The organism is Streptomyces sp. NRRL F-5755, from assembly GCF_001279365.1.
In the GTDB taxonomy this organism is placed as follows: Bacteria; Actinomycetota; Actinomycetes; order Streptomycetales; family Streptomycetaceae; genus Streptomyces; species Streptomyces rimosus.
This window is the reverse complement of sequence record NZ_LGCW01000255.1, coordinates 1-54,238: the sequence shown is the minus strand read 5'-3', so window position 1 is coordinate 54,238 and position 54,238 is coordinate 1. Positions and strand designations below refer to the sequence as shown.

Annotated in this window: 54 protein-coding genes (1 of these 54 cut by a window edge); 22 read left to right on the top strand and 32 right to left on the bottom strand. The window is 72.7% G+C overall.

The genetic code is table 11. From position 1 onward, the window contains the following. The 8 genes from ADK86_RS20100 to ADK86_RS20065 form a co-directional block, all read right to left on the bottom strand. Nucleotides 1–485, bottom strand: the 5' end (the start) of a protein-coding gene (locus ADK86_RS20100) for an APC family permease (RefSeq protein ID WP_053697798.1). 1,093 nt of this gene lie to the left of the window's left edge; the window shows 485 of its 1,578 coding nt (coding positions 1–485); the start codon lies at nucleotides 483–485; its stop codon lies beyond the left edge, outside the window. A 246-nt stretch (nucleotides 486–731) separates the two neighbouring features. Then, complete coding sequence (locus ADK86_RS20095; protein WP_234345943.1) at nucleotides 732–2,216, bottom strand: aldehyde dehydrogenase family protein; 1,485 nt, start codon at nucleotides 2,214–2,216, stop codon at nucleotides 732–734. Continuing rightward, nucleotides 2,213–3,943, bottom strand: coding sequence for an N-acyl-D-amino-acid deacylase family protein (locus ADK86_RS20090; protein WP_053697796.1), 1,731 nt, complete (start codon nucleotides 3,941–3,943; stop codon nucleotides 2,213–2,215). The genes ADK86_RS20095 and ADK86_RS20090 overlap by 4 nt, the downstream gene beginning before the upstream one ends. 60 nt (nucleotides 3,944–4,003) lie before the next feature. Next, entirely contained in the window at nucleotides 4,004–5,128 is a 1,125-nt protein-coding gene (locus tag ADK86_RS20085; RefSeq protein ID WP_053697795.1) for an LLM class flavin-dependent oxidoreductase, read from the bottom strand. A 131-nt stretch (nucleotides 5,129–5,259) separates the two neighbouring features. Beyond that, nucleotides 5,260–6,171: a TIGR03619 family F420-dependent LLM class oxidoreductase gene (locus ADK86_RS20080; RefSeq protein ID WP_053697816.1), complete on the bottom strand. Its 912-nt coding sequence runs from the start codon at nucleotides 6,169–6,171 to the stop codon at nucleotides 5,260–5,262. A 189-nt stretch (nucleotides 6,172–6,360) separates the two neighbouring features. Then, the gene (locus ADK86_RS20075; protein WP_053697794.1) at nucleotides 6,361–6,744 is read right to left on the bottom strand and encodes a thiol-disulfide oxidoreductase DCC family protein; all 384 of its coding nucleotides are present in this window, start codon (nucleotides 6,742–6,744) and stop codon (nucleotides 6,361–6,363) included. Between the two features lie 7 nt (nucleotides 6,745–6,751). Beyond that, nucleotides 6,752–7,567 (bottom strand): alpha/beta fold hydrolase, encoded by an 816-nt coding sequence (locus ADK86_RS20070; RefSeq protein WP_053697793.1) that lies wholly within the window; start codon nucleotides 7,565–7,567, stop codon nucleotides 6,752–6,754. 93 nt (nucleotides 7,568–7,660) lie between these two features. After that, nucleotides 7,661–8,884 carry an amidohydrolase family protein gene (locus ADK86_RS20065; protein ID WP_053697792.1) on the bottom strand — a complete coding sequence of 408 codons (1,224 nt, stop codon included), beginning with the start codon at nucleotides 8,882–8,884 and terminating at the stop codon, nucleotides 7,661–7,663. A 353-nt stretch (nucleotides 8,885–9,237) separates the two neighbouring features. Here ADK86_RS20065 and ADK86_RS20060 point away from each other — a divergent pair, with 353 nt between their 5' ends. From ADK86_RS20060 to ADK86_RS20050, 3 genes are all read left to right on the top strand, one after another. Beyond that, nucleotides 9,238–12,180: an AfsR/SARP family transcriptional regulator gene (locus ADK86_RS20060; RefSeq protein WP_053697791.1), complete on the top strand. Its 2,943-nt coding sequence runs from the start codon at nucleotides 9,238–9,240 to the stop codon at nucleotides 12,178–12,180. A gap of 210 nt (nucleotides 12,181–12,390) precedes the next feature. Then, a complete protein-coding gene (locus ADK86_RS20055) occupies nucleotides 12,391–12,762 on the top strand; it encodes a hypothetical protein (protein ID WP_053697790.1) in 372 nt (123 codons plus the stop codon). A gap of 332 nt (nucleotides 12,763–13,094) precedes the next feature. Next, on the top strand, nucleotides 13,095–13,319 hold the full coding sequence (locus ADK86_RS20050) for a hypothetical protein (RefSeq protein ID WP_053697789.1): 225 nt from the start codon (nucleotides 13,095–13,097) through the stop codon (nucleotides 13,317–13,319). Nucleotides 13,320–13,386: 67 nt separating this feature from the next. On the opposite strand, the gene ADK86_RS20045 is transcribed toward ADK86_RS20050, so the two are convergent. After that, nucleotides 13,387–13,818, bottom strand: a complete 432-nt coding sequence (locus ADK86_RS20045; RefSeq protein WP_053697788.1) for a pyridoxamine 5'-phosphate oxidase family protein — start codon at nucleotides 13,816–13,818, stop codon at nucleotides 13,387–13,389. A 142-nt stretch (nucleotides 13,819–13,960) separates the two neighbouring features. Between ADK86_RS20045 and ADK86_RS20040 the strand changes: the two genes are divergently transcribed. Next, entirely contained in the window at nucleotides 13,961–15,535 is a 1,575-nt protein-coding gene (locus ADK86_RS20040; RefSeq protein ID WP_053697787.1) for a class I adenylate-forming enzyme family protein, read from the top strand. Nucleotides 15,536–15,562: 27 nt separating this feature from the next. Here the strand turns inward: ADK86_RS20040 and ADK86_RS43210 are convergent, their stop codons facing one another. The 3 genes from ADK86_RS43210 to ADK86_RS20030 form a co-directional block, all read right to left on the bottom strand. Further along, entirely contained in the window at nucleotides 15,563–15,799 is a 237-nt protein-coding gene (locus ADK86_RS43210) for a hypothetical protein (protein ID WP_078952130.1), read from the bottom strand. Nucleotides 15,800–15,913: 114 nt separating this feature from the next. Continuing rightward, nucleotides 15,914–16,576: a hypothetical protein gene (locus ADK86_RS20035; protein ID WP_053697786.1), complete on the bottom strand. Its 663-nt coding sequence runs from the start codon at nucleotides 16,574–16,576 to the stop codon at nucleotides 15,914–15,916. A 124-nt stretch (nucleotides 16,577–16,700) separates the two neighbouring features. Next, a complete protein-coding gene (locus tag ADK86_RS20030; protein ID WP_053697785.1) occupies nucleotides 16,701–18,377 on the bottom strand; it encodes a FadD3 family acyl-CoA ligase in 1,677 nt (558 codons plus the stop codon). 141 nt (nucleotides 18,378–18,518) lie between these two features. Between ADK86_RS20030 and ADK86_RS20025 the strand changes: the two genes are divergently transcribed. Genes ADK86_RS20025 through ADK86_RS20015 form a run of 3 tightly spaced genes read left to right on the top strand, consistent with a single transcriptional unit; the run spans nucleotide 18,519 to nucleotide 20,998 of the window. Next, on the top strand, nucleotides 18,519–19,670 hold the full coding sequence (locus ADK86_RS20025; RefSeq protein ID WP_053697784.1) for a lipid-transfer protein: 1,152 nt from the start codon (nucleotides 18,519–18,521) through the stop codon (nucleotides 19,668–19,670). Between the two features lie 6 nt (nucleotides 19,671–19,676). After that, complete coding sequence (locus ADK86_RS20020) at nucleotides 19,677–20,225, top strand: Zn-ribbon domain-containing OB-fold protein (protein WP_234345942.1); 549 nt, start codon at nucleotides 19,677–19,679, stop codon at nucleotides 20,223–20,225. Beyond that, complete coding sequence (locus ADK86_RS20015) at nucleotides 20,222–20,998, top strand: enoyl-CoA hydratase/isomerase family protein (protein WP_053697783.1); 777 nt, start codon at nucleotides 20,222–20,224, stop codon at nucleotides 20,996–20,998. The genes ADK86_RS20020 and ADK86_RS20015 overlap by 4 nt, the downstream gene beginning before the upstream one ends. Before the next feature lie 16 nt (nucleotides 20,999–21,014). Here ADK86_RS20015 and ADK86_RS20010 read toward each other — a convergent pair whose 3' ends face one another. Beyond that, nucleotides 21,015–21,542 (bottom strand): hypothetical protein, encoded by a 528-nt coding sequence (locus tag ADK86_RS20010; protein WP_053697782.1) that lies wholly within the window; start codon nucleotides 21,540–21,542, stop codon nucleotides 21,015–21,017. Then, on the bottom strand, nucleotides 21,542–22,132 hold the full coding sequence (locus tag ADK86_RS20005; protein ID WP_106982329.1) for a hypothetical protein: 591 nt from the start codon (nucleotides 22,130–22,132) through the stop codon (nucleotides 21,542–21,544). Before ADK86_RS20005 ends, ADK86_RS20010 begins: the two co-directional genes overlap by 1 nt. A gap of 231 nt (nucleotides 22,133–22,363) precedes the next feature. On the opposite strand from ADK86_RS20005, the gene ADK86_RS44585 reads away from it, so the two are divergent. After that, complete coding sequence (locus ADK86_RS44585; protein WP_420718865.1) at nucleotides 22,364–23,158, top strand: hypothetical protein; 795 nt, start codon at nucleotides 22,364–22,366, stop codon at nucleotides 23,156–23,158. 13 nt (nucleotides 23,159–23,171) lie between these two features. On the opposite strand, the gene ADK86_RS19995 is transcribed toward ADK86_RS44585, so the two are convergent. Together ADK86_RS19995 and ADK86_RS19990 are read right to left on the bottom strand one after the other, a co-directional pair. Continuing rightward, nucleotides 23,172–25,793, bottom strand: coding sequence for a PQQ-binding-like beta-propeller repeat protein (locus ADK86_RS19995; protein ID WP_053697814.1), 2,622 nt, complete (start codon nucleotides 25,791–25,793; stop codon nucleotides 23,172–23,174). 585 nt (nucleotides 25,794–26,378) lie between these two features. Then, nucleotides 26,379–27,143, bottom strand: coding sequence for a VOC family protein (locus ADK86_RS19990; RefSeq protein ID WP_053697780.1), 765 nt, complete (start codon nucleotides 27,141–27,143; stop codon nucleotides 26,379–26,381). Nucleotides 27,144–27,489: 346 nt separating this feature from the next. Between ADK86_RS19990 and ADK86_RS19985 the strand changes: the two genes are divergently transcribed. After that, nucleotides 27,490–28,137 (top strand): TetR family transcriptional regulator, encoded by a 648-nt coding sequence (locus ADK86_RS19985; RefSeq protein ID WP_003983182.1) that lies wholly within the window; start codon nucleotides 27,490–27,492, stop codon nucleotides 28,135–28,137. A 220-nt stretch (nucleotides 28,138–28,357) separates the two neighbouring features. On the opposite strand, the gene ADK86_RS19980 is transcribed toward ADK86_RS19985, so the two are convergent. Both ADK86_RS19980 and ADK86_RS19975 read right to left on the bottom strand, forming a co-directional pair. Beyond that, a complete protein-coding gene (locus ADK86_RS19980; RefSeq protein ID WP_053697813.1) occupies nucleotides 28,358–28,801 on the bottom strand; it encodes a nitroreductase family deazaflavin-dependent oxidoreductase in 444 nt (147 codons plus the stop codon). Between the two features lie 83 nt (nucleotides 28,802–28,884). Beyond that, nucleotides 28,885–30,120 (bottom strand): acyl-CoA dehydrogenase family protein, encoded by a 1,236-nt coding sequence (locus ADK86_RS19975; RefSeq protein WP_053697779.1) that lies wholly within the window; start codon nucleotides 30,118–30,120, stop codon nucleotides 28,885–28,887. A 123-nt stretch (nucleotides 30,121–30,243) separates the two neighbouring features. Here ADK86_RS19975 and ADK86_RS19970 point away from each other — a divergent pair, with 123 nt between their 5' ends. Beyond that, nucleotides 30,244–31,413 carry a thiolase C-terminal domain-containing protein gene (locus ADK86_RS19970; RefSeq protein ID WP_053697778.1) on the top strand — a complete coding sequence of 390 codons (1,170 nt, stop codon included), beginning with the start codon at nucleotides 30,244–30,246 and terminating at the stop codon, nucleotides 31,411–31,413. Nucleotides 31,414–31,492: 79 nt separating this feature from the next. On the opposite strand, the gene ADK86_RS19965 is transcribed toward ADK86_RS19970, so the two are convergent. From ADK86_RS19965 to ADK86_RS19950, 4 genes are all read right to left on the bottom strand, one after another. Continuing rightward, a complete protein-coding gene (locus tag ADK86_RS19965) occupies nucleotides 31,493–32,005 on the bottom strand; it encodes a hypothetical protein (protein ID WP_053697777.1) in 513 nt (170 codons plus the stop codon). Between the two features lie 150 nt (nucleotides 32,006–32,155). Continuing rightward, entirely contained in the window at nucleotides 32,156–32,653 is a 498-nt protein-coding gene (locus tag ADK86_RS19960; RefSeq protein WP_030370786.1) for a VOC family protein, read from the bottom strand. 123 nt (nucleotides 32,654–32,776) lie between these two features. Further along, nucleotides 32,777–33,472, bottom strand: coding sequence for a hypothetical protein (locus tag ADK86_RS19955; RefSeq protein WP_053697776.1), 696 nt, complete (start codon nucleotides 33,470–33,472; stop codon nucleotides 32,777–32,779). 89 nt (nucleotides 33,473–33,561) lie between these two features. Beyond that, entirely contained in the window at nucleotides 33,562–34,359 is a 798-nt protein-coding gene (locus tag ADK86_RS19950; protein ID WP_053697775.1) for an alpha/beta fold hydrolase, read from the bottom strand. Between the two features lie 83 nt (nucleotides 34,360–34,442). Between ADK86_RS19950 and ADK86_RS19945 the strand changes: the two genes are divergently transcribed. After that, the gene (locus ADK86_RS19945) at nucleotides 34,443–35,411 is read left to right on the top strand and encodes an ALF repeat-containing protein (RefSeq protein WP_053697774.1); all 969 of its coding nucleotides are present in this window, start codon (nucleotides 34,443–34,445) and stop codon (nucleotides 35,409–35,411) included. 51 nt (nucleotides 35,412–35,462) lie between these two features. Here ADK86_RS19945 and ADK86_RS19940 read toward each other — a convergent pair whose 3' ends face one another. After that, nucleotides 35,463–36,581: a questin oxidase family protein gene (locus ADK86_RS19940; protein WP_053697773.1), complete on the bottom strand. Its 1,119-nt coding sequence runs from the start codon at nucleotides 36,579–36,581 to the stop codon at nucleotides 35,463–35,465. Between the two features lie 81 nt (nucleotides 36,582–36,662). Between ADK86_RS19940 and ADK86_RS19935 the strand changes: the two genes are divergently transcribed. After that, complete coding sequence (locus tag ADK86_RS19935) at nucleotides 36,663–37,160, top strand: MarR family winged helix-turn-helix transcriptional regulator (RefSeq protein WP_053697772.1); 498 nt, start codon at nucleotides 36,663–36,665, stop codon at nucleotides 37,158–37,160. 37 nt (nucleotides 37,161–37,197) lie between these two features. Here the strand turns inward: ADK86_RS19935 and ADK86_RS19930 are convergent, their stop codons facing one another. After that, on the bottom strand, nucleotides 37,198–37,980 hold the full coding sequence (locus ADK86_RS19930; RefSeq protein WP_053697771.1) for a VOC family protein: 783 nt from the start codon (nucleotides 37,978–37,980) through the stop codon (nucleotides 37,198–37,200). Between the two features lie 278 nt (nucleotides 37,981–38,258). Between ADK86_RS19930 and ADK86_RS19925 the strand changes: the two genes are divergently transcribed. From ADK86_RS19925 to ADK86_RS19915, 3 genes are all read left to right on the top strand, one after another. Next, nucleotides 38,259–38,921 (top strand): hypothetical protein, encoded by a 663-nt coding sequence (locus tag ADK86_RS19925; RefSeq protein ID WP_234345941.1) that lies wholly within the window; start codon nucleotides 38,259–38,261, stop codon nucleotides 38,919–38,921. Between the two features lie 180 nt (nucleotides 38,922–39,101). Further along, nucleotides 39,102–39,737, top strand: a complete 636-nt coding sequence (locus ADK86_RS19920) for a hypothetical protein (protein ID WP_053697769.1) — start codon at nucleotides 39,102–39,104, stop codon at nucleotides 39,735–39,737. A gap of 7 nt (nucleotides 39,738–39,744) precedes the next feature. Next, a complete protein-coding gene (locus ADK86_RS19915; RefSeq protein ID WP_053697768.1) occupies nucleotides 39,745–40,332 on the top strand; it encodes a hypothetical protein in 588 nt (195 codons plus the stop codon). On the opposite strand, the gene ADK86_RS19910 is transcribed toward ADK86_RS19915, so the two are convergent. Both ADK86_RS19910 and ADK86_RS19905 read right to left on the bottom strand, forming a co-directional pair. Beyond that, a complete protein-coding gene (locus ADK86_RS19910; protein ID WP_031190708.1) occupies nucleotides 40,322–40,504 on the bottom strand; it encodes a DUF397 domain-containing protein in 183 nt (60 codons plus the stop codon). The two genes, ADK86_RS19915 and ADK86_RS19910, sit on opposite strands and share 11 nt — an antisense overlap. Further along, nucleotides 40,501–41,313 carry a helix-turn-helix domain-containing protein gene (locus ADK86_RS19905; RefSeq protein WP_043980044.1) on the bottom strand — a complete coding sequence of 271 codons (813 nt, stop codon included), beginning with the start codon at nucleotides 41,311–41,313 and terminating at the stop codon, nucleotides 40,501–40,503. Before ADK86_RS19905 ends, ADK86_RS19910 begins: the two co-directional genes overlap by 4 nt. Before the next feature lie 77 nt (nucleotides 41,314–41,390). Between ADK86_RS19905 and ADK86_RS19900 the strand changes: the two genes are divergently transcribed. Further along, entirely contained in the window at nucleotides 41,391–41,699 is a 309-nt protein-coding gene (locus ADK86_RS19900) for a hypothetical protein (RefSeq protein WP_053697767.1), read from the top strand. A 118-nt stretch (nucleotides 41,700–41,817) separates the two neighbouring features. Then, a complete protein-coding gene (locus ADK86_RS19895; protein WP_053697766.1) occupies nucleotides 41,818–42,522 on the top strand; it encodes a pyridoxine/pyridoxamine 5'-phosphate oxidase in 705 nt (234 codons plus the stop codon). A gap of 40 nt (nucleotides 42,523–42,562) precedes the next feature. On the opposite strand, the gene ADK86_RS19890 is transcribed toward ADK86_RS19895, so the two are convergent. Beyond that, on the bottom strand, nucleotides 42,563–43,357 hold the full coding sequence (locus ADK86_RS19890; RefSeq protein ID WP_053697765.1) for a phytanoyl-CoA dioxygenase family protein: 795 nt from the start codon (nucleotides 43,355–43,357) through the stop codon (nucleotides 42,563–42,565). Between the two features lie 64 nt (nucleotides 43,358–43,421). Then, on the bottom strand, nucleotides 43,422–43,922 hold the full coding sequence (locus ADK86_RS19885; RefSeq protein WP_053697764.1) for a GNAT family N-acetyltransferase: 501 nt from the start codon (nucleotides 43,920–43,922) through the stop codon (nucleotides 43,422–43,424). Between the two features lie 152 nt (nucleotides 43,923–44,074). On the opposite strand from ADK86_RS19885, the gene ADK86_RS19880 reads away from it, so the two are divergent. After that, entirely contained in the window at nucleotides 44,075–45,052 is a 978-nt protein-coding gene (locus ADK86_RS19880) for an alpha/beta hydrolase family protein (RefSeq protein ID WP_053697763.1), read from the top strand. 91 nt (nucleotides 45,053–45,143) lie between these two features. Here ADK86_RS19880 and ADK86_RS19875 read toward each other — a convergent pair whose 3' ends face one another. Together ADK86_RS19875 and ADK86_RS19870 are read right to left on the bottom strand one after the other, a co-directional pair. Next, entirely contained in the window at nucleotides 45,144–45,695 is a 552-nt protein-coding gene (locus ADK86_RS19875) for a hypothetical protein (RefSeq protein WP_053697762.1), read from the bottom strand. A gap of 264 nt (nucleotides 45,696–45,959) precedes the next feature. Then, nucleotides 45,960–46,409 (bottom strand): Zn-ribbon domain-containing OB-fold protein, encoded by a 450-nt coding sequence (locus ADK86_RS19870; protein ID WP_053697761.1) that lies wholly within the window; start codon nucleotides 46,407–46,409, stop codon nucleotides 45,960–45,962. Nucleotides 46,410–46,542: 133 nt separating this feature from the next. Between ADK86_RS19870 and ADK86_RS19860 the strand changes: the two genes are divergently transcribed. The 4 genes from ADK86_RS19860 (at nucleotide 46,543) to ADK86_RS19845 (ending at nucleotide 52,063) form a co-directional block, all read left to right on the top strand. Then, a complete protein-coding gene (locus ADK86_RS19860) occupies nucleotides 46,543–47,796 on the top strand; it encodes a flavin-containing monooxygenase (RefSeq protein ID WP_234345940.1) in 1,254 nt (417 codons plus the stop codon). A 282-nt stretch (nucleotides 47,797–48,078) separates the two neighbouring features. Beyond that, on the top strand, nucleotides 48,079–50,334 hold the full coding sequence (locus ADK86_RS19855; protein ID WP_053697758.1) for an acetate--CoA ligase family protein: 2,256 nt from the start codon (nucleotides 48,079–48,081) through the stop codon (nucleotides 50,332–50,334). Nucleotides 50,335–50,521: 187 nt separating this feature from the next. Further along, complete coding sequence (locus ADK86_RS19850) at nucleotides 50,522–51,328, top strand: enoyl-CoA hydratase/isomerase family protein (protein WP_053697757.1); 807 nt, start codon at nucleotides 50,522–50,524, stop codon at nucleotides 51,326–51,328. A 63-nt stretch (nucleotides 51,329–51,391) separates the two neighbouring features. After that, the gene (locus ADK86_RS19845) at nucleotides 51,392–52,063 is read left to right on the top strand and encodes a flavin reductase family protein (RefSeq protein WP_234345939.1); all 672 of its coding nucleotides are present in this window, start codon (nucleotides 51,392–51,394) and stop codon (nucleotides 52,061–52,063) included. Between the two features lie 45 nt (nucleotides 52,064–52,108). Here ADK86_RS19845 and ADK86_RS19840 read toward each other — a convergent pair whose 3' ends face one another. Then, entirely contained in the window at nucleotides 52,109–53,179 is a 1,071-nt protein-coding gene (locus ADK86_RS19840) for a Zn-dependent alcohol dehydrogenase (RefSeq protein ID WP_030591207.1), read from the bottom strand. Further along, the coding region (locus ADK86_RS19835) for an acyl-CoA dehydrogenase family protein (protein ID WP_053697756.1) at nucleotides 53,179–54,238 on the bottom strand (1,060 nt) is incomplete at its 5' end. The genes ADK86_RS19840 and ADK86_RS19835, both read right to left, overlap by 1 nt.

Below are 54,238 nucleotides of genomic sequence, written 5' to 3'. Positions count from 1 at the left end.
TTGTTGCCGTCCAGCGCGGCGATGGCGTCGCTGCCGGTGAGTTCCCCGAGCAGGAGCCAGAAGAAGGAGGTGGCGACGCCGGCGAGGTTGGAGAGGACGATGATCGTGGCGATCACCAGGCCCCAGCCGCACATCCAGCCGATGCGCGGGCCGAACGCCTTCACCGACCAGGTGAAGGAGGTGCCGCAGTCGGGGACGGCCTTGTTCAGCTCGCGGTAGGCGAAGGCGACCAGCAGCATCGGCAGGAAGCCCGCGAGGAAGACGGCCGGCATCTGGAGGCCGACCTCGCCGACGGTGGGCCCGAGCGTCGAGGTCAGGCAGTAGACGGGCGCGACGGTCGAGACGCCGATGACGGCACTGCCGAGCAGGCCGACGGAGTTGCCGCTCAGGCCCTTGCCGCGGGTCGCACCGGCGCCGTCACCGGCCGCGCCGCCGGCCCTCGTTACCGTGTCTCCGGCCGGGAGCCGGGGGTCTACCTGAACCATGAACAGGACGTTAAGGGCTGCTGTTTCCGCATCGCGGGGCCGAAGATCCACCCCTGAGCGGCGCCGGATTCCTCGCTTCGCGAGGCGCGAAACGTTTACCTGTTGAGGTTTACAAGGCCAGCAGCGCGTTACGGGCGGTAACTTGAAGGCCGCACCGTCGAGTTCCGGACTGCGGGAACCGCAGCCCCGCCCGTTTCGTCCCGTTTCAAAATTTTCCCGCCCGTTCTCGCCCGGGTCCCTCCGGCCTCACCCCGGCCACACCACCGCCTGCGTCTCGCTGTACGCGTGCAGCGCGTACGAGCCGACATCGCGCCCCACCCCGCTCCGCTTGAAGCCGCCGAACGGCGCCTCCATGTTGCGGCCGACCGTGTTGACGCCGACGCCCCCCGCGCGCAGCCGCCCCGCCACCCGGAACGCGCGCGCCACGTCGCCGGACCACACGTAATCCAGCAGGCCGTACTCGGTGTCGTTGGCGAGCGTGACGGCCTCCTCCTCGTCGGAGAAAGGAAGGACGACGACCACCGGGCCGAAGATCTCCTCCTGTACGACGCGCATGGCGGGGGCGCAGTCGGTGAAGAGGGCGGGGGCCACGTAGAAGCCGCGCGGGAGGGGCGGGCGGTCGCCGCCGGTGATCAGGCGGGCGCCTTCCTTGCGGCCCAGTTCGATGTACGACTCGACGCGGTGGCGGTGGGCGGCGGAGATCAGCGGGCCGACCACCGTGTCCCGCTCCCCCGGGTCGCCGATCTTCAGCCGCGCCGCGTACCCGGCCAGCCGCTCCACCAGCCGGTCGTGGATGCCGCGCTGGGCGAGCACGCGCGTCGGTGCCGTACAGATCTGCCCGCTGTAGAAGGAGTACGTGGTGCCGATGCCGGCCACCGCCGCGTCCAGGTCGGCGTCGTCGAAGACCAGCGCGGCGCCCTTGCCGCCCAGCTCCATGAGCCGGCGTTTCATGCCCCGGCCGCAGACCTCGGCGATGCGCTGCCCGACGGCCGTGGAGCCGGTGAAGCTGACCATGTCCACGTCCGGGGAGTCGACCGCGGCCTCGCCCACCGCCGGGTCCCGGCCGGTCACCAGGTTCAGCACACCGGGTGGTGCCCCGGCCTCGTCCAGCGCCTCCTGGAGCGCCTCGGCCAGGCGGTGGACGGAGAGCGGGTCCTGGGGGGCGGGCTTGATCACGACCGTGTTGCCCATGGCCAGGGCGGGCGCGATCTTGCCCGCCGGATTGGCCCATGGGTTGTTGTACGAGGTGATGCAGGTGACGACGCCCACGGGGCGGCGGACCGCGAGCGCCCCCAGTACGGCGGCCTTTCCGAACGGGCCCGCTTCGTTGATCTGCGGCGGCAGCGGGGTCTCCACAGGCTCCAGCGCTCCGCGCGCGTACCGCTTGAGGCGGGCGATGGCGACGCCGACCTGCATCGCGCGCGCCGTGCCGGCCGTCGCGCCGGTCTCCGCGCGCGCGAGCCGGGCGTACGGGTCCAGGTTGCGCGCCAGGATTTCGGCGGCGCGGTCCAAGACCCGCGCCCGGGTTTCGGGCGCCGTGCGCGACCACGGTCCGAACGCTTCGCGCGCCGCGCGGCCCGCCTCGTACGCCTGCTCGCGGCTCGCTTCCGCCGCCAGTCCGACGGCCTCCTCGGTCGCCGGGTCGATCACCTCGTAGTGCCCGCGGTCGGGGGCCGTCCACTCGCCGCCGATCAGCAGCCGCTCGGGGGACACATCAGGGGACGCGCTCACCGCGTACGCACCGTCTCGGTGTCCCGCCCCGACCGCAGCACCTTCCCCGGCACCGCCCCGGTCACCTCGCCGTCCCGTACCGTCTCGACGCCGTTGACCCGTACGCTCACGATCCCGGCCGCCCGCGAGTCCAGCCGCGGGCTGTCCCCCGGCAGGTCGTGCACCAGCGTGGCCGGGCCCGCCTCGATCCGCTCCGGGTCGAAGAGCACCAGGTCGGCGTGGCAGCCGACGGCGATCCGGCCGCGGTCGCGCAGCCCGAACAGCCGGGCCGGGTCGTTGGTCAGCATCCGTACGGCCGTCTCCAGGTCCACCAGCTTGCGGCCGCGCAGGCAGTCGCCCAGGAAACGGGTCGTATACGGGGCGCCGCACATGCGGTCCAGGTGGGCGCCCGCGTCGGAGCCGCCCAGCATGACGTCCTCGTGCTGCCAGGTGCGCTGCCGCAGCGCCCAGCTTTCCGGGTCGTTGTCGGTGGGCATCGGCCACAGGACGGTGCGCAGGTCGTCCGCGGCACAGATCTCGACCAGGCAGTGGAAGGGCTCCTGGCCGCGCTCGGCGGCGATGTCGCCGACCACACGGCCCGAGAGGCCCGCGTTCGCGGTGGAGTACGTGTCGCCGATGACGTACCGGGCGAAGTCCGTCAGCCGCCGGAAGACGCCCGCCTCCTCGCTCGCCGCGCGCCGCAGCATCTCCTCCCGTACGGCCGGGTCGCGGAGCCGGGCGATGCGCTCCGGTACGGGCAGGGCGAGGATGTCGCCCCAGCCGGGGATGAGGTTGAGGGCGCAGAAGGTGCGCAGGGACATGTTCATCGGGGTGAGGATCGGCATGGTGAGGGCGACGATCCGGCCGCCCGCCTTACGGGCGCGTTCGCTCGCCTCCAGCTGGCGGGGCACGCGGTCCGGTACGGCGCTGTCGATGGTCAGCACGTTCCAGTTGAGCGGGCGTCCGGCGGCGGCCGTCATCTCCACGAGGAGGTCGATCTCCTCGTCCGCGAACCGGTCGAGGCAGCCGGCGACGATCGCTTCGAGCTGGGTGCCCTCGTGTTCGGCGACCGCGCGGGACAGGGCGAGGAGTTCGGCGGGGCGGGCGTGCCGGGAGGCGACCGGCCGGCCGTCGCCGTCGGCGTGGGTGGACGACTGGGTGGTGGACAGGCCCCAGGCGCCCGCGTCCATGGCGTCGTGGAAGAGCCGGAGCATGGCGTCCAACTGGGCATCCGTGGGCTGCCCGCCGATCGCGTCGGGGCCCATGACGTGGCGGCGCAGCGCGCAGTGGCCGACCATGAAGCCCGCGTTGACGGCGGTGCGGCCCTCCAGGGCGTCCAGGTACTCGCCGAAGGTGGACCAGTTCCACGGCGCGCCCTGTTCCAGCGCCGCCAGCGACATGCCCTCGACGCGGCTCATCATGCGGCGGGTGTAGTCGGCGTCGTCAGGCCGGTCCGGGTTGAGCGGGGCGAGGGTGAAGCCGCAGTTGCCGCCCGCGACGGTGGTGACGCCGTGGTGCATGGAAGGAGTCGCATAGGGGTCCCAGAAGAGCTGGGCGTCGTAGTGGGTGTGCGGGTCGACGAAGCCGGGCGCGAGGACGAGGCCGTGGGCGTCCTCGGTGGTACGGGCGGGGTCGGTGATCCGGCCGAGGGCGGCGATGCGGCCCTGGTGTACGGCGAGGTCGGCCTCGTACGCGGGGGCGCCGGTGCCGTCGACGATGGTGGCGCCCTTGATCAGGTGGTCCAGCATCCGGGTCCCTTTCGCTCAAACGGCCTGGCCGGGCGGCGGTCTGCGCAGATGGCGGCCTGGTCAGGCGGCGCCCTGCCGGAAGCGGGCGGTCCGGTGGACCGGGTCGGTGTCGATCTTCGGGATGACGTGTTCGCCGATCAGCCGGATGGTGGTGAGGGTGTCCTCGCGCGAGACGCCGATGGGCAGGCCGAAGGAGAGCTGGTCGGCGCCGGCCTGCTCCCAGCGCTTGCACTGCCGGAAGACCTCGTCCGGGTCGCCGCAGATCATCAGCTCCTCGGCGATCAGCAGCTCGATGATCTCCTCGGTGTACTCGGGCAGCAGCTCGGGCCACTCCGGGATGCCCTCGGGGCGCGGGAAGGTGTCGTGATAGCGGAACAGCAGCGACTGGAGGTAGTTGAGCCCGCCGCCGACGGCGATCTCGACGGCCTTCTGGTGCGTCTCGGCGCAGATCGCGGTGGAGGTCACCATGACGTTGTCGTTGACGTACGCGCCGACCGGCTCGGCCTCCTTCACGGCCGTCTTGTACGACTCGACGACCCACTCCATGTCGGCGACCTTCTGCACGCTGAACCCCAGCACGCCCAGGCCCTTCCTGCCGGCCATGGCGTACGAGGACGGCGAGCCGGCGGCGTACCACATGGGCGGGTGGGCGGGCCCGTACGGCTTGGGCAGGACCTTGCGGGGCGGCAGCTGCCAGTGCTTGCCCTGGAAGCCCTGGTACTCGTCCTGGAGCCACATCCTGGGGAACTCGGCGATGGTCTCTTCCCACAGCTCCTTGGTGTGGTTCATGTCGGTGACGCCCGGCATGAACCCGAGGATCTCGTGGCTGCCCGCGCCCCGCCCGGTGCCGAACTCGAAGCGGCCTCCGGAGAGGTGGTCGAGCATGGCGGCCTTCTCGGCGACCTTGACCGGGTGGTTGACGGGGGCCAGCGGGTTGAAGATGCCGGAGCCGAGGTGGATGCGTTCGGTGGCGTGCGCGAGGTAGCCCAGGTACACGTCGTTGGCCGACAGGTGCGAGTACTCCTCCAGGAAGTGGTGTTCGGAGGCCCAGGCGTACTTGAAGCCGGACTTGTCGGCCTGGATGACGTACTCGGTCTCCTCCAGCAGTGCGTGGTGCTCCGCCTCGGGGTCCACCTTCGCCCGCGCGGCAGGTACGTAACCCTGTACGAACAGCCCGAATTCCACGGAGGTTCACCGTCCCTCGTCCGCCCTGACGCGACTAACTGACGGCTCGTCAGTTACGGGCCGACTGTGGCACCGGGCGGGCTAAGCGTCAATACCTGACGGGCCGTCAGCAAAGCCCGGCGCGGCGGATATCAGCTGTCGAGATGCGGTGCCACGTCGGTTGCGAACGCCGCCATCTGGTCGGTGAGTTCGGTACGGCTCCGGCTGCGGAACCGCACCTGGATCTGCTGTACGCCCATGGCCTTGTACTCCCGCAGCGAGTCCGCCAGCCGCTCGGGCGCCCCGGTGAGCGTGCGCCGCCCCACCTCCCACGCGGGTGCGCCCACGTACAGCGGCTCGGTGATGGCACCGGCCTCGGCGGGTGTACGGATGCCGGCCGCCTCGCGCAGCCGCCGCAGCTTCGCCAGCTGCCCCGGCAGCTGGTCCCGGCGGTCGCCCTGGGGCAGCCAGCCGTCGCCCCGGACCGCCGCCCTGCGCACGGCGGCGGGCGACGAGCCGCCCACCCAGACGGGCGGGCGCGGCGCCTGCGCGGGGCGCGGGGACTGGCCCAGCCCCTCGAAGGCGAATCGTTTCCCATGAAAGGCGGGGAACTCCTCAGGCCCCAGGGCCGCCTTCAGCGCGTCGATCGCCTCGTCCAGCAGGGCACCGCGCCGCGTGAAGTCCGCCCCGAGGGCGTCGAACTCCTCCCGTACGTGCCCGGCGCCGACGCCGAGGATCAGCCGGCCGCCCGAGAGGTGGTCCAGCGTCGCGTACTGCTTCGCGGTGATCAGCGGGTGCCTGAGGCCGACCAGGGCGATGTGGCTGAGCAGGCGGACGCGGGTGGTGGCCGCCGCCAGGTAGGCGAGGGTGGCGACCGGGTCGTACCAGACCGTGCTCATGGCCGCGGCCAGCCGGTGCGGCACGCCGATGTGCTCGCAGCAGGCGATGTAGGCGAAGCCGTGGCGGTCGGCGGCGCGGGCGATCTCCACGAGGTCGGCGGGCCCGGCCCCGGCCTCCCAGGGCTCCGCGTACAGGGTGCTCTGCGACTGCACCGGGAGCTGCATGCCGTACGACAGCCGCCCTTCGGGCAGTACCCGCACGCCGTCGGCGGCCCGGTCGTCCCGTGTGCCGCGCTCCGTGTCCCTGTCCACGTCCACCCCCGCACGCCCGGCTGACGGCCCGTCCTCGACGGCTGGGAGCCATCGTGTGGGCTGGTGGGACGCCGGGCAAGGGGGCGGGCGGGGACGCGGGGGTCAGGGCCTGAGGTGGGAGGGCAACGAGCAGGCGGCGGTGCCGCCGGGCATCCGGTGCCGGTTGTCGGCCACCATCCGGTAGACGACGTGCGCGAGCTGCCGGAACGGGGGCAGGGTCAGCAGCGCCCCGGGCACGGCCCAGACGCCCCGCGCGCTCATCAGCAGCTTGGCGACCGCCTGCGCCCCGCCGTACACCGTCCCGTTCGGAGTGATCCACAGGACCTCGTGCTCGGCCCGCTCCTGGGTGACGCCGAGCGCTTCGAGGTCGGCGAACTGCCAGGCGGTGATGGTGCAGCGGGGGCGGATACGGCGCTCGGCGAACCGCACGGAGGTGGTGCAGAAGCCGCAGTCCCCGTCGTAGACGAGTACGGGTCGGTTGCTCATGCCCCCATCATGCCGGGGCTTGATCGGAGGGACCGAGCCGCTCCCCCTCGTCCGCCGCCGCCCGCAGCAGCAGGTCGGCCAGCTCGCCGGGGCAGGACAGCATGGGCCAGTGCCCGGTGTCGAGGTCGAAGAAGCCGTACCGGGGATCGCCGAGCGCCGCGAAGCGCGGGTCGCCGGACGCCACCAGGTCGCGGAGGGCCGCGGTGCTGGTGACGTTCTTCGTGCAGAAGATGCCGGTGGCGGGCAGCGCGGCCGTGGCGCCGCTCAGCCGGATCGGCTGGGTGAGGGTGGGCAGGGGCTGCGGTGCGGCGAAGCGGGCCAGCCGGTCCCGGCCCTCCTCCGAGATGCCGTCCAGGCTGCCCCAGATGTCGGTCTCCTCGAAGGACGGTGGCGGCAGGCGCCAGCCGTCGCCGTGTTCCTGGGCGCGCCGTTGCAGCCGTTCCCGTACGGCCGGGTCGGGCAGCGCGTCCAGGACGGACACACCGTCGGTGGGCAGGCCCGCGTCCACATATACGAGGCGGGCCAGCCGGTCCGGGCCGCGGTCCGCGGCGCCCAGCGCCGGGTAGGCGCCGTAGCAGTGGGCGACGAGCACCGTCTCCCCCGCCTCGTCCTCCTCACCCGCGCCGACGTGGTCCAGGACCTGCGCCACGTCCTCGATATGGGTGTTCAGGTCGGTGCCGGGCCCGGAGAGATGGCGGCGGTCCCCCATGCCGGTCAGCGTCACCGGTTCCGCCCGGTGCCCCACCGCCCGCAGGTGGTCCGCCACCTCCCGCCAGATCCACCCTCCGGTGTAGCCGCCCGACACCAGCACGAACGTCGTCATCCACGCCACCTCCAGGCCCGCAGGACGCGGACGGCGCCCCGCGGGCGCGGTCCGCGCGGGCGGCCCGGTCCCGGCCGCCCGTCCCATGGTGGCTCACGCCGCGTGCGCCCACAGCCCTTCCGGCGTCAGCCCCAGCAGCTCGATGGCGTTGCCGCGGACGATCCGCTCGACCACGTCGGGCGCCAGGTGGCCCATCTGGGCCTCGCCGACCTCCCGCGACCGCGGCCAGGTGGAGTCCGAGTGCGGGTAGTCGGTCTCGTACAGGACGTTGCCGACGCCGATCGCGTCCAGGTTGCGCAGGCCGAAGGCGTCGTCGAAGAAGCAGCCGTACACATGGCCGGCGAAGAGTTCGGACGGCGGGCGCAGCACCTTGTCCGCGACGCCGCCCCAGCCGCGGTTCTCCTCCCAGACCACGTCGGCGCGCTCCAGGATGTACGGAATCCACCCGATCTGCCCCTCCGCGTACATGACCTTCAGGCCGGGGAAGCGGTCGAAGGCTCCGCTCATCAGCCAGTCGACCATCGAGAAGCAGCAGTTGGCGAAGGTGATCGTGGAGCCGACGGCGGGCGGCGCGTCGGCGGAGGTGGACGGCATCCGGCTGGAGGAGCCGATGTGCATGGCGATGACCGTCCCGGTCTCGTCACAGGCCCGCAGGAAGGGGTCCCAGTGCCCGGTGTGAATACTGGGCAGCCCCAGATGTGGCGGGATTTCGCTGAAACAGACCGCCCGTACGCCACGTTCCGCGTTCCGGCGCACCTCGTCGGCGGCCAGCTGCGGGTCCCACAACGGAACGAGCGTGAGCGGTACGAGGCGTCCGCGCGCGGCCGGGCCGCACCACTCCTCGACCATCCAGTCGTTGTACGCGCGCACCCCCAGCAGCGCCAGTTCGCGGTCCTTGGCCTCGGTGAAGGTCTGCCCGCAAAAGCGCGGGAACGTGGGGAAACACAGGGCGGACTGCACGTGGTTGGCGTCCATGTCGGCCAGCCGCTCCGGCACGCTGAAGGAGCCGGGGCGCATCTGCTCGTAGGTGATGCCTTCCAGCTTGATGTCGTCCCTGGCGTATCCGACGGCCGTGTCGAGGCGGGTCAGCGGGCGGTGCAGGTCCTCGTAGACCCACCAGTCGGCGAGCGGGCCCGGGTCGCCGGGGCGGCCCATTTTCGGCGCGAATCTTCCGCCGACGAAGGTCATCTCCGCCACCGGCGCGCGGACGATTCGGGGGCCGATGTCGTGATATTTCGAGGGGAGGCGGTCCCGCCAGACATCGGGGGGCTCCACCGTGTGGTCGTCCACCGAGATTATCTTCGGAAAACTCTCCATGTTTTTACCGTAGCGTCGAACTGACGGGCCGTCAGCAACGCTGTGACGGGAGGGAATGGGTGCACAGGGCACGGGACTGCGCCGGGCGCGTACGCCGGGCGGCCGTACAGGCGGTTGAGCAGCGACGCAATCCATCGCGCCCGCACACGGGCCGCGCACGGGCAGCTGCACGCGCATCCGCACGGGATTCCGCACCCGCCCACAGCCCGCCGTCCCACCCGCCGCACAGCCGAACACCAGCCCGAACGCCGGGCGTGGAGAGACCGTGCTGAGACTGGACCCCTACTGACGTAAGGGGCTACGACAAGGCAGACTGGCCGATGCGAACGAAGTGCACAGGGCAGGGGGACACCATGGACGACGGTCCGGGGCAGGGCCAGGAGCGGCTCCGCTTCACCGTGCTCGGTCCCGTACGGGCCTGGCGCGGCGCGACCCCACTGGCGGCCGGCTCCCCGCAGCAGCGCGCGCTCCTGGCCGCCCTGCTGCTGCGGGGCGGACGCACCGCCACCGCATCCGAACTCGTCGACGCCCTGTGGGGCGACGAACCGCCGCACGCCGCCCTCGCGGCGCTGCGCACCTACGCCTCACGCATCCGCAAGGCGCTGGGCGCCGACGCGGACACCCTGGTCAGCGAGTCCGGCGGCTATGCCATCCGGCCGGTCGACCACCAGCCGCTCGATCTGGACATGGACCACGCCGAGCAGTATGCGGCCGACGCCGAGAAGGCCAGGGCGGCCGGCGACCGCTGCCGGGCCCGCGACCTCCTGGACTCCGCGCTGGCGCTGTGGGACGGCGAACCGCTGGCCAACCTCGCCGGGCCGTACGCCGAGAACCAGCGCACCCGCCTGGTGGAGTGGCGCCTGTCCCTGATGGAGACGCGCCTGGAGCTGGATCTGGAACTGGGCTGCCACGCCGAGGCCGTCTCGGAGCTGACCGCGCTGACCGCCTCGCACCCGCTGCGCGAGCGGCTGCGAGAACTCCTCATGCTGGCGCTGTACCGCAGTGGCCGCCAGGCCGAGGCACTCGCCGTATACGCCGACACGCGCCGTCTGCTCGCCGATGAGCTGGGAGTGGACCCCTGCGCGTCGCTGTCCGACCTCCAGCAGCGCATCCTGCGCGCGGACACCGAGCTGGACGCGCCCGTCATGCCGCCCGAGGCGCGCGACCCGGCGGAGCCGGTGTTCGTGCGGCCACAGCAACTTCCGGCCACCGTCGCCGACTTCACCGGGCGCGCCGCCTTCGTCAGGGAGCTGAGCGAGCAGCTGGCCACCGCCGAGGGCAGTGTGATGGCCGTCTCGGCGCTCACCGGCATCGGCGGCGTCGGCAAGACCACCCTCGCCGTACACGTCGCGCACGCCGCCCACGCGCACTTCCCGGACGGCCAGCTGTACGTGGACCTCCAGGGCGCCGGGCACTCCCCGTCCGACCCGGAAGCGGTGCTGGGCGCGTTCCTGCGCGCGCTCGGCACGCCGGACGCCTCCATCCCGAACGGCGTCGAGGAGCGGGCCGCCCTGTACCGCTCGGCCCTGGCCGGGCGCCGGGTGCTCGCCCTCCTGGACAACGCCCGCGACGCCGCCCAGGTCCGCCCCCTGCTGCCCGGTACGGACGGCTGCGCGGCGCTGATCACCAGCCGGGTCCGGATGATAGACCTGGCCGGCGCCCACCTGGTCGATCTGGACGTGATGAGCCCTGACGAAGCGTTCACTCTCTTCACGCTCATCGTGGGCGAGGAGCGGGTGAACGCCGAGCGCGAGGCGTCCATGGACGTGGTCGGCGCCTGCGGCTTCCTGCCGCTGGCCATCCGCATCGCCGCTTCCCGGCTGGCCGCCCGGCGTACGTGGACCGTCTCCGTACTGGCCCGCAAGCTCGCCGACGAGCGCCGCAGGCTGGACGAGCTGCGCGCCGGCGACCTCGCCGTGAACTCCAGCTTCGAGCTGGGCTACAAGCAGCTGGAGCCCCGCCAGGCGCGGGCCTTCCGGCTGCTCGGGCTGGCCGACGGGCCGGACATCTCGCTCGCCGCCGCGGCCGCCCTGCTCGACATGGACACCGACTCCGCCGAGGCGCTCCTCGAATCGCTCGTGGACACCTCCCTCCTGGAGTCCGCGGCCCCCGGCCGCTACCGCTTCCACGACCTGGTGCGCCTGTACGCGCGCTCCTGCGCGGAGCGCGACGAGCAGCCTCCGGAGGAGCGCGAGGCGGCACTGTCCCGGCTGCTGGACTTCTACCTGGCCACCGCCACCCACATGTACGCGCTGGAGCGCCCCGGCGACCAGCTGTCCGGCCACACCGAGAAGCCGCGCTACCCCGGCCTGGTCTTCACCGACCGCCACGAGGCGCTGAGCTGGCTGTTCAGCGAGACCCGCTGCCTGATCGCCTGCGCGTTGCAGAACACCGGCGAGAAGGCGCTGCGGCGCGCCGTCGACCTGCTGGTCCTGACCCGGGACATGGCCGAGTCCGGCGCCAACAACAGCCAGTACGAGCAGGCCAACCTCACCCTGCTGGCCGCCGCGCGCCGGTCCGGCGACCAGCACGCGGAGGCCCGCGTCCACTGGGCGCTGACGCCCACGTACATCCAGTCCGGGCGGCTCACCGAGGCCGACGAGCACGCGAAGCTGGCCACCCTGCTGGGGCTGGCGACCGGTGACTCCTTCACGTCCGCCAACGGGCCGAACGAGCGCGGCATCATCGCCAGCATCCTGCACCGCCACGAGGAGGCGGAGGGCTACCTGAGCCAGGCCCTGCTCGCCTTCCGCGAGCAGAACAACAAGCAGTCCGAGGCCAGCGCGCTGTGCAACCTCTCGCGCCTGCACCTGGACACCGGGCGGGTCGACAGCGCCATCCACCTCGCCGAGCAGGGCTCCGCCTGCTACCGGGAGGCCGGCGCCTCCCGCCGGCTCGGCAACGGCATGTACGCGCTCGGTATGGCCCTGACCCGGGCCGGCAGACTGGACGAGGCCACCGCGCAGCTGACCGAGGCGCTCGCCATCTTCCGCGACAGCCGGCAGCGGTTCTGGGAGGGCATGACCTACCTGCGGCTCGCCGAGGTGGACCTCGCGGCCCGCCGTCCGGCCAGCGCGGCCAACTACGCCGAGCAGGCCCTGTCCGCCCTGCGGGGGATCGGCGGCGGGCGGTGGCGGGCCGATGCGCTCACCACCCTGGGGCACGCCCTGAACCAGCTCGGCCACACCGGCCGGGCGAAGGTCTGCTGGCAGGAGGTCATGTCCATCCACGAACAGATGGGCCTGCCCGTGGACGGTGAGGTACACAATCTCATCGCCCCTGTCGCGGTGGCATAAAACCGCCCCGGACCTCGGGCTTCAGGCGTTTATCGATCGTTCATCGCGAGGGGCCACTCTCTAATTACCGATCCGCCGCCTCGGGGGGCAAGCGGCTCGGTGACCAGGCCCCACCGTAAGGTGTCCGGCCCTGGTCCGCCCGTCCGGCGACCCACGGGGGAGTTGCCGGGCGGGTGGACCGATTGCGCCCACACAACGGAGTTGATCACCGTGAGCTCTCAGAATCAGGCTCGAAAGGACGACGACAAGGACATCGTCAAGCCGCTGGACAGCAACCGTCCGATCCAGCCGATGGACAGCAATCGTCCCATCCAGCCGATGGACAGTAATCGTCCCATCCAGCCGATGGACAGCAACCGGCCCATCCAGCCCATGGACAGCAACCGGCCGATTCAGCCGATGGACAGCAACCGGCCGATCCAGCCCATGGACAGCAACCGTCCCATCGTTCCCCAGGACAGCAACCGTCCGATCACCGACGGCCAGCTGATCACCGAGGACACCACCCGGCCCGCGCCGGGCACGGACGGCAACGTGGTCGTGATGGGTGACAGCAACCGCCCCATCGCCGACCCGAAGTAATGAGCGGCCCGTAGGGCGGGCCACGGGGGAAGCACCGGCCCGCCCTATGGGACAACACAAGGCCCACTGCGGGCCGGGCAGTCCGGGGGATCGGGGGATCCAGGGGGGGACTGCCGGGCCCGGGGATCGGGGGATCCGGGGGGATCCGGGGGATCGCGGGGGCCGGTTTCGATGGCATCGAGGGGGGAGCCATCGAAGCCGGTCCCCGCGGCATACCCGAGGACAGGCGAAATCTCCCCATTTCTATGGCTATTTTCGGCCGGGGGGATCGAACACACGCATCACCTGCCACTAGCGTCACATGCAAGCGTTGTCCCCACAGAGGAGTCGGAATGAGCCGTACCCAGCGCACCGTCGTCACGCTCGCCTTCACCGCCGCCCTCGCCGGTGCCGCGGCGGCGCCCGCCCTGGCCGACAAGCACACCCCGATCGGCGCCTCCGCCGCCGTCGCCATGGACGGCAACCGCCCGGTGGCCGGCAACAACGCGGTGGCCATGGACGGCAACCGTCCGGTGCCCGGCGACCAGGTGGCGCCCCTGGACGCCAACCGCCCGTAACGGCGTCGGCAGTTCACCTGCGCAGGGGGCCGGACGGAACCGGCCCCCTGCGGTGCCGTACGGCCGGTTACTCGCCCGGCCCCATGTCCGCCGACAGCCAGCGGCTCGGCCGCATCCGGATGGTCACCTCCGGCCCGAACGTCGGCGCCACGTCCCTGAGATACGCGGCCGCCGCCTCCGGAGCGAGATAGCGCCCGACCATCGCGCGCAGCTCCTCGTCCGTCGTCGGCCCGGTCGAGACCACCTCACCCTCCACCGACACATAGCGGACCCTCGGGGTGACCTGGTCCGCCATCAGCGAGAACCGTCCCGCCGCCGCGATCAGCCGCGCCTTGCGCGAGTCCCGCTCGGTGATGATCCACAGCTCCCCGCCCGGCTCGTACGCGTACCAGATGGGCACGGTCAACGGGGCGCGGCCCGCCTCGCCCGAGTCCACCGACAGCGCTCCGATGTGCGGCCCGGCCAGGAACTTCTCGCGTTCTTCCGTGGTCAACGGCATGACGTCCGCTCGCTTTCCCGTAGGGATGTGTACACCCGTACCCAACTCCTCGGCCGGTACGAATGTTCCTCGCCGCTGCGCTACCTGACGGCCCGTCATCTTTTCTGCTAACCTCGCGCCCCCGCCCCCAAGGAGGCGCGACGTGTTCGAACCCGATCGTGTGCGCTCGCTCTGGGAACTGATGGAATACCGGGCCGAGGCGTCCCGGCGGGCGCCGATGTTCTTCGACGAGAGCACCCGGGGCTCCGGCCGGGCCCTGACCTTCGGCCGGGTACGCGACCGGGCCCTGCGGCTGGCGGCCGGATTCCGCGGGCTCGGGATCGGCGCCGGTACGCGTGTGATGTGGCAGTTGCCCACCTGGCCCCTGACCGTGGCGGTGTCGCTCGCGCTGGCCCGGCTCGGCGCCGTACAGATACCGGTGCTGCATCTGCACCGGGAGCGCGAAGTGGGCTTCGCGCTGCGGCAGTCGGCGGCGGAGTACGCGATCGTGCCGGGCGAGTGGCGCGGCCACGACTACGCGGGCACGGTGCGGAAGGTGGCGGGCGGCGGCGTCCGCGTGCTCTCCGTCGCGGACGGACTGCCGGAGGCCGAACCCGGCGGCGTGCTCCCGGAGTTCGTACGGCCCGGCCGCGCCACCCCGACGTGGATCTACTACACCTCGGGCACCACGGCCGAGCCCAAGGGCGTCGAGCACACCGACGCCTCGCTCATCGCGGGCGGTGTCGGACTGGCCACCGCGCTGGGCGCGACGGACGCGGACATCGGCTCGATGGCGTTCCCGTACGCGCACATCGCGGGCCCGGACTATGTGATCGCGATGCTGCTCGGCGGCTTCCCCGCGGTGGTGCTGGACACCTTCGACCCGGCGGCGGCGACCGCGGCGTACCGGCGGCACGGGGTGACGATGGCCGGCGGGAGCACGGCCTTCTACCAGGCGTTCCTCGACGAGGCGCGGCGGCGCAACGGGCTCGGCGGACCTGCGTCGGCGGGCCGGCTGATCCCCTCCCTGCGGCTGCTCTCCGGGGGCGGGGCGCCGCTGCCGCCCGACCTGTACCACGCGGCGGTGCGCGAGCTGGGGTGCGCGGTGGTGCACGGATACGGGATGACGGAGTGCCCGATGATCGCGATGGGCACGCCGTACGACACCGGCGAACAGCTCGCCCACACCGTGGGCAAGCCGGTGACCGGCGCCCGGATACGGATCGCCCGCGCGGACGGCTCGGAGGCGGCGACCGGCGAGGCGGGCGAGGTCACGGTACGCGGCCCGATGGTCTGCCGCGGCTACACCGACCCGGCGCTGACGGCCGCGGCCTTCGACGCGGACGGCTGGTTCCGCACCGGCGACCTGGGCCTGCTGCGCGCGGACGGGCATCTCGTGCTGACCGGGCGGCTGAAGGACATCATCATCCGCAAGGGCGAGAACATCTCCGCGCTGGAGGTGGAAGAGCTGGTCCGTACGCATCCGGCGGTGACCGACGCCGCCGTGATCGGGCTGCCGGACCGCGAGCGCGGCGAACGGGTCTGCGCGGTGGTGACCCTCGCCGGGACAGCCGAAGCAACGCTGACGCTCCCGGCACTCACCGCTCATCTGCGCCGCTCCGGCCTGATGCCCCAGAAGCTGCCGGAGCAGCTGGAGGTCCTGCCCGAACTCCCGCGGGGCGGCCCGCTGAACAAGGTGCTCAAGACGGCGCTGCGGGAGCGGTACGGCGGGGCCTGACCGGCGGCGATCGCCGCGGCCCGGTGGTCAGGAGAGCGGGCCGGGCTGCGGTGTGGGCTCGGGGGCCGCGTCCGGGTCCGACGGCCGGGGAATCGGGTCCGGGGCCATCGGGTCGCTGGGGCCGGGAGGCGGCGGGCCCGGGTCGGGTCCCGGCGGATAGGGCGGGCCCGGTTCGGGGCCCGGACGGGGCTCGGGACCGGGCGGGTCCGGCGGCTCGGGCACGGGCCCGCCGGGCTCGGGACCGTTGGGATACGGACTGGTCATGCCACCCACACCTCCCACGACAGGGTGATTGCCAGGCAATCACGCGGGGCCGGGAGACCACGAGGTGAGCGGGGCCATTCAGGTAGGCGCGGGCTGCCTGCCGGGCCCCGGTGATCACGGGTGGTAGCGCTCCACGACCTGCGTGGCGATGCCCTTCCTGACCGTGACGCGGACCTTGACCGTGTTCATCTTGGCGGCCTTTTCAAGGTCGTCCGTGGTGCATGCGGTGGTGCCGTAGCTGCCCTTGTCGATGGTGACCCGGCCGTCAGGGCCGCCGCAGATGGTGGTCGCCCCGAGGATTTTGGTGTCGGTGGCGACGAAGAACGCCTGCTCCATGCCGGACTCGGGGGCCACGGTGTACTTGCCCGGGGCGAGGTACTTGAGCGTGCCGTTCAGGGTGACGTTGCCGCCCTTGCGGCCCGTGGCCGTACCACTGCCGGAGCCGGTGGAGCCCCAGCCACCCGATGTGCCGGAACCCCGGTGTCCCGAGCCGCTGCCTCCGGTGGACCCGCCCGGACCCTGCGAGCCCGAGGAGCCCGCACCCGTGGCTCCGGTGTCGCCTCCGGCGGAGCCCGCGCCGCCGGAGGAGCCGGACGAGCCGGTCGAGCCGTCGGGCGAGCTGTTCCCGGGGGCTTCGCTCGCGGCGCTCTTGGCCGGCTTCGGATCGTCGCCGCCCGGGGCGTTGCACGCGGTGAGCGAGAACGCCGCGATGGCCACGACCGAGGCGGCGGCGATCCGGCGGGCCCGGCGGAAGGCGGTGGTGGAGATGCTGGACATGCGGGTCCCCCAAGGGTGGTGCGGCGTGTTCGTTGGTACGTACACCAAGGTGCCGGGCACCGCTAACGGGCGGCTAACACGTCGTTAACCAGCCGCTGCCCCTGCCCGGGCCGGGGTTTCCCCGTTACGGCGCGGCCGGTGCGCCGCCCCGCAACTCGCCCTTGACGATCTTCCCGCTCGCGTTGCGCGGCAGCGCCGGGACGAACGCGACCTCCCTGGGCACCTTGTAGTTGGCCATCTCCCGCCGCGCCCACGCGATCAGCTCGTCCGCCGTCAGCGCGGACCGCGGGCGGCGGACCGCGTACGCCTTGCCGACCTCGCCCAGCCGCGCGTCGGGGATGCCGACGACGGCGACCTCGGCCACGTCCGGGTGGCGGGCGAGCAGGTGCTCGATCTCGGCGGGGTAGGCGTTGAAGCCGCCGACGATGAACATGTCCTTGAGGCGGTCGGTGATGCGGAGATTGCCGTCGCCGTCCAGGACGCCGACGTCGCCCGTGCGCAGCCAGCCGTCCTCCGTGAGGACCTCCGCGGTGGCCTGCGGGTCCTCGAAGTAGCCGGTCATCACGTGGTAGCCGCGGACCAGCACCTCCCCCGCCGTGCCGGGCGGCACGGCCCGTCCTGCGGTGTCCACGACGCGTATCTCCGTGTCCGGTACGGCCCGTCCGGAGGTGGCCGCGACGACCTCGGGCGGGTCGCCGCGGCGGCACATCGTGACGATGCCGGAGCTTTCCGAGAGGCCGTAGGCGGTCAGTACGGTCGCGACGCCCAGCTCGGACCGGAGCCGTTCGACCAGGGTGAGCGGGACGACGGCCGCGCCGGTGACGACCAGCCGCAGCGAGCCGAGGTCGTAGCGGGCGCGCTTGGGGTCGTCCAGGAGCTGCTGGTGGAGGGCGGGCGGGCCGGGGAGGACGGTGACGCGTTCGGCGGCGATGTTGGCCAGCGCCGTGGAGACGCCGAACACCGGCTGGGGGATCATCGTCGCCCCGCGCAGCAGGCAGGCGAGGATGCCGGCCTTGTAGCCGAAGGTGTGGAAGAACGGGTTGACGATCAGGTAGCGGTCGCCGGGGGCCAGTCCGGCGAGGGCGCTCCAGACGCCGTAGGCGCGCAGGGTCTGGGCATGGGTGATCACCGCGCCTTTGGGGCGTCCTGTGGTGCCCGAGGTGAAGACGATGTCCGAGGGGTCGTCGGGGCGTATCGCGTCGGCCCGGGACCGTACGGCCGCCGTGGTCACCGCCTCGCCCGCCGCGAGGAAGTCCTGCCAGGCGAGGAAGCCGGCGGGGGCGTCGCCGGAGAGGACGACGGCCCGTTCGAGGTGGGGCAGGCCGGGGAGCGGGCCGTCGCCGGTGCCCTCGCCGGCCGCGCGGCGCAGCGAGGCGACGTACGACGTGCCGAGGAACGTGCCGGTGACGAACAGCAGCCGGGCGCGGGTGCGGCGCAGGACGTGGGCCGTCTCGGCGCCCTTGAAGCGGGTGTTGACCGGGACCAGGACGGCGCCCGCGGTGACGGCGCCGAGCGCGGCGGTGATCCAGTCGCCGGTGTTGGGCGCCCACACGGCCACCCGGTCGCCGGGCTCGACACCGGCGGCGAGGCACGCCGCGGCGGCCCGCTCGACCCGCTCCCCCAGCTGCGTGTACGTCAGGCGGGTGCGCCCCTCGGCGACGGCCTCGGCCGGGCCGTACCGCTCGGCGGCGGCGCGCACCAGGCGCGGGACGGTGCCGTACTCCAGGTCGGCGCGGGGGTCGGCATCGGGCTCGCGCCTACCGGCGCGCGGGCCGGGCTCGGACGGGTCGGCACGCCGCATCGCACAACCTCCCGCGGAAGCGCTGGCCGGAGCGAGTAGCTGACTACCCGTCAGGTTAGCGGTAGCCTCCTCGGCTGTCAGCACGGATGTCAGCGCCGGCCGCACGGGGCTCCGGACGGGCGGCCGACCACGGAGGTGACGATGGGGGCGACCCTGAAGGACGCGGCGGTGATAGCCGGGATCGGCCGGACGGCGTTCGCAAGAAGGCTGCCCGAGCCGGAACGCACGCTGGCCTGCCGGGCGATCACCGCCGCCCTGGACGACGCCGGGATCGCCCCGTCCGAGGTGGACGCCTTCGCCTCCTACACCATGGAGGAGACCGACGAGGTCGAGGTGGCCAAGGCCATCGGGGCCGGGGACGTCACGTTCTTCGCCAAGGCCGGTTACGGCGGCGGCGGTTCGTGCGCGACCGTGGCCCACTTGGCGGCGGCCATCGCCACCGGGCAGGCGAGCGTCGGTGTCGCCTGGCGCTCGCGCAAGCGCGGTTCCGGGCCCCGCCCGTGGCGGAACACCGCTGTCCAACTGCCCACTCCCGCCCAATGGACCCGTCCTTTCGGTCTGCTGCGGCCCGTCGACGAGATCGGCATCCTCGCCCGGCGCTATATGCACGAATACGGCGCCACCCGCGACCACTTCTTCAACGTCGCCCTCGCCTGCCGCAACCGCGCCAACCAGAACCCCGCCGCGATCATGTACGAGCGCCCGCTGACCCGCGAGATGTACATGACCGCCCGCTGGATCAGCGAGCCGCTGTGCCTCTTCGACAATTGCCTGGAGACCGACGGCGCGCTGGCGTGCGTGGTCGTCGCCGCCGAGCGCGCCCGTGACCTGCGCCAACGCCCCGTGTATGTGCACTCGGCCGCGCAGGGTCTGCCCGCCCAGCACCACGGCATGGTCAACTACTGGACCGACGACCCGCTCACCGGACCGGCCTGGACCGCCGCCCGGCAGCTGTGGAAACAGGCCGACTTCGGCCCCGAGGACGTCGATGTCGCGCAGATCTACGACGCGTTCACCCCGCTGATCCCGCTCTCCCTGGAGGGCTACGGCTTCTGCGGGCGCGGCGAGGGCGCGGCCTTCACCGAGGGCGGCGCCCTGGAGATCGGCGGCCGGCTGCCGCTGAACACCGCGGGCGGCGGGCTGAGCGAGGCGTACATCCACGGCTTCAACCTCATCACCGAAGGCGTGCGGCAACTGCGCGGCACCAGCACCGCCCAGGTCCCGGACGCCGCCACCTGCCTGGTCACGGCCGGGGAAGGGGTGCCCACTTCCGCCCTGCTGCTGAGGAGTTGAGTTTCCATGTCCACCAGCATGAAGGGGACCACTGACAACGCCCCCGAACCGCGCCCGGCTCCCGAAGCACGTCCGTCCCCCGAGCCGCGCCCGTCCCCCGACCCTCAGCCGCCCGACGATGCCGCCCTGCTCCTCCCCGTCCCCGACGACGACGGCGCCCCCTTCTGGGAGTACGCCGCCCGTGGCGAACTCCGCGTCCAGTGCTGCGCCGCCTGCGGCGAACTCCGCTTCCCGCCCCGCCCCTGCTGCCCGCACTGCCAGTCCTTCGACGACCGCTGGCAGCGGATGTCCGGACGCGGCCGCATCTGGTCGTACGTCCTGCCGCACCCGCCGCTGCTGCCCGCCTACGCCGCGCAGGCCCCGTACAACGTCGTCGTGGTGGAGCTGGCCGACGCCCCGCGCATCCGCCTGGTCGGCAACCTGGTCGCGGCCCCGGACGCGGCGCTGGACTCGGTCGATCCGGCGCGTATCCGCATCGGTGCCCCGGTCAAGGTGGCGTTCCACGAGCAGGCACCGGGCGTGACCGTGCCGCGCTGGCTGCTGGAGCGGCCGTGACGGCGCCTTCCGTACGCGTGGAGACGGGGCCGGACGGCGTCGCTCTGGTCACGCTCGACCGGCCCGAGCGGCACAACGCCATCGACCTGGAGACGGCCGAACGGCTCGCTTCCGTATGGCGCGGGTTCCGCTGCGACGACGATGTGCGCGCCGTCGTCCTGACCGGCGCCGGGGGCGCGGCTTTCTGCACCGGTATCGACCGCACCGTACAGGTCCCGCAGCCGTCCTCCCCGTACTCGCTCGACGACCCCCTGCTCACCATCGGGCCGAAGGCGAACGACCTGTGGAAGCCGGTCGTCGCGGCCGTCGAGGGGATGGCCTGCGGCGGGGCGTTCTATCTGCTGGGCGAGTGCGAGTTCCTGGTCGCCTCAGAGGAGGCCACGTTCTTCGACCCGCACACGTCCTACGGGATGGTCAGCGCGTACGAGTCGGTGTTCCTGGCGCAGCGCATGCCGTACGGCGAGGCCGCGCGGCTGGCCCTGATGGGCACGGCGGAACGGCTCGGCGCCCGCCGTGCCTACGACACGGGCCTGGTCTCGGAACTGGCGCCGCCGGGCGGCGCGGTGGCCGCGGCCCGGCGCGCCGCCGCGGTGCTGGCCGCGCAGCCGACCGGTGCGGTGCAGGGCACCGTACGGGCGCTGTGGGCGTCGCGGGAGGCCGTGCGGGCGCAGGCGCTGGCCCACGCCCCGCAGTTGATCGCGCTGGGCAACCTGCCGCCGGAGCGGCAGGCCGGCCTCTTCGCGTCCCGTTCCCGGGACTTCAGGGTCCGCTGAGGGGCCCGCTGCCCCCTCACAGCTCCGACTTGCGTGCCCTGCGGATCTCGCAGGTGTACCACATCTGATGTGTCGAGGTGTTGGTGTAGTAGTAGGTCGCCGTGTACGTCTCGGTCTGCCCAGGGCGGACGATGATGCTGCGCTGGTGCAGCCCGAGCGCCGTGCCGTCGGCGGGCCGGTCCCTCATCCAGTTGACCGCCATCTCGTACTTGAAGGTCTTGGTGAGCGACGGGTTGGTCACCGAGACCGAGTATTCGAGACGGCGGGCCGACGTGTCGTAGCGGCAGTTGTTGCCGCGCGCGTCCGTGCGGCCGTCCGGGTCGTAGGTCTCCTCCGGCGTGGGCGACGGGGAGTACGAGTACGACGGCGAGTACGAGTCGTACGGCGACGGCGAGGCGCTGTAGCCGCTGGGCATCGGCGGCGGGGGCAGCCTGCGGTGGCCGCCGGGCAGCAGCGCACCGCAGCCGGCCACCCCGAGCCCGGTGGCGGCCACCATCCCGGCCGCGACGGCGGCCCGGCCGACGCGTCGTCCCTGGGCCGTCATCAGGAGAGCGGGGTGCGCTGGACGTCGGTGACCGAGCAGCGGTACGTGCCGCTGACGGCGGCGTCGCGGGGCACGTACTGGATCACGTCGGTCGAGTCGGTGCGGCCCGGCATGACGTACGGGATGCTCGGGTGGCGGGTGCCGAGGTCCTTGCCGCCGGGCGCGGTGAACTTCACCGTCAGCATGTAGGTGTACTTGGTGGTGGACGAGCTGTTGGTGGCGCTGACCGTGGTCTTCAGACTGCCGGCGCCGTTGTACTGGCACCCGTTGATCTTGATGTCGCCCATGGCGCTGCGGCTGCTGCCGCCACCGGAGGTGTAGCCCGAGGTGCTGCCGCTGGACGTGCTGCCGCTCGTGGAACTGCCGCTGGTGCTCGTACCGCCGTCGTAGCCGCCGCTCGTGCTGCCGCTGCTGGTGCTGCTGCCGGTACTGGCCTCGTAACCGCCGCTGGTGCTGCCGCTCGTACTGCTGCCGCCGCTGGAGCTGCTGTGGCTGCTGCCGCAGCCGCCTCCGTGCGAGTGCCGGGCGCCGGTCAGCGCGACCACCACCACCCCGGCCGCGGCGACCATGCGGACATGACGGAACTTCATGATGTTGTGCCCCCGTTGACCCCGTTGGAAGTACCGCGCCGCACGCGCGGCGCACCCTCGTCCTTATGTGTTCTTGACGAGTGCACGGCAGACTAGCAACCTCCTTGCATTACCCAAAATCTCTTCCTGACCAGGTAAAACGCGCACCCCTGGCGCGCGCGTGCAGTCGGGCGTAGCGTCGTTTACAGAGGGAAACGGGACGAATCAGCGACCGGAGAGGCGACGCCTGTGGTGCGCAACGTACTCGGATCCGTGCTGGCCCTCATCGGAGCGGCGGCCGCCGTCTGGAGCCCCTTCCGTGCCTGGTACGACGGCCGTCACGGACGTGAGATCCGTATCGAGGACCTGTTCCAGGGCATCAGTGCCGAGAAGGCCGAGCTGTTCGGCTCGGTCCTGCTGCCGATGCTCTTCGCCGCCGTGGTGACCCTGTTCGGCATCCTGCTGCGCTCCCGCGCACTCGTCTTCGTGGCGGGCGTGGTGGTACTCGGCTTCACGATCCTGTGGATGGTCCGCCAGGGCCAGGCCGCGGGCAGCCTGACGGTCGGCGAGAGCGAGAACCAGGGCCTGGGCATCGGCGTGGCGAGCGCCCTCGGCGGCGGTGCGCTGCTGTGGCTGGCGGCGCTGGTGATGAGCGGGCGCCGGGGCGTGCGCGCCCGGCGCCGTGAGGCGGGGTTCGACGACCGCTACGGCGATCCGCAGCCGTATCCGGCCCCCGGCCCCGAGTGGGAGCCCGGCCCCATCCGGGCGGGCGACACCCCTCCGCAGGGCGTGCCCGCGTACGGTGCGCCGCCGCCCTCGACGCCCCATCACCAGCCGCCCGTACGGTGGCCGGGCGCGGGCCACCCGCCGCCGGAGGCCGGTCAGCAGGCCGCGGACGAGCAGCCCACCCGGGCGGCCCGGATGCCACCCGCCTCGGACGACCCGGGACAGCCGCCGCCCCGTCCCGACGCGCCGCCCCGGTCCCACGAGACGCGCCCCGACGACGAGACGCGCCCCATCAAGCCCGTCGAACGGGACGACATCTGAGAGCGGCGGACCGTCAGGACCGCCGCGCCAGCCCCGTCCCCTTCGCCGCGTCCAGCGCGTACACGCAACGGTCCTTGCTGCACGCGTAGACCACGCCCCCGGAGGCCACCGGCGTGCCGGTGATCTCGCCGCCGGTGGCGAGCTTCCAGCGCAGCTGGCCGCCCATCGCGTCGAGGGTGTACAGGCAGTGGTCGGCGGAGCCGAAGTGCACCCGGCCGTCCGCCACGACGGGCGCGCCGATCACCTCGCCGCCCGCCTGGAAGCGCCAGCGCGGCGTGCCCGTGACGGCGTCGAGCGTGTAGAGCGCCTTGCCGCTGCCCAGGTGCACGGCGCCGTCCGCGACCAGCACCGGTTCGGTGGACTGCCGCGCCTCGGTGGCGATGCGCCAGCGGTCCCGGCCGTCGGCCGCGTCCAGGGCGTAGACCGTGCCGAGGTAGTCGGCCAGGTAGATGCCGCCGCCGGTGACCGCGGGGCCCGGCGCGTACGCGGGCGAGCTGAGGAACGCGGCGGGTGCCTCGAAGTGCCAGCGCACCTCGCCGCGCGCGATGTCGATGGCCAGGACACGGGTGCCCGCGGTGACGTACACCGCGCCGTCCGGGGCGGGCAGCAGCCGTACGGGGACGCCGCCGCAGGAGACCGAGTCGCCCACCGGGTACGACCAGCGCTCGGCGCCGGTACGGGCCTCCAGGGCCTTCAGCCGCCCGTCGGCCCAGACGAAGACCGTGCCCTCGTGCACGACCGGGCCCAGGTCGGCGGTCTCGAAGTCGGTCTGTACGCCGCCGGCCTCCCACAGCCGCTCGCCGGTGGCCGCCTCCCACGCCTGTACGCCGCCGCCGCGGGTGCCGGTGACGACCGTCCCCCGGTCGGCGGTGAGCGCGTAGATCCAGCCCTCGCTGCCCAGCCGCCAGCGCTCGGTGCCGTCGGCCGCGTCGAGCGCGTACAGGCTGGGGCCGTCCGAGGCGTGGATACGGCCGTCCGCGACGGACATGGTCCAGGCGACGTCGCGGGTCTTGAACTGTCGCCGTCCGCTGGCCACGTCGAGGGCGTGCACCTCGAAGGAGGTCACGTACAGCAGGTCGCCCGCGACCGTCGGGGTGCCCCACACGTCGTTGGACATGCGAAAACGCCATGGCCGCCAGCGGGCCGGTGCCGCGCCGCCGGAAGCCGCCGGGGCCTGCCCGGGGGCGTGCGCCGCCGCGGCGCCCTGCTGCGGAAGGACGGCGGCCGGGTCGGCTTCGTGTCCGCCGGCGGCGGGGGCCGGGGCGCCGGCGGGCGGCCGGACCCAGTCGGTGGCGGGCGCCTGGGCGTGCGGCTGCGGCTCCCGGCTGTCCCCCGCGCGGGGGCCGGGGCCTATCGGCGCCGAGGTGCCGGCGAGGCGTACGGAACCGTCCGGCACCTCGGCGTCCGGCAGCCGCGACGGTACGGGCGGGGCGGCGGAGACCTGCGGGGCCGGGGAGACGGGCGGGGCGGCTGCCACCGGCCCGGCGGGCGCGGACTGCGGCAGCTGCGCGGCGCCGCGCGGATCGGCGCCCCGGCGCGCGCCGGGACCGACGCCCGCGCCACCGGCCCAGCCCGGCTCGGCCGCGGCCATCGCGCCGCCCGCCTGCGCAGCGGCGGCGGCCGGGGCGTTGCGCGGGCGCGGCGGAGCCGGCTGGGCGGGCGGGGGCGACTGCGGTACGGGCTGGCGCGCGACGCGGCCCTGCCCCGAGCCGCCGCGGCCCGCGGACGCCGGTGCGGCCTGCCGCCCGCCGCGCCGCCCCTCGATGAGCGCGACCGCGCCGGCCGGCAGCCAGGCGGAGGCCGTACCGCTGTCGTCGCTGCCGGAGCCGAACAGATGCGGCGCGAGCTGGGACTGCAGGTCGGCGGGGGTGGGACGCCCGGCCGCCTCCATCTGCATGCAGGACTCGATCAGCGGCCGCAGCTCGTCCGGCAGCCCGGCCAGGTCCGGGCCCTCGCGCAGCAGCATGAAGACCGTCTCGACCGGGTTGGCGCCGTGGAAGGGGGCGTGTCCGGTGGCGGCGAAGACCAGGGTGGAGCCGAGTGAGAAGACGTCGCTGGCGCCGGTGACGCTGCGGGAGTCGCGGGCCTGCTCGGGCGACATGTACGCGGGGGTGCCGACGGCCACGTTCGTCATGGTCAGGCGGGTGTTGGAGACGCCGCTGGCGATACCGAAGTCGATGACGCGCGGGCCGTCCTCGACGACCAGCACGTTGGACGGCTTCAGGTCCCGGTGGACCAGGCCCGCGCCGTGGATGGACTGCAGCGCCTCGGCGATGCCGGCCGCGAGCCAGCGCACCGCCTGGGCCGGCAGCGGCCCGCACTCATTGACTATTTCCTCCAGGGAGGGCGCGGGCACGTACGCGGTCGCCAGCCACGGCACCGCGGCGCGCGGGTCCGCGTCCACCACCGCCGCGGTGTAGAAGCCGCTGACCGCGCGGGCCGCCTCGACCTCGCGTGTGAAGCGGACCCGGAACAGCTGGTCCTCGGCGAGTTCCGTCCGCACCGTCTTGATCGCGACGCGCCGCCCGGACGCCGAGCGCGCGAGGTAGACCAGCCCCATGCCGCCGGCCCCGAGACGGCCGAGCACCTCGAACGGGCCGATCCGCCGGGGATCGTGCTGCGTCAGCTGTGTCAGCTGCTCCACCACTTGCCTGCCACCTCCCCGTGGGGCGTAAAAGAGACTCTCAAAAGCCAGTGGCCGCCGAGAGCCACTGCCCCGTGCAGCGTCTCACCGCCTGGCCGATTCGGCCGTACGCGTGCTGATTCTTCCTGGCCGGGCCCACGGTTGCGAACCCGGGGCCGCTCCCGTCGTGTCCCGGCGGGCTCCTGCGCTGCGCGGCGCCGTCGTCACATGTCGTGACGAGGTACCCCGTACCGGCGCCCCCGCGCAGCGGCTCCGGCGCCCGCAAAGCCCTCGGACCCGGCCCGATCGGGCACCGGCGCGGCGCGTCGCGGCGCCGCTGTCACACCGGCCGCGCGCCGGCGGCTATGTCCGGCGCCGCCGTCCGGCCCCCCGAAGGGAGCCGTCCGCCGAGCCCGCTGTCCGTGTCCCTGCCGGTCATGCCGTCCCGTCCCCGTGTGCGTCCCGCGCGGCGCCCGCACGGGTCCAGCGGTCCCGCACGTGCCCGCTGCCGGGCCGCGCCGTCCGCGGCCCGACAGCGGGAGCCGGTACCGGCCCGGAGATGCTGTGCGGGGTGCCCGTGCAGCACGGGCCGGTTGTCTATTTAGGGGACAGGACGCCGAACGCGGCTCCTTGGTTGTCCGTGAGCACCGCGAAGGGCCCGCCTGGAGTAGTGATCGGCTCCGCGGTGACCCTGCCGCCCAGGCGGGTGGCGGTCCGTACGGTGTCGTCCATCGCGGCGGCCAGGAAGCAGACGGTGAAGTGCGGCGGCATCTCGGCCGGGACGCTGTCGTCCATGAGGGTCCGGCCGCCGATCTCCGTTTTCTGCCCGGCGAGCCGCCAGGGGCGAAAACGCTCGTCGGACGCCGGGCTGCCGGCCACGGTCTCGAAGCCGAGGACGGCGCCGTAGAAGGCGTCGGCCGTCTTCGGGTCGCGGGTGTTCAGGCCCGTCCAGACGTACGCGCCGGGCTCGCCCGTCACCTCGAAGCCCGGGTGGGTGCCCGCCTGCCAGACGCTGAAGACCGCGCCCGTGGGGTCGGTGGCGACGAGCATGGTGCCCAAGTCGTCGACGGGCACGGCCTCCGAGACGATCCGGCCGCCCGCCTCCAGGATTCTGGCGCTGGTCCTGGCGGCGTCCGGGGTCGCGAAGTAGATGTTCCACGCGGTGGGCAGCCGGCCGTCCGGCTTGGGCATCAGGCCGGCGGCGGCCCTGCCGTCCCGGTACGCCTGGGTGTAGCCGCCGTGCTCGGCGGAGCCCGCGGAGAACGTCCAGCCGAACAGTTCGCCGTAGAATCGCTTGCCCGCTTCCAGGTCGGGCAGCATGACGTCCGCCCAGCAGGGCGCGCCCGCCGCGAATGCAGTCATGGGAACAAAGTAGCCCTGGATCAAGCAGCGCGCCCGGACAGTAATCGAACATTTTGTCAATTCTCTGCGATCACGCTCATTACCGGACAATTCTCGGCGTCCGACAATGGACCGTCCCGCGATCGCCGTGCGGCATCCGGAACCCCGTCCACCGGCGCGCACACGTTGTCCACAGCCTGTTGATAAGACAATTCACTTGTTCGGGCCAAGCCGCCCCCGGCCCCGCCGCGGACCTCCGGTGATGCCGTACGCCCGGGATCGGCCGGTACCGATACGGCCGAACTCCCGCATCCCCATTTGCAGGCAGCCAAATCGCGCTCCGATCACCCCTCGGTAAGCTGACGGCATGACAGGACAAGTACGAACCGTCGACGGCAGAGTCGCCGGGCGCCGCGGACAGGCGACCCGGCAGAAGCTGCTCGACTGCCTCAGCGACATGCTCAGTTCGTCCCCGTACAGAGACGTCAAGGTCATCGATGTGGCCCGCAAAGCGGGCACTTCGCCCGCGACGTTCTACCAGTACTTCCCCGATGTCGAGGGCGCGGTGCTGGAAATCGCCGAGGAGATGGCCAAGGAGGGCGCGAGCCTGACCGATCTGGTGGCCGGACGCTCCTGGGTGGGCAAATCCGGCCGTCAGGCGGCCGAGGAACTCGTCGAGGGATTCCTCTCCTTCTGGCGGCAGAACGACGCGATCCTGCGCGTCGTCGACCTCGGTGCCGCCGAGGGCGACAAGCGGTTCTACAAGATCCGCATGAAGATCCTCAATGCCGTCACCAACTCCCTTACGGATTCCATCAAGGAACTCCAGTCCAAGGGCAAGGTCGACAAGGACGTCAGCGCGGCCGCGATGGCCGGATCGATCGTCGCCATGCTGGCCGCGGTCGCCGCCCATCAGAAGGGTTTCACGAGCTGGGGCGTCAAACAGCAGGAACTGAAGCCGAACCTGGCCCTGCTGGTCCATCTCGGTGTCACCGGGAAGAAGCCCACGAAATAGCCCGGCCGGTCCGGACCCGTCCGATCCGGCCCGGGCGACATTCCGGGAATTCGCACAATCCCGGGAGTCCCGGATATCTCGGGAATCCCGGTCGACTCGGGGAATTCACGGAATCCGGCTCACGGAACACTTCGCTACGTTCGCGCTCGTCCTGCCATGGCTGTCCGGTACAGCGGGTGTTGACCGCCCTCCCGGGGCGGCCGGCACCCGCTGTACGCGTTCACGACCGCACCTCCAGCCGGAAGATCCGGATCTCCCGCGTGACGCGCGCCTGGTACGCGGCGTACGGCGGCCACAACTCCAGCACCGCCGCCCACGCCCGCGCCCGCTCCTCCCCGGCCAGCAGCCGCGCCCGTACGGGAATGTCCCGGCCCCGCCAACTGATCCCGGCCGCCGGGTTCTTCAGCAGATTGGCCGTCCAGGCCGGGTGCCCCGTACGGCCGAAGTTGCTGCCGATCAGCAGCCAGGTGCCGGACTCCTCCGGGAAGCAGGCCAGTGGCGTACGCCGTGGCAGTCCCGTCCGGGCGCCGGTCACCGTCAGGACCGCCCCCGGCAGCATCCGCGCGCTCGGCAGCACCTTGCCGCCGGTGAGCCGGTGCACCGTACGGTCGAGCGCGGGCACAACGGACGGCGCCACCCGCGCGAACGCCCGCGTCGCCGACATCTTCTGCACCAGCCGCCTGCCGAGTCCCCGCACCCTGTCGGCTCCTCTCGCCTCTGCGGACACCGTTCCCCGCCCGGCCGCCCTCACGCCGGAACCGCCGCCCGCCCGCCGGCGCCGAAGAGGCCCGCGGACTCGGCGGCGTGCGCCCGCAGCCGGTGCACGGGCCCCAGCAGCAGTTCGTCGCAGGCCGCGCGCTTGAAGGCGAGGTGGGCGTCGTGTTCCCAGGTGAAGCCGATGCCGCCGTGCAGCTGGATGGCCTCTCCGGCGACCGCGCGCAGCGTCTCCAGCGCGTGCGCGAGCGCGAGGCCGGGGGCGCCGGGCTCGGCGTCCTGCGCCGGTGCGCCCACCGCCCACGCCGCGTAGTAGGCGGCGGACCGGGCCGCCTGCACCCGTACGTACAGGTCCGCCAGCCGGTGCTGCACGGCCTGGAACGACGCGATGGGCCGCCCGAACTGCTCCCGGGCTTTGACGTACTCGACGGTCCGCCCGAGCGCCGCGTCCGCCGCCCCGACCGCCTCGGCCGCCAGCGCAGCCGCCGCACCGGCCCCGACCCGCGCCAGTGCAGCCCCGACGGTCCCCGCTCCCTCTTCCGTCCCCAGCAACTCCCCCCTCACGTCGCGCAGTTGGACACGCGCCAGCGGCCGGGTCTCGTCCATCGCCGTCTGCCGGGTCCGTACGAGGCCGGGTGCGTCACCGGGCACGACGAAGAACAGCGTGCGGCTGCGCGCGTAACCACCCGCGTGCGCGGCCACCAGGAGCACACCCGCACTGTGCCCGCCCACCACCTGCACGGCCTCCCCGTACAGCCGCCACTCCCCCGCCGCGCCACCCGGCTCCGGCGCGCACCTCCGCGCCTGGATGCCACCGGCCCGGCCCCCGCCCGCCCAGTCCCCGTCGTTGCGGCCGGTCAGTGCGAGCGCGGTGGCCAGCCGGCCGCCCGGTACGGCGAGCGCGCCGGTCAGCTCGCCCGCCGCGAAAGCGGGCAGCAGCTTCGCCCGCTGCGGCTCCGTGCCCAGCGCCAGCACGAGCGGCGCGACGAGGACGGTGGTGGGCAGCAGCGGCGAGGGCAGCAGCACCCGCCCGGTCTCCTCGCAGGCCAGGGCCAGTTCGGTGGGCCCGCAGCCGACTCCGCCGTACGCGGTGGGCAGGGCCAGCCCCGGCAGTCCGAGCTGCTGCGCGAGCTGCCGCCACAGGGCCGGGTCGTAGCCCTCGGCAGTACGGGCGGCGGCCTTGGCCTCGTCGGGGCCGCAGCGCTTTTGCAGCAGTTCCCGCAGCGTACGGCGGATCTCGTGCTGCTCCTCGGTGAACGCGGTATCCATCGGCGGGCTCCTCCCGGCCGTCACCACCCGCAACTGACGAGCCGTCATGTTAGGTACGCCCAGCGCAAATGCACAGCCCTACACGCCTGCCGTCGCCGTCAGACCTGATGTACCGTCAGGTCCATGCCGTCAGGGACACCAGTCGCCATAGCCGGTATCGCCCTCTCCGACTGCGGGCGCGTGGACGACGCCACCCCGTATGCCTTGCACGCCCAGGCCGCCCGCCGCGCGCTGGCCGACGCCGGACTGGACCGCTCACTGGTCGACGGCTTCGCCTCGGCCGGACTCGGCACGCTCGCGCCCGTGGAAGTGGCCGAATACCTGGGGCTGCGCCCCACCTGGGTGGACTCCACCTCGGTGGGCGGCGCCACCTGGGAGGTGATGGCCGCACACGCCGCCGACGCGATCGCGGCCGGACAGGCGCGCGCGGTGCTCCTGGTGTACGGGTCCACAGCGCGCGCGGACCTCAAGGCCCGCCGCCGTACCGCCAACCTCTCCTTCGGGGCCCGGGGCCCGCTCCAGTACGAAGTGCCGTACGGCCACACGCTCGTTTCCAAGTACGCGATGGCCGCCCGCCGCCACATGCACCAGTACGGCACCACCCTGGAACAGCTGGCAGAGATCGCCGTCCAGGCGCGGACGAACGCGGCCGCCAACCCCGACGCCATGTACCGCACGCCCATCACGGTCGACGAGGTCCTGTCCGGCCCGGTGATCGCCGACCCCTTCACCAAGCTGCACTGCTGCATCCGCTCCGACGGCGGCTGCGCGGTCCTGCTCGTCGCCGGGGAGTACGTACGCGACCTGTCCAAACCCCCGGTCTGGGTGCTGGGCACGGGCACCGCCGTCTCGCACGCCGCGATGTCCGAGTGGGACGACTTCACCGTCTCCCCCGCCGCCGTCTCCGGCCGCCTCGCCTTCGAACGGGCCGGGGTGCGCCCCGCGGAGATCGACGTGGCCGAGATCTACGACGCCTTCACCTACATGCCCCTCGTGACCCTGGAAGACCTCGGCTTCTGTGCGAAGGGCGAGGGCGGCCCGTTCGTCACGAAGGGACGGCTGCTGCGGGACGGCGACCTGCCCGTCAACACGGACGGCGGCGGCCTCTCCGCCTGCCACCCCGGCATGCGCGGCCTGTTCCTCCTGGTCGAGGCGGTACGCCAGCTACGCGGCGAAGCGGGCCCGGACCGCCAGGTACGCCGCGCGCACGGCCGCCTGCCGGAACTGGCCGTGGCGTCGGGGACCGGGGGATGGTTCTGCTCTTCGGGGACGGTGGTGTTGGGGCGGGGGTAGGGGCGCCCCGCAACCGCAGGAGATGCCCCTCAGCGGACTCAGCGATGGGCGGGCCCGGAACCGACGTGGCGAAGGCCGGCTACTTCTGCACCGGCGGGCAGTAGCCGGTCTTCTCGCCGATGGAGTTGATCACGGCGTTGGAGCGCGGGTCGCCCGCGTAGTCGATCTGGTTCGTGCAGCTCTTGCCGGCTTCCTTGGGGGTGCCGGACGGCGCGGTACGGTCCTTCGAGCCCGGCTTCGGCTTCTGCGGGGCCGGGCAGTGGCCGGTGTCCGCGCCGATGGAGTTGATCTCGGCGTTGGACCGCGGGTCGCCCGCGTAGTCGATCTGGTTCGTGCACCGTTCGCCGGACTTCTTCGGGGCACCCGGCGTGCCCGGCGTACCCGGCTTGCCCGCCGAGGTGCCCTGCCCCGCCCCCTGCGGCTTCTTGGCCGTGGCTTCGGAGGACTGCTGACCGCCCGCGACGGCCGAGGTGGACGGCGCGGACTTCACGCCGGTGCCGTCCTGGCACGCGGTGAGGCCGAACGCGGCGGCGGCGATCACCAGGGCGGCGGCGGCCTTGCGGGCGTGGCGGAGGGTGGTGCGCTGCGTCATGGTCTTCCCCGTTCTCCGAGTGGTGCTTCCACGGTTCCGGGCCGGGTTCCCGGCTCGTGGGAACGAGGTTGCCGCCCGCCGCTGACGCTCCGCCGCCGTACGGCTAACGCCCCGCTAACACGCGGCGGGCGGCGGACGGCCGGTGGCTGCTCAGCCGCGTCCGGAGGCGCTGCCCGGGAAGAAGTCGGCGCCCTGGACGTACTCCATCGCCTTGGTGAACTCCGGGTCGCCGAGGCGCCGTTCCATCTCCTCGGGGCTCACGTCCTCCACGCGCTCCTGGATCCAGTACAGGTTGCCCAGCGGATCGCGCACCCGCCCGATCCGGTCGCCGAAGAACAGATGGGTGACCTCGGTGACCGAGGTGCCGCCGGCCGCGAGGGCCTGCCGGTGCACGGCCTCGGCGTCCTCCACGTAGAGGCGCAGGAAGCCGGGGGTCGGCGGCCACTCGGGCCGCGCGTCGAACATCATCACCACCGAGTCGCCGATCCGCACCTCCGCGTGCTCGATGACCCCGTCCTTGCCGGCCAGGCAGGCCAGTTCCTCGGCGCCGAACGCCCGCTTCATGAAGTCGATCAGCTGCACCGTGTCGCGGGAGATGATCCACGGCGTCACGGTGTGGTAGCCGTGCGGAACGGGCTTGACGGACATCTGGGTCCTCCTGGAGTGCGTGTGCCTCAGCGTCAGTGATGACACTAGAGGGGCAGTAGGACAGTTTCTGTCCTACTGGAGCCTCTTCCTGCCGTCCGCGGAGACCGGACCCGCCCGCTCCGCTTACCCGAGCGGAAGCGTGTACTCCACCGCGCGTTCGGACGTCGGGCTGAAGCCCAGCCTCTGGAGCGCGGCGTGCAGCTCTTCGTCGTCGGGCGACGCGTTGACCTCGGCGGAGCGCAGGCCGGGGTGGTCCGTGTCGAGGGCGTGCAGCGCGCCCGCGGTGACGGCCGTGAGCGCGTCGGCGGTGCTGTCGGCCTCGCGGTTGTGGACGAGGCGGGCGCGGGTGTCGGTCAGTTCGACGTCGTACCAGGCTTCGTCCGTGCCGATACGGAACGCCACCTCCTCGCGCCCCTCCTCGACAGGGAGCCGCCGTAGCGCCGCGTCCCCCACGGGAACGCCGGCCGGCAGGTCGCGCCGCCACCAGCGGTAGACCTCGCCGCTCTCCATGGCGCCCAGTTCCACCGCGGCCTTGCCGGGGCTCGTCTCCTCCTCCGCGATCCACCGCAGCGCCGTGCCGCCCGCCTGCCGCACCGCGTCCGCCGCCTCCCGCAGCAGCGGCACCAGCAGCTCGTCCTCCGCGCAGTCGAGTACGGCGACGAAGCGCAGCGCGGCGTCGGACGCGCCCAGGTCCAGCAACGCGACGGAGCCTTCGACGACCCCTTGCGGACGTGCGGCGAAGACGGCGACGGTGCCTTCGCCGCACCACAGCTCACCGGCGCGAGACGGGTCGGTTATGCATTCAACGAAGTTTGCCATTTCTTTACCCTATGGAGAAATGCCCGCGCTTGTCCACTATGGGGCCATACGAAGGGCCCCTCCGGTCCGCCGGTTACGGGGTCACGGGATTACGGAAGGGTGCCGAGGAATTCCCGTACGGCCGCGGCCACCCCGTCCGGGTCCTCGGTGAGGATGAAGTGTCCGGCGTCCAGTTCCACCCGGCGGGTATGCGGCCGGCGTTCGGTCATTTCCCGTGCCAGTTCCGGGGAGACCAGGAAACTCCTGCGTCCGTGGACGAGCAGGGCCGGGCAGTCGCTCCCCAGCCAGGCCGCCCAGTGATCTCCCCGTACGGCAAGGTCGGACGCGACGACGTCCTCCGGGACGAACGGCAACCGCCAGTTGCCGTCCGGCTGTTGCCGCAGCCAGTTCCCGGCGATCGGGGCCGCCTCGCCGAGCCCGTCGAGCAGCGCCTCCCTGGTCGGCGCCTGCCGCGGCCAGTCGAGGCAGAAGGAGATGCCGCTCGGGCCGGTGTCCGTGATGACGACCGGATCGTCCACGTTGATCAGGGCCCGCACCCGGTCGGGGTGCCGGGCGGCCAGGTGGTACGCGTTCTTGCCGCCCATGGAGTGGCCGAGCACGACGGCGGACGGCAGGCCGAGGTGGTCGAGCAGGGCCACGGCGTCGGCGACATAGCCCTCACGGGAGTAATCCGGGGTGCGGTCGGACTCGCCGTTGCCGCGCTGGTCGGGCGCGATCACCCGCCATTCCGGGCCGAGTTCGGCGGCGAGCGCGGCGAATTCGCGGCCTTCGGAGAAATGCCCGTGCAGGGCGAGAAGGGGTTTTCCGGTGGCGGGTCCGAAGTCGAGATAGGAGAGGCGGCGGCCGGTCAGGAGCAGTTGGTCACGTGCGTATCGCTGACTTTCCATGCCCCCCGACGGTACGGGTGGGATCACCCCACCGTACGCTTAAGGACGTTTTCAGACATTCATGGAAAATCGAGTGTGAACGCATGAAGAAGCAGGCCCGTCTCACGGCCTTCCTCGCGGCTGCCGCCGTCGCGCCGGCCGTCCTTTTCTCCTCCCCCGCGGTTGCCGCCGAGGCACCGTCCACGGCCAGGTCGGCGCCGGACCAGGGCCCGGAGACGACGCCGGACGAGGCCGCGAAGCAGCAGGCCCGGTCCGAACTGGAGGACCGGATCAAGGTCTCGCAGATCGCCTCCGACAAGAACTCCGGCCGCGGGGTCCGCCGGGAGGCGAACAAGGCGCTCGACGGCACGGCGGAGGACGTGCGCCGGTTCCTGGAGACGGGGCTGGCCAAGGCGCGCGACGAGGACAACCGCGTGGCGGTCATCCGGACCCTGTCCGGCAAGTACGTCGGCCGGAACGTCCGCGACGCCGTGGACAAGGCGATGGACGGCACTCCGCAGGACCGCGTGTACTACCTCGAAGAGGGGTACCGCTTGGCGCAGCGCGCGGACAACCGGGTGCACACGCTCCAGATCATCAGCATCGGTGGCCCCGCAGTGCGGGAAGCGGGCAAGGAGGCGCTCCGCAGCGAGGACGACGCCGTCATCCTGCACTTCCTCGACGCAGGCCAGTACGAGGCCCGCGCCAAGGACGAGGCCGCCCGGAAGAAGGCCGAAGAGGAGAAGGCAGCCAAGGACAAGGCCGCGAGGGACAAGGCGGCCAAGGACAAGGCAGCCGAAGAGAAGGCCGCGAAGGACGAGACCGCCAAGGACGGCGGCAAGGGCGGTGCGGGCACGGACGGCAAGACCGTCACCCCCGCCACCGACGTCCGTTCCGGCGGCGAGCACGGCACCACCTCCTCGGTCGCCGTCTCCGGCGGCACCTCCCTGGCCGCCACCGGCGTCAGCCCGGCCACTCCGTGGGCCCTCGGCGGCGCCGCCGTCGCGGTCACCGCGGGCGCCGGGCTGGTGATCGCCGGCCGTCGCCGTACCGCCGCCCCCGAGCGCGGCTGATCCCTTACGGATACGGCGGGACGACCGGCCGCCCGGCCGTCCCGCCCCGCCTCACTTCCCCAGCGGCGCGATCCGCCGCTGTGCCACCGCCACCGCCGCCCGGAACCGCGGGTCGGGCCGCAGCGCGTACTCCCGGCGGCACGCCTCGGTGAACTTCAGTACGTGTTCGTCCCCGTGCTCCACGGCCCGCGCGCTCAACTCATCCAACGACGGTGGTTCCGCGCCCGGTTCAGGGGACAGCTCGGCCTGCCAGGCCCCCGTTCCCTCCCCGCGCCGGCTCGTCGTGAAGGCGAGCAGCAGCGCCGTGTGCACCTGCCACAGCGCGGCCAGCGTCGGTTCGTACTGGTCGGCGGGCAGGTGCGGCAGGACGAGCCGGGCGGCGGCGGGCGCGGTGACGCCGTGGATCAGCGGCACCGGAAAAACCTCGTCGTGGCTCAGGTACACGTCGGAGAACTGGGCCGTCATCTCGCTCAGCAGGTACGGCGCGTGCTCGACGGCCAGCGCGTCCAGCGCCTCGGCGTAACCTGGCAGGTCGGCGAGGCGCGCCAGCCTGCCGCGCGCGACGCCCGGATGCATCGGCCCGCCGTCACCCGGTACGCGCGGCAGCGCCGCGATCGCCCCCGCCAGGTCGTACGAGCCGCGCAGCCGCGCCTGCCCGGGGAGGGCGGTGTAACGGGCGGCCCAGTACGCCAACCCGCGCGCCAGCTCGGCCAGTTGGAATGGCGTCGGCTTGCCGTCGGCCGCCCCGTACAGGGCCCGTACCGCATGTGCCGTACGGATCAGCCCGTGTGTCAGCCCCGCGAAGAGCCCCGGCAGCAGGCGTGGCCACCAGCGGGCGAGCACATCGCGCCACGGGGCGTCGGCCAGTTCCCGTACGAACAGCCGCTCCCAGTCACCGGCCCGGTCGAACGCGCCGAGCGCCGGCCGCCAGGACGTCTCGTCGTCGGGGTCGAGCGGGAAGCGGGCGGCGGGCGGCTCGTGGTGGGGCATCGCGACCCGGTAGCGCTCCACCCACCCGGCCACCTCCCCCTCGTACCCGAGCACCGCCAGCGCCTCGGCGCCCATCGGCCCGTGGTTGGCCAGGTCCACCCCGGCACCTCGTTCGTACCCCAGGTCGTCCATGCGCTCCAGGGCTTCGTTGACCGCGTCGTGATAGCTGATCGACGGCATGCGCCTGCTCCTTCCGGAGGTCGCGGTCCCCGTGATCCGGAGACCAACGGTTTGGAAATCCAAACCATCTAGACTCGCAGTATGCCGCACGCTCCTCAGACCGAAAGCGCCGGGCATCCCGTCCGGGTACCGGCCCCCGCGGACGTCGAGGTCATCGGCCTGATCCCGCTGCTCGCCCCGTACTTCCGCAAGGGGCTCGTCGAGGGCGCCATGCCCGAGCCGCTGCTCGGCACCATGAAGGCGCACCACCTCACCCCGCGCCACGGAGCGGTGCTGCCGCAGCTCCTCGCGGGCGAGCTGACCGTCGGCGAGCTGGCCCGGCGCCTGCGGGTCTCCCTGCCGACCGCTTCCGAGCTGGTCGGCGCCCTGAACCGGGCCGGCATCGTGGAACGCAGCGAGGACCCGGCCAACCGCCGCCGGGTCCTCGTCTCCCTGTCCGCCGACTACCGCCCCGCGATCGAGCGGTTCATCGCGACCCGCTCCGAGCCGCTGCTGCGCGCCCTCGACACCCTCTCGCCGCGCGACCGCGCGGGCTTCGTCGCGGGCCTGGCGGCGTGGACGCGCGAGATACTGGCGTAAGGACACATCAGGGCATATCGGGGGGCGCGTTACGGGCTCACGCCTTCGGCCGCGCCCCAATCACGAACTCGGTGCCGAACGGATCGGTGATCCGCGCCTGCCGCACGTACACGGTGTCCTCCGGCTCCCCCGCCGTGCCACCGGCCGCGACCACCCGCGCCACCGCCGCGTCCGTGTCCGCGACCTCGAAGATCGTCGCCCAGCCCGCCGCCCCGGCGGACGGGTCGCCCATGATCCCGCCGATCTCGTGCCCGTCCGGGCGGCGCAGGAACGTGAAGTCGGTGTCCGGCATATCGGGGTTGGAGTCCAGCGTGTAGCCGAAGACGGCCGCGTAGAAGGCGCGGGCCGGGGCGGGGTCCGGGGCGGTCAGGTCGTTGCGTACGAGGGCGTTGGGCTCGTTGACGACCTCGCAGCCGAGGCGGGCGCGGCCCTGCCACAGCCCGAACTGCGCGCCCACGGGGTCCTCGGCGACCGCCGCCCGCCCGTAGTCCCGGATTTCCACCGGCCCCCACAGGACCCGGCCGCCCGCGTCCGCGATCCGCTTGGCCGTGCCGTCGCAGTCCTCGGTCGCCATGAACATGGTCCACGCGCCGCCCGCCGCACCGGACCGCTCCATGAGCCCCGCCGCACGCCGCCCGTCGACCAGCCCGACGGCGTACCGGCCGTGCGTCGTCGCCTCCGCGGTCTCCCCCACTGCCCCCGTCTCGTACGTCCAGCCGAACAGCGCGCCGTAGAAGTCCATGGCCCGGTCCAGGTCGGGCACGGTCAGCTCGATCCAGGTGGGCGTTCCGTCGGGCTGGTTTCCGGTGACACGGCTCATGACGTGCTCCTCACGGTACGGGGCGGCCGGCCGGCCGCGCTGGCCCGGTACCTCCGACGCTAGGCGCCATACAGGACGGAAGGCGTCCTATATGGGCCAGGGTTCACGGGAACTCCTGTAACACCACTGCACGCCCGTCTACGGCACCCCGTTACGTCCCCGCCGAAGCGCTGCAACAAAGGGCAGCCACCATCAAGCGCACACGGCCGCCCCGCCCGCCGGCCCTGCCAGTTCCTATCGGAAGCGACGACCCGATGCTCCGCCATTTGCCGCCCCCCGTGCGGCGCGCTCTGACCGCCGTACCGGCGCTCGCGCTCTCCGTGGCCGCCGTCTGCACGCTGCTGAGCGGCTGCGACGGTACCGGGAAGCCGAGGGGCGCCGGGCACGCGGTGGCTGCCGCGGCGCCCGAACGGCTGTGGCCGGGCAGGCCGCTCCCGCCGCCGCTGGGGAAGCCGGACGATCCGCCGAAGCCGATGCCGTTGCGGTCGGTGCCGCGCGTACCGTCCGGCGACATACGCCGGGTCACCGCCCTCGCCGTGGCCCGGGCCGCCGTCGAGGACACCGGCAGCACGGTCGGCTGGGACGCCACGACCAAGGGCATCAAGGAGTGCCGGACCATCGGCCGCGAACCGTGCCCCGTTCTGGCCCCGCACTACCGGGACCTGAACGGCGACGGCAAGGAGGAATTGCTGCTCGGCGTCGAGGCGGAGCAGCGTTTTCTGCTGCTGTGGGCCTTCACCGTGCAGGACGGAGTGATCACCAAAGTTCTGGACGACTGGGTGCGCCCGCTGTCGGTCGAGGTCTCCGGCCATGACGTCACCGTGCGGGAAGCTGCCGAGAAGGGCGGCTACGACCTGCGCAAGGTCTACTCCTGGGACGGGCGCCTCCAGGCGATGAAGGAGCGGATCACCGAGTACGTGGAATCCGGCCGCGGGAAATGACCCGGAGAATGCCTGTCGTCACCGCATTCCCCCACCGAATTGCCGCGATGACGTACAGCCAACATCATGTGCGGTGTGGCCCCTGCTCTGCCCCGCCCTGCCGGGCCCGACGGAAATGACGTACCGACCGGAAATGCCGCACCCACCGGAAATGACCTACCGACCGGAAATGACGTACCGATGCGCCGGCCCCTGACGCTCGCCCTCGTATGCGCGTCCGCGCTGCTGAGCGGCTGCGCCGTGACCGGCGATCCGAAGAGCGCGGGGCGGACCCCCGCGGCCAGCGCTCCCGAACAGGCGTGGGCCGCCCCCAAGTCCCCCGAGCCCCTGGGGCCGCCCAACTCCGCCGGCCGGCCGACCCCGCTGCGGACGTTGCCGCGCGTGCCGTCCGGCGACATCCACCAGATCGCGCCGCTCACCATCGCCCGCGCCGCGGCGGCGCCGATGGACGCGTCGGACGACACGGTGAAGAAGATCAAGGAGTGCCGCTCCCTCGGGCAGCGGCCGTGTGCCGTACAGGCCCCCCGCTACCGGGACCTCAACGGCGACGGCAAGGACGACCTCCTCCTGGCCATCGGGACGGGCAACGCCTGGGTGTCCCTGTGGGCCTTCACCGTCAAGGACGGAGTGATCACCCAGATCCTGGGCGTCTCGAACAGCGCCCGGTCGGTCGAGCTCTCGGGCCGCGACGTGATCGTGTGGGACCCGGTGGAGGCGGGCGGCTACGACATACGCCGCGTCTTCTCATGGGACGAGCGCCTCCAGGCCATGAACGAACGCGTGACCGAGTACGTCGAGTCCAGCCCCCGGAAATAACCCACCGATGCGCCGCTCACTGATGCCCTGCCTGGTGTGCGCGTCCGTGCTGCTGAGCGGCTGCGCGGCGACCGGCGCGCCGAAGAGCGCCGGGCGTACGGCGGCCGTGTCGGCGCCGTCCCGGCTGTGGCCCGGCCGTACGGCTCCGCCGCAGCCCACCGAGCCGCCGGAGGCGGCCGACACCCCGAAGCCGTTGCGGGCGTTGCCGCGCGTGTGGTCCGGTGACATGCGTCAGGTTTCGGCGCTCGACGTGGCACGGGCCGTGGACAAGGGGTGCCGGGCTGCCGGGCGGGCGCCGTGCCGCACGGAGACGCCGCAGTACCGGGATCTTACGGGTGACGGCAAGGACGAGTTGCTGCTCGGCGTCGCGTCCGGAAAGACGTTTCTCTCCCTGCGGGCCTTCACGGTCAGGGACGGGGTGGTCACCCAGATCATGGACGCCGAGGTGACCCCCTCGTCGGTCGAACTCTCGGGCCGCGACGTACTCGTCCGGGAACCCGCCGCCTACGCGGGGTACGACCTGCGTCGCATCTACACGTGGGATGCGCACTTGCAGGTCATGAACGAACGCGTCACGGAGTACGTCAGACGATGAGGCGGAGGAACTCCGCCCAGGCGGTGGGGGGTACGGCGAGCGCCGGGCCGGATTTGTTCTTGGAGTCGCGTATGTGGATGGTGGTGGGGGTTGGGGCGACTTCGACGCAGGTTTCGCCATCGGGGTTGCTGTGACTGCTTTTGAACCAGGTCAGTTCGGAATCCACACTCACCCTGCCAGCTTCTCGACGAATTCCAGCGACCTCTGCGGGTCCATGGCCTGGGCCCTGAGGGCGGCGATCCTCTGGGCGTACTGATTGGCCTCAACCGGCCTCGTCAGCAACCTACCCTTGCCCTGCCCCTCCATGAAGATGCTGAAGCGCCCGTCCGGGGAGAACAGCACGTCCAGCGGCCCGCCGAGTCCCGCGTGCTTGGTCACGTTCGTGGGCATTACCTGCAACATGACGTGCTCCAGCTCGCGAAGCGTCTCCACGATGTGAAGCAGGCACCTCTTGAATGCCGTGGCACCGCCGATCGGTCGCTCGAAGACCGACTGCTCAACCACGAAGCTCACCGTCGGGGCCGGATCCCGGACGAGCGCGGATTTCCGTTCCAGTCGCTCTTCCACCAGCCGCTCGAGTTCGCTCTTGCTGTACGCCGGCAGCCGGGTCCGGAACAGGGCCCAGACGTAGTCAGGTGCCTGCAACAACCCGGGCAGCACCAGGCACTGGTACCCCTCGACACTCAGAGCCTCGGCCTCCAACGCCTTCCACTCCAGGAACTGGTCACGCCCTGACTCCTGCTCCATCAGGCTGATACACGACTCCAGCTCACCTTCGGCGGCGGTGAGCCGGTCGGCCTCGGTCAGGAATCCCGCGCTCGGAATACGCCCTCCGCGCTCGTACGCCCCCTCCAGCGATACCGACACGTGGGTCTCACGAGCCAGTTCCTTCTGCGTCATTCCCGCACGCTGACGCCAGGAGCCGATAAGCCTCCCGACATGTACGCGCGCGGCAGATGGTTCCGGGCTGTAAGCCGCCATGATCAACCACCCCACACTTTCCCTTGTACGACGCTTACGTCTGGTGACGCTACGCACACCCGCCGACCCTTGATGACATGACGACGAAAGACCACCCCGACGAGCCCCGCCTCCTCCCCTGGGCCAATCAGGACGGCAAGCCTTGTTACGTGATCGGGGAGGGCCGCGGCCTCGTGTCCGACTTCGCGGACGAACTCGAAGAGTTGCAACTGTGCACCGCCATCGAGGTGTTGGACCACTCGCGCGCGAGCCTCAACCGCGCCGAACCACTCACCCCCACCGAGCTCCTGTTCATCACCAACCGGCTCACGGAGTCACTGACCGACGCCGTACGCGTGGCCGACAGCCGGGGCCGACGACTCGGCCAGGCCCTTCACGCACCGTAAGCGCGGACGTGGACGACGGCGGGCAGCGCGTAACCACGCTGCCCGCCGCCAAGCCGTACACGTACGCCACACCCGCCTCCCGGAACCCACCGCGCCACGCGCGGCTAGGCTGCCGGACATGGTGGATCACCCGGCTGAAAGCCAACCCTCGGACCCCGCCGCCGCCGACCGCTTCCGCGCGCTCCTGCGCACGCTTCGCGTCTGGGACTGCGCGCTGCCCGCCATCGATCCGGACCCCGCGCACGCCCCGGCCCACCCGCTGCCCCTCTTCCGGCAGTGGCTGCGGGAGGCGGCCGACGCGGGCGTGCCCGAGCCGCACACCATGACGCTCGCGACGGCGGACGCGTCCGGCGACCCCAACGTACGGACCGTGATGCTGCACGACGCCGACGCGCGCGGCTGGCACTTCGCCACCCACCGGCACAGCCGCAAGGGCCGCGAACTCGCCGCCCGCCCGCGCGCCGCCCTCGGCTTCTACTGGCCGGCGCTCGGCCGCCAGGTCCGCGTACGGGGCCACGTCACCGAGGCGGGTCCGGAGGAGAGCGCGGCCGACCTGCACCGCCGCTCGACGGGCTCCCTGGCCGCCGCCCTCGTGGGCCACCAGAGCGAAACGCTCACCTCGTACGCGGAACTGGAACGCGCCTCGGAGGCGGCCTGGGAACGCGCACAGCAGGAGCCGGACGCCTCGGTACCGAGCTGGACGCTCTACGTGCTGGACCCCGACGAGGTCGAGTTCTTCCAGGGGGACGCGCGACGGCGGCACGTACGGATCAACTACCGCAAGGACGGCGGGGGCTGGGCACGCGAGCTGCTCTGGCCGTAACCCTGGCCTGCCCATGGCCTATCCCTGACCTGCTCCTGGCCTACCCCTGGCTGTCCGGCCGGATAGCCTCTCGGCCCAAGCCGCGGCGGATCGCGATCTCCACGGGGGAGTACGCGCCGTCGGCCCGCTCCAGTTCGTACGGCGCGGCCGGCATCAGCGGCGGCTGGGCCATGAAGCGCGGCCGCGTCCCGTGGTGCGGCTGGGCCGCGTGCACCAGGAACGGGTGGCACAGGAAGACGTCGCCCGGGGACCCGGTGGCGAGGGCGAGTGGCCGGTGGTCGGACGCCGCCACCAGATCAGGTGCGAGGGTCAGCCCGCTCGCCCCGTCCTCCCCGTACCGCTCCAGCACCTTCGGCACGTCGAGGTGGGAGCCGACCCGGATGCGGGTCGGGGCGTCCTCCTCGCCGACCTCGCTGAACAGGAACAGCATCAGCAGCGCCCGGCCCCGGGAGCGCAGATTGGTGAAGGCCCAGCTCTCGCCCTCCGGCAGGTAGCTCCCCTCGATGTGCCAGCCCGCGTCGTCCGGCTCCTCCGCGTGCGGAAAGCGCAGCGGGAACGTGCCGAGCGAGTAGCGCGGCTCCCAGCGTCCCGCGCCGACGAGCAGGTCGTACGCGCGGTGCAGGTCCGGGGAGTTGGGCGCGGCGGCGAACGGCCCCTGCCCCAGGCCCGGCACCCAGTGCACGGGCTGCGTCCACGTCGCCGGATCGTCCGGGTCGCAGCCCGTCTCCCGCCACAGCAGCCGCGCGCAGTCCGCGGCCACGCGCGGCGCGACGGCGCCTTCCAGCTTCACGAAGCCGTCGCGGAGGAAGCGGGATACCAAAGTCGAGTCGTCCATGTCCTCATCGTGCGGCGGCGCCGGTCCCGGCCACCCGACACTTTCCGCACCGCTTTTGTCGGGCTCAGAAGCGCCGATACATGATGTGCAGCCCGACGTAACCCTTTGCGGGGTGCAGAAAGCCCTCGGGGAGCGTCGTCATGATCTCGAAGCCGAGGGACTGCCAGAGGGCGACGGCGCGCGTGTTGGTCTCGACGACCGCGTTGAACTGCATGGCACGGAAGCCGGCCGTACGGGCCCAGTTCACGGCGTACTCGCCGAGCGCCCGGCCCACGCCGCGGCCGCCGTGGGCCGGGTCGACCATGAAGGAGGCACTGGCGATGTGGGCGGCGGCGCCCATGTGGTTGGCGTTCATCTTGGCCGAGCCCAGGACCGTACCGGCGTCGTCCACGGCCACGACCGTGCGGGACGGCGGGGCGAGCATCCACATCTCCCGGCTCGTGGGCTCGTCCATGTCGCGGGGGTAGGTGTACGTGTCCCCCGCCGCCACGATGGCGCGGAAGAACGGCCAGATGGCGGGCCAGTCGGCCGCGGTCGCTTCTCGGATCAGCACGCGGGTCAGCATGGCGCGGGGCGGGCGGGGCGGGCCAGCGAATTCTCCCCGGGCTGCCGTCACCTCGGACGACCGTTGACGAAACGGAACGCTGTTCCGTATCGTCTTCGGCAACCGGAACATCGTTCCGCTTTGCGTTCGGCCACTGAAGGGAACCGCGCACCATGAGCGAACCGACCCCCGCCTCCGCCCCCGCTTCCACCCCCGCTTCCGCTCCCACCTCCGCCCCCGTCCTCTCGGTCAGCCCGGTGGTGCTGCCCGCGCCCGGCCGCCCCGTGGACCTCCACGTACGGGTCTCCGCGCCCGTGACCGGGGACAACCTGCCGGTCCTCCTCCTCTCGCACGGGCAGGGTTACTCGAACCACCTCTCCTCGCTGAACGGTTACGCGCCCCTCGCCAACTTCTGGGCGGCACACGGCTTCGTCGTCATCCAGCCCACCCACCTGAGTTCCCGCACGCTGACGCTGCCCGCCGACACGCCCGGGGCGCCGATGTACTGGCGGTCGCGGGCCGAGGACATGACTCGCGTCCTCGACCAGCTCGACGCGGTCGAGGCCGCCGTACCGCAGCTGGTCGGACGCCTGGACCGGAGCAGGGTCGCCGTGGCCGGGCACTCGATGGGCGGCCACACCGCGAGCCTGCTGCTGGGCGCGCGGCTCACCGACCCGGACGACGGCACGGAGGTGGACCTGACCGAGTCCCGGATCAAGGCGGGCGTCCTGCTCGCCGGGCCCGGCCGCGGCGGCGACGCCCTCACCCCCTTCGTGGCCGAGAACTGGCCCTTCTTCACCACCACGGACTTCTCCAAGATGGCCACGCCCACCCTCGTGGTCGCGGGCGACGAGGACGACTCCGCGCACCTCACGGTCAACGGCCCGGACTGGCACGCCGACCCCTACACCCTCGCCCCGGGCCCGAAGTCCCTGCTCACCCTCTTCGGCGCGGGCCACGGCCTCGGCGGGATCTCCGGCTACGACGTCGCCGAGACCACGGACGAGAACCCCGGGCGAGTGGCCGCGGTCCAGCGGCTGACCTGGGCGTATCTGCGTACCCAGCTCTACCCGGGAGACTCGGCCTGGCAGACGGCGTGCGAGGCGCTGGCGGCCGAGGCCGAGCCGCTGGGGCGGGTCGAGTCCAAGTAGGGCGTGGGGCGTGTGCTGTAGGGCGTGGGACGTGTCCTGTAGGCCGTGATGCGGCGGGACGGCCCGACAGCAGGAGGGCGCCGATGCCCGGTCAGGTCGAGGGGCGGCAGCGGCGTACGTAGTAGGCGAAGGTCAGCGCCAGCACCAGAGGACCCCACAACATGCCCGGGGTGATACAGACCTTCGCCAGCACCTCCCACCAGATGCTGGAGAACCCCAGCCCTTCGAAGCCGGGGACGTTGAGCCAGTGCAGCAGCGTGGGCGCCCAGAAGGCAGTCGCCCCCAGGCCGCCGAGCGCGGCCGGGACGACAGCCGCGAAGGGAGGAATGCGCTTGCCCCCGATGCCCGGCAGCCAGCGGGGCACCGTCTCGCCCCAGCCCCGCACCAGACCGAAGGAGAGCAGCGCCAACGCCTCCGAGACGATGCTGAGTCCGAACACGTAGGGGACGGCCCACCACACCCACTCCGGTGCGTTCGGATCGATCAGCCCCATCCTGAAGTCGAAGGCGAAGGGCAGACGCCACAGGCACTGCGGCAGCAGCAGAAGCGGGATCGCGTGCGCGGTGATGTCCGCCCATCTCGGGACGGGGCGCTCCGTGCCGTGCGGAGGCGTCACACAGGACTCAGGGCTGATCGTCGTCATGCCCTGGAGTCTTCGCGATCTTCGCTGGGGAGGCGTCGGCCCACGGCAGGGCTTTGCCTCCCCTGCGCGGGGGAAGGCGCGTCCGCCCGCGGAATGACCCCATGGCACCTGCGTCGCGGGCATGCGGCGGTGGGCCCGCGAAGGGGGCCGGGGGCGGCCTGGAGACCTACCCGATCGTCGTCCTCGTCGCCGTCATCACCCCGCTGATGGCTCCGCCACTGCTCCTCGGCGGCGCACTGACAGCACGTCCCGCTCGACGGGGGGTCAGGCGGGACCGAAGACGGGGACGGCTGGTTCCCGGGCGCCTTCCTCGGTCCCCCCGTACGTACGGAAACGCACCCGCAGCTCCATCCCGATGCGCAGGCCCACCTCCGCGCAGCCGACGATCTCCGTCATCATCCGGGGGCCCTCGGCCAGGTCCACGACCGCGGCCACGTACGGGACGCGCTCACCGAAGGGCGGCAGGTCGTTCCGGTGCACGACCGACCAGGTGTAGAGCGTGGCCCGGCCGCTCGCCTCCTCCCACGTCACGTCTTCGCTCCAGCAACGCGGGCAGAACTCGCGCGGGTAGTGATGCGCCGCCCCACAGCCGTCGGCGCGGCACCGGCGCAGCAGCAGGCGCCCCTCGGCCGCCGCCTCCCAGTAGGTGCGGCTGTAGACGTCGGGCTCGGGCAGGTCGAACCTGGGGGTGGTCTTTGACTGCACGGCGGACATCCATTCCGGCTGCGGCGCATGGAGCCTGACTAACCGTCAGTTCAGCGGATGTTGGCCGGGAAGCGCAAGGGGGCGGGTCCGGACCTGGCCGCGTACGGCGACACGCGGGCGCTCCGCGGTTACCCTCACCGGCATGCCGGACGCCGCAGCGCACGCCAGCTCTTCCGCATCCCGCTCCGCCGCATCCAGCACGCCGCCGGCCGCCGTTTCGCCCGTGTACGTCGTCGGGGGCGGGCCCGGCGGGCTCGCCACCGCCGCCGCGCTGGGCGCCCACGGCATCCGTGCCGTCGTCCTCGAAAAGGCGGACGCGGTGGGCGCCTCCTGGCGCGGGCACTACGACCGTCTGCGACTGCACACCACGCGCCGCCTCTCCGGCCTGCCGGGCCTGCCGATTCCGCGCCGGTTCGGGCGGTGGGTCGCGCGGGACGACGTGGTGCGCTACCTGGAGCAGTACGCGGAACACCACCACCTGGAGGTCGCCACGGGCGTCGAGGTGCGGCGCGTGGACCGTGCGGCGGGCGGCGGCTGGGCCCTGCACGCGAACGGCGGGCGCGAACTGGCCGCCCGTACGGTCGTGATCGCCACCGGCTACAACCACACCCCGCACCTCCCCGACTGGCCGGGCCGCGACGGCTACCCGGGCGAACTCCTGCACGCGGGCGACTACCGCAACGCGCGCCCCTACGCGGGCAAGGACGTGCTGGTCATCGGCACCGGCAACACCGGGGCCGAGATCGCGGTCGACCTGGCGGAGGGCGGCGCGGCGCGGGTGCGGCTGGCGGTACGCACCGCGCCGCACATCGTGCGCCGTTCGACGGCGGGGTGGCCCGCCCAGGCGACGGGCATCCTCGTACGCCGCCTGCCGCCGCGCGCGGTGGACCGGGCGGCCCATGTGATGCGCCGACTGTCCGTACCGGACCTGTCGGCACACGGCCTGCCGATGCCGGACACCGGGCTCTACAGCCGGGTGCTGGAGGGGGCGATCCCCGTGCAGGACGTGGGGCTGATCGATGCCGTACGGGACGGGGCGGTACGGCCGGTGGCGGCAGTGGCGTCCTTCGACGGCGGCACCGTACGCCTCACGGACGGCGACGCGATCGAGCCCGAGGTCGTCATCGCGGCCACGGGATACCGTCGCGGCCTGGACAACCTGGTAGGCCACCTGGACCTCCTCGACCCCCGCGGCCACCCACGCACCCACGGCGCTCACACCCTGCCATCCGCCCCCGGCCTGCACTTCACGGGCTACACGAACCCGATCAGCGGCATGTTCCGCGAACTAGCCCTGGACGCACGACGCATCGCACGCGCGATCGCGGCAGCGGAGGCCAGGGCCGACGGGGAGGCTGAGCCTGGGGCACCTGGGGCGTCGGCTGGCCTGCGTTGAGGTGGGGTGGGGGGCGGCGGGGCGGGCAGCCGAGGCGGGCGTCCGGAGTGGGCACCCGCGGTGGGAGCCCCGGCGGCAGCCTGGGGCGGACGCCTGAGGTGGCAGCGTGAGGCGGGTGCCTCACGGGGGCGGCCGAGGCCGCCACCCGGGCCCGGGGCCCGCCGGGGCGGGTGCCTGTGGGGGCGAAGGTGGTACGGGCTATTCCTGACGCGGCGTCAGTTGACCTAACCTGACTGGGCGTCAGTTGAATCGGCACTCGTCACACGGGAGCGGGCGTCAGCGATGCTTGGATCGACTTACGGCAGCCTCACCACTCACTCCAGCCCGGCCCGCGTGGTGGCGTGCGGGGCGACACCGCCGCACACGGTGCACGGTACGGCCGTACCGCACGCCGACGGCGCGCGCGACGGCAGCGCGGGGCCCGACCTGGACGTCAGCGGGCGTCCGCTGTACGCCCCCGTCCCCGACCTGGACCGGTTCTTCCGGCCCGAGGCCGTGGCGGTCGTCGGGGCCTCCGACCGCGAGGGGCGACCCAATACCGGGATCACCCGGCAGCTGATCGCGTGGGCCGAGCGGGTCGGTGCCCGCCTCCACCCGGTCAACCCGGGCCGTGACCGCGTCTTCGGCCTGCCCTGTCATCCCTCCGTCTCCGACCTGCCCGAACAGGTCGATCTCGCCGTACTGCTGGTCGCGGACCCGGTGCCGGTCATCGGGGAACTGGCCGACGCCAAGGTCAGGTTCGCGGTGGCCTTCGCCTCCGGCTTTGCCGAGACCGGGGCGGCCGGCGCGGCCGCCCAGGACCGGCTGGCCGAGGCCGTGGCCCGTACCGGCATCCGGCTGCTCGGCCCGAACACCAACCTCAACGCCTTCGAGTCGTTCCGCGAGGACCTTGACGGCCCCGCCATCGCCCTGATCACCCAGTCAGGCCACCAGGGCCGCCCCGTCTTCTCCCTCCAGGAGCTGGGCATCCGCCTCTCGCACTGGGCACCGACCGGCAACGAGGCCGATCTGGAGACCGCCGACTTCCTCTCCTACTTCGCCTCCCGTTCCGAGGTCGGGGCCATCGCCGCCTACGTCGAAGGGTTCAAGGACGGCCGCAGCTTCCTGCTCGCCGCCGACCGCGCGGCCCGCAACAAGGTCCCGGTGGTCGCCGTCAAGGTCGGCCGCACCGAGGCCGGGGCGCGTACCGCCGCCTCGCACACCGGCAAGCTCACCGGCGCCGACGCGGTGGTGGACGCGGCCATGCGGCAGTTCGGCGTGGTCCGGGTGGACGGGCTGGACGAGTTGCAGGACACCGCGGCCCTGCTCGCCCGCGCCCGTACGCCCACCGCCGACGGCGTCGCCGTCTATTCGATATCCGGGGGCACCGGCGCCCACTTCGCGGACCTGGCGACGGCCGCCGGGCTGCGGCTGCCCACGCTCGGCCGCGCGAAGCAGGACGAGCTGCACCAGTGGATCCCGGACCATCTCAGCGTCGCCAACCCGGTGGACAGCGGCGGGCACCCGGTGGGCGACCGGCGCGGCCGGCAGATCATCGACGCGATCCTGGCGGACCCGTCGGTCGGCGTACTGATCTGCCCGATCACCGGCCCGTTCCCACCGCTGAGCGACAAGCTCGCGCAGGACCTCGTGGACGCGGCGGAAGAGACGGACAAGCTGGTGTGCGTCGTCTGGGGCTCTCCCGTCGGCACCGAGGACGCCTATCGGCGCACCCTGCTGGGGTCGCGGCGGGTGGCGACGTTCCGTACGTTTGCCAACTGTGTCACGGCCGTGCGCGCCCATCTCGAACACCACCGCTTCACGGCCGCCTACCGCTCCCCCTTCGACGGCGCCCCGCGCGTCCCCTCCCCCGCCGCGCGCAAGGCGCGGGACCTGATGCGCCCGGGACAGCAGCTCAGCGAGCACGCGGCGAAGCAGCTGCTGCGTGCGTACGGGATCAGGGTGCCGCGCGAGCAGCTGGTGACCAGCGCGGCGGCGGCCGTGCGCGCGGCGAGCCTGGTCGGCTACCCCGTCGTCCTGAAGGCGTCCGCGCCGCGGCTCGCGCACAAGACGGAACTCGGGCTCGTGCGGACCGGGCTGACCTCCGCCAGCCAGGTCAGGGACACCTACCGGGAGCTGACCGACATCGCCCGCCACGAGGGCATCGAGCTGGACGGGGTGCTCGTCTGCCAGATGGTCGAGCGGGGTGTGGAGATGGTCGTGGGCGTCACACCGGACCCGCTCTTCGGGCCGACCGTGACCGTCGGGCTGGGCGGGGCGCTGGTCGAAGTGCTGCGGGACACCGCCGTCGGCGTGCCGCCCTTCGGCGAGGACCGGGCCCGCGCGATGCTCGGCGAGCTGCGCGGCCGCGCGCTGCTGGACGGGGTGCGCGGCGCGCCGCCCGCGGACGTGGACGCGCTGGTCGAGGTCGTGTTGCGCGTGCAGCGCATGGCGCTTGAACTGAGCGGCGAGCTGGCCGAGTTGGACATCAACCCGCTGATGGTGCTGCCGCGCGGGCAGGGCGCGGTCGCGCTCGACGCGCTGGCCGTCTGCCACTGACGGGCGGGCCGGACGCCCGGGCCGCCACCGGGCCCGTACGGACCGCACCGCCCCCGCAACCGCCGCCCCCACCGCTTGGAGCCGCTTCGCCATGTCACCCACCCCCGTTTCCCCCGAACCCGGCCGACCCGGGACCGAAGCCCACCGGCCCCCGGCCGATTCCCCCCGGCCCGGCGCCGCTGATTCCTTGATACTCCACACCACTGACAACGGCGTGCTGCGGATCACCCTCAACCGCCCGTCCGCCCTCAACGCCATCACCCCTGACCAGCGCGAACGCATCATCGCAAGACTTTCCGACGCCTCCGCCGACCCGGACGTGCGGGCCGTCGTCATCACCGCCACGGGCAAGGGATTCTGCGCGGGCGCCGACCTGCGCGGCGGGGCGGCCGATGCCTCCGGCTCCGCCGCCCAGCAGCCGCCCGAGCGCGTGGCGGGCGACGTGGCGCGTCTGATCCGGCTCGGCGCCCAGCGCCTCGTATCCGCCGTACTGGACTGCGAGAAACCCGTCCTCGCCGCCGTCAACGGCACCGCCGCCGGGCTCGGCGCGCACCTCGCCTTCGCCTGTGACCTGGTGGTGGCGGCCGAGTCCGCGACGTTCATCGAGGTGTTCGCGCGGCGCGGCCTCGTACCGGACGGCGGTGGCGCGTACCTGCTGCCCCGGCTCGTCGGACCGCAGCGCGCGAAGGAGCTGCTGTTCTTCGGCGACGCCGTCACGGCGGTCGAGGCCGAGCGGATGGGCCTGGTCAACCGGGTCGTGCCGGACGCGGGCCTGGAGAAGGCCGCACGGGACTGGGCGGACCGGCTCGCCGCCGGCCCGACCCGGGCCCTCGCCCTCACGAAGCAGCTGGTCAACGCCTCGCTGGAGGCCGACCGGGGCACGGCGTTCGCGGCCGAGGCGGCGGCTCAGGAGATCAACATGACGACGGCGGACGCGCGGGAGGGGGTCGCGGCCTTCGTGGAGCGCCGCCGGCCGACGTACCGGGGGCGGTGAGCCCCGGCGGGACGGGCCCGCCCGCGCCTTCAAAACTGACGGGCCATCAGGTTCAATGGACGCATGATGGGACACGCCGGTATGGCAGCCACCGCGGTGCGCTATCTGCGTTCGGTCGGCGCGCCGACCTCGGCCACGGCGCCGGATCCGGCCGACCGCGCCGCCGTACCGCCGCGCCCCGCCCTCAGAGCCGTACGGGAGGACGAGCGCGCGCCCCTCGACCCGGCCGACTTCCGCAACGTACTCGGCCACTTCGCCAGCGGCGTCACGATCATCACCGCGCCCGCACCCGCACCCGGAACGGCCGGGGCCGACGGCGCCGCGGCGCACGGCCCGGCCGGCTTCGCCTGCCAGTCGTTCGCGTCGCTGTCCCTGGACCCGCCGCTGGTCACGTTCATGGTGGCCCGTACGTCCACGACCTGGCCGCGGATCGCCCGCGCCGGTGTCTTCTGCGTCAACATCCTGGGGGCGGGCCAGGGGGCGCTGTGCCGGGCCTTCGCCGTCAGCGGCGCGGACAAGTTCGCGGGCGTCGCCCACACGCCGGCCCCCGTCACCGGCTCGCCCCGCCTCGCGGGCGTGCCCGCCTGGATCGACTGCGCGGTCCAGGCCGTGCACACCGGCGGCGACCACCTCATCGTCGTGGGACGGGTGGCCGCGCTCGGTACGGACACGGAGGCCGCGCAGGCCGGTCCGCTGCTGTTCCACCGGGGCACCTTCGGCCGCTTCAGCACCTGACGAGAGGCGGCGGGTCCGGGCGGCCAGGGATCAAGCGGCCACGGATCAGAACGTCAGCACGCCCCGCGCCAGCCGCCCCCGCCGCATGTCCTCCACCGCTTTCGCGAAGTCCTCGATCGCGTACGTCCGGGTCACCAGCTCGTCCAGGAGGAGGCGGCCCTCCGCGTAGAGGCGGGCGTAGCGGGCGATGTCGCGTTGCGGGCGGGCGGAACCGTAACGGCAGCCCAGGATGGACTTGTCCAGGTACATCGACGCGACCACGAACGACGCCTCGGCGGCGGCCGGCGGCACGCCGAGCAGCACCGCCTGCCCGTGCCGGTCGAGGAGGTCCACGGCCTGCCGGACCAGCCGCGTGCTGCCCACGCACTCGAAGGTGTGGTCGGCGCCCGTAGGCAGCACGGTCCGCACGGCCTCGACGGTGTCCGGCACCGCCGACGCGTCGACGAAGTGCGTCGCCCCGAACTGCCGCGCCACCGCCTCCTTCGCCGGATTGGCGTCCACCGCGACGATCACCGAGGCCCCGGCCAGCCGGGCGCCCTGGAGCACGTTCAGCCCGATGCCGCCCGCGCCGATGACCACCACCGTGTCCCCCGGTCCCACCCGCGCGCGGTTCAGTACGGCGCCGACCCCCGTCAGCACACCGCACCCGATCAACGCCGCCGAGGTCAGCGGAATCTCCCGGGCAATCCGCACCGCCTGCACGGCCTTGACGACCGTGCGCTCCGCGAAGGCCGAGTTGGACGCGAAGCCGTACACCGCCCGGCCGCCGTGCCGGAACGGCTTCCCGGGCCTGCCGATCGACGCGCGGCACATCGTGGGCCGGCCGCGGTCGCACTCCGCGCACGTCCCGCAGTTGGCCAGCGTGGACAGCGCGACATGATCTCCCGCCGTTACGTGTGTGACCCCGTCCCCCACCTCCTCGACCACGCCCGCACCCTCGTGCCCCAGCACCACGGGCACCGGATAAGGAATCGTCCCATCGACCACTGACACATCGCTGTGGCACAGCCCCGCCGCCCGGATGCCGACCAGCACCTCGCCCGGCCCCGGCCCCCGTACCTCCAGGTCGTCCACGACCCGCGGCGGCTGTCCGCCCTCGAAGATGACGCCCCTCATCAGTGCTTCCGCCCTCCGTCGAGGCCGAGCACACGCCCGGCGATGATGCCGCGCTGGATCTCGTCCGAGCCGCCGTAGATGGTGTCGGCCCGGCTGAACAGGAACCGCCGCTGCGCCGCGTCCAGCTCGTACGGCGCGTCCGCCGACCAGTCCCCGGGGCCGGACGCCGCGCCCGCCCCCCGTACATGCATCGCCAGCTCCCCCAACCGCTGATGCCACCCGGCCCACAACAGCTTCGCCACACTGGGCGCGCCCGCGTCACCAGCGGCGGGCCCAAGAGTGCGCAGCGCGTTCCAGCGCATGACACGCAGCTCGGCCCACTGCCGTACGAGCCGGTCCCGCAGTACAGGATCGTCCGCCGCACCGTTCCGTACGGCCTCCCCGATGACTTCGCCCAACTCCCGCCCGAAGGCGACCTGTTGCGCCAGCGTGGACACGCCACGCTCCAGCGCCAGCAGCCCCGTAGCCACCCGCCACCCGTCCCCAGGCCCCCCGACCACATGCTCGGCCCGCGCCACCGCACCATCGAAGAACACCTCGTTGAACGAGGCCGTACCCGTCAGCTGCCGGATCGGCCGCACCTCGATCCGCCCCGGCTGATCCATCGGCACCAGCAGAAAGGACAGCCCCCGACGCCGGCGCTCACCCGGATCGGTCCGGGCGAGCACAAAGATCCAGTCGGCCTCATGCGCCAACGAGGTCCAGATCTTCTGCCCGGTGATCCGATAGACACCCCCGTCCCGCACCGCCACCGTACGAACCGCCGCCAGGTCCGAGCCCGCCCCGGGCTCGCTGTACCCCTGGCACCACAGCTCCTCCCCCCGCGCGACAGGCGGCAGGAAACGATCCCGCTGCGCGGCGTCCCCGTACGCGATCAGCGTCGGAGCCAGCAGATTCTCACCGATATGCCCCACCCGCTCCGGCGCCCCCGCAGCCGCGTACTCCTCCGCCCACACCACCTGCTGCACAAGCGTGGCCGCCCGGTTCCCATACGCCCCGCAAGCACGATCCCACCCGATCCCGATCCACCCACCCCGCCCCAACTCCCGCTCCCAGGAG

Excerpts from the sequence above, each read along its gene's own strand:
- ADK86_RS19855 (WP_053697758.1), top strand. The coding sequence starts at position 48,079 with ATGCTTGGATCGACTTACGGCAGCCTCACCACTCACTCCAGCCCGGCC.
- ADK86_RS19940 (WP_053697773.1), bottom strand. The coding sequence starts at position 36,581 with ATGCCGTCGATCAGCTATCACGACGCGGTCAACGAAGCCCTGGAGCGC.
- ADK86_RS19880 (WP_053697763.1), top strand. The coding sequence starts at position 44,075 with ATGAGCGAACCGACCCCCGCCTCCGCCCCCGCTTCCACCCCCGCTTCC.
- ADK86_RS20010 (WP_053697782.1), bottom strand. The coding sequence starts at position 21,542 with ATGACGGCCCAGGGACGACGCGTCGGCCGGGCCGCCGTCGCGGCCGGG.
- ADK86_RS19930 (WP_053697771.1), bottom strand. The coding sequence starts at position 37,980 with ATGAGCCGTGTCACCGGAAACCAGCCCGACGGAACGCCCACCTGGATC.
- ADK86_RS19890 (WP_053697765.1), bottom strand. The coding sequence starts at position 43,357 with ATGGACGACTCGACTTTGGTATCCCGCTTCCTCCGCGACGGCTTCGTG.
- ADK86_RS19990 (WP_053697780.1), bottom strand. The coding sequence starts at position 27,143 with ATGACTGCATTCGCGGCGGGCGCGCCCTGCTGGGCGGACGTCATGCTG.
- ADK86_RS19945 (WP_053697774.1), top strand. The coding sequence starts at position 34,443 with ATGAAGAAGCAGGCCCGTCTCACGGCCTTCCTCGCGGCTGCCGCCGTC.
- ADK86_RS43210 (WP_078952130.1), bottom strand. The coding sequence starts at position 15,799 with ATGACCAGTCCGTATCCCAACGGTCCCGAGCCCGGCGGGCCCGTGCCC.
- ADK86_RS19920 (WP_053697769.1), top strand. The coding sequence starts at position 39,102 with ATGCGCCGGCCCCTGACGCTCGCCCTCGTATGCGCGTCCGCGCTGCTG.
- ADK86_RS20090 (WP_053697796.1), bottom strand. The coding sequence starts at position 3,943 with ATGCTGGACCACCTGATCAAGGGCGCCACCATCGTCGACGGCACCGGC.
- ADK86_RS19970 (WP_053697778.1), top strand. The coding sequence starts at position 30,244 with ATGCCGTCAGGGACACCAGTCGCCATAGCCGGTATCGCCCTCTCCGAC.
- ADK86_RS19900 (WP_053697767.1), top strand. The coding sequence starts at position 41,391 with ATGACGACGAAAGACCACCCCGACGAGCCCCGCCTCCTCCCCTGGGCC.
- ADK86_RS20005 (WP_106982329.1), bottom strand. The coding sequence starts at position 22,132 with ATGAAGTTCCGTCATGTCCGCATGGTCGCCGCGGCCGGGGTGGTGGTG.
- ADK86_RS19915 (WP_053697768.1), top strand. The coding sequence starts at position 39,745 with ATGCGCCGCTCACTGATGCCCTGCCTGGTGTGCGCGTCCGTGCTGCTG.
- ADK86_RS19985 (WP_003983182.1), top strand. The coding sequence starts at position 27,490 with ATGACAGGACAAGTACGAACCGTCGACGGCAGAGTCGCCGGGCGCCGC.
- ADK86_RS19845 (WP_234345939.1), top strand. The coding sequence starts at position 51,392 with ATGATGGGACACGCCGGTATGGCAGCCACCGCGGTGCGCTATCTGCGT.
- ADK86_RS19870 (WP_053697761.1), bottom strand. The coding sequence starts at position 46,409 with ATGTCCGCCGTGCAGTCAAAGACCACCCCCAGGTTCGACCTGCCCGAG.
- ADK86_RS20030 (WP_053697785.1), bottom strand. The coding sequence starts at position 18,377 with ATGCGGCGTGCCGACCCGTCCGAGCCCGGCCCGCGCGCCGGTAGGCGC.
- ADK86_RS19980 (WP_053697813.1), bottom strand. The coding sequence starts at position 28,801 with ATGTCGGCGACGCGGGCGTTCGCGCGGGTGGCGCCGTCCGTTGTGCCC.
- ADK86_RS19950 (WP_053697775.1), bottom strand. The coding sequence starts at position 34,359 with ATGGAAAGTCAGCGATACGCACGTGACCAACTGCTCCTGACCGGCCGC.
- ADK86_RS20060 (WP_053697791.1), top strand. The coding sequence starts at position 9,238 with ATGGACGACGGTCCGGGGCAGGGCCAGGAGCGGCTCCGCTTCACCGTG.
- ADK86_RS20070 (WP_053697793.1), bottom strand. The coding sequence starts at position 7,567 with ATGACGACGTTCGTGCTGGTGTCGGGCGGCTACACCGGAGGGTGGATC.
- ADK86_RS19895 (WP_053697766.1), top strand. The coding sequence starts at position 41,818 with ATGGTGGATCACCCGGCTGAAAGCCAACCCTCGGACCCCGCCGCCGCC.
- ADK86_RS19875 (WP_053697762.1), bottom strand. The coding sequence starts at position 45,695 with ATGACGACGATCAGCCCTGAGTCCTGTGTGACGCCTCCGCACGGCACG.
- ADK86_RS20035 (WP_053697786.1), bottom strand. The coding sequence starts at position 16,576 with ATGTCCAGCATCTCCACCACCGCCTTCCGCCGGGCCCGCCGGATCGCC.
- ADK86_RS19965 (WP_053697777.1), bottom strand. The coding sequence starts at position 32,005 with ATGACGCAGCGCACCACCCTCCGCCACGCCCGCAAGGCCGCCGCCGCC.
- ADK86_RS20075 (WP_053697794.1), bottom strand. The coding sequence starts at position 6,744 with ATGAGCAACCGACCCGTACTCGTCTACGACGGGGACTGCGGCTTCTGC.
- ADK86_RS20050 (WP_053697789.1), top strand. The coding sequence starts at position 13,095 with ATGAGCCGTACCCAGCGCACCGTCGTCACGCTCGCCTTCACCGCCGCC.
- ADK86_RS20025 (WP_053697784.1), top strand. The coding sequence starts at position 18,519 with ATGGGGGCGACCCTGAAGGACGCGGCGGTGATAGCCGGGATCGGCCGG.
- ADK86_RS20045 (WP_053697788.1), bottom strand. The coding sequence starts at position 13,818 with ATGCCGTTGACCACGGAAGAACGCGAGAAGTTCCTGGCCGGGCCGCAC.
- ADK86_RS20080 (WP_053697816.1), bottom strand. The coding sequence starts at position 6,171 with ATGCAGCTCCCGGTGCAGTCGCAGAGCACCCTGTACGCGGAGCCCTGG.
- ADK86_RS19960 (WP_030370786.1), bottom strand. The coding sequence starts at position 32,653 with ATGTCCGTCAAGCCCGTTCCGCACGGCTACCACACCGTGACGCCGTGG.
- ADK86_RS20020 (WP_234345942.1), top strand. The coding sequence starts at position 19,677 with ATGTCCACCAGCATGAAGGGGACCACTGACAACGCCCCCGAACCGCGC.
- ADK86_RS19860 (WP_234345940.1), top strand. The coding sequence starts at position 46,543 with ATGCCGGACGCCGCAGCGCACGCCAGCTCTTCCGCATCCCGCTCCGCC.
- ADK86_RS19935 (WP_053697772.1), top strand. The coding sequence starts at position 36,663 with ATGCCGCACGCTCCTCAGACCGAAAGCGCCGGGCATCCCGTCCGGGTA.
- ADK86_RS19885 (WP_053697764.1), bottom strand. The coding sequence starts at position 43,922 with ATGCTGACCCGCGTGCTGATCCGAGAAGCGACCGCGGCCGACTGGCCC.
- ADK86_RS19975 (WP_053697779.1), bottom strand. The coding sequence starts at position 30,120 with ATGGATACCGCGTTCACCGAGGAGCAGCACGAGATCCGCCGTACGCTG.
- ADK86_RS20065 (WP_053697792.1), bottom strand. The coding sequence starts at position 8,884 with ATGGAGAGTTTTCCGAAGATAATCTCGGTGGACGACCACACGGTGGAG.
- ADK86_RS19905 (WP_043980044.1), bottom strand. The coding sequence starts at position 41,313 with ATGGCGGCTTACAGCCCGGAACCATCTGCCGCGCGCGTACATGTCGGG.
- ADK86_RS19840 (WP_030591207.1), bottom strand. The coding sequence starts at position 53,179 with ATGAGGGGCGTCATCTTCGAGGGCGGACAGCCGCCGCGGGTCGTGGAC.
- ADK86_RS19955 (WP_053697776.1), bottom strand. The coding sequence starts at position 33,472 with ATGGCAAACTTCGTTGAATGCATAACCGACCCGTCTCGCGCCGGTGAG.